The following is a 57671-nucleotide window of genomic DNA, read 5'->3' on the forward strand; positions in this document are numbered from 1 at the left end:
GCCTCCTGGCCCGGCTCCGCCGCCACGACCGCCGGGGCCTGCTCGGCGACCGCGGCCGCCTCCGCCGCCTGCGGCTCGGTGGCCGGGGCCGCGGCCGGAACGACCGTGACGACCTCCGCCGTGGCGTCGGGCGAACTCACCGGGGCGGTGACCCGCCGCGACGCGCGACGGCGGGACCGCCGGCCGGCCGCCGCCTCGGCCTCCGCCGGGCTGCTGAACCACTCGTCGTCCGCGCCCATCGCGGGCACCAGGTCGGCCTCGGTGACCGCGGCCGGCTCCAACTCCGGGAGTTCCTCGGTCTCGTCGGCCTCGGCCTCGATGACACCGGCCGCCTCCGCGGCCGCCGACTCCTCGCCGCCACCGCGACGGCGCTTGCGCTTGCCGCCGCCGCCGACCGCCGTGGCCTGGTCCATGTGCACGATGACGCCGCGTCCGTTGCAGTGCACGCAGGTCTCGGAGAACGACTCCAGCAGGCCCTGGCCGACCCGCTTGCGGGTCATCTGCACCAGGCCCAGCGAAGTGACCTCGGCCACCTGGTGCTTGGTGCGGTCCCGGCCCAGGCACTCCAGCAGACGGCGCATGACCAGGTCGCGGTTGGACTCCAGCACCATGTCGATGAAGTCGATCACGATGATGCCGCCCAGGTCGCGCAGCCGCAGCTGACGCACGATCTCCTCGGCCGCCTCCAGGTTGTTCCTGGTGACCGTCTCCTCCAGGTTGCCGCCCTGGCCGGTGAACTTGCCGGTGTTGACGTCGATGACCACCATCGCCTCGGTCCGGTCGATCACCAGCGAACCGCCGCTCGGCAGCCAGACCTTGCGGTCCAGCGCCTTCAGCAGCTGCTCGTCGATCCGGTACGTGGCGAACACGTCGACCTCGGAGCTCCAGCGGCTCAGCCGGTCGCCGAGGTCCGGCGCGACGTTCGTGACGTAGTCGTGGATGGTCTCCCACGCGGTGTCGCCGCTGACGATGACCTTGGTGAAGTCCTCGTTGAAGATGTCGCGGACGACCCGGACGGTCATGTCCGGCTCGCCGTACAGCAGCGACGGCGCGTTGCCGGTCTTGGCCCGCTTCTGGATGTCCTCCCACTGCGACTGCAGCCGCTCGACGTCGCGGCGCAGCTCGTCCTCGCTCGCGCCCTCGGCGGCGGTGCGCACGATGACGCCCGCGTCCTCGGGGACGATCTTCTTGAGGATCTGCTTCAGCCGGGCGCGCTCGGTGTCGGGCAGCTTGCGGCTGATGCCGGTCATCGAGCCCTCGGGCACGTAGACCAGGTAGCGGCCGGGCAGCGAGACCTGACTGGTCAGGCGGGCGCCCTTGTGGCCGATCGGGTCCTTGGTGACCTGCACCAGGACCGGCTGGCCCGACTTCAGGGCCGCCTCGATACGGCGCGGGCCGCCTGCCATGCCCAGCGCCTCGAAGTTGACCTCACCGGCGTACAGCACCGCGTTGCGGCCCTTGCCGATGTCGACGAACGCGGCCTCCATGGACGGCAGCACGTTCTGGACCTTGCCCAGGTAGACGTTGCCGACGTAGGAGGTGGCCTGCTCCTTGTTGACGTAGTGCTCGACGAGCACGCCGTCCTCCAGGACGCCGATCTGCGTCCGGTCGCCGTTCTCGCGCACGACCATGACGCGCTCCACCGCCTCGCGGCGGGCCAGGAACTCGGCCTCGGTGATGATCGGCACCCGGCGGCGGCCCTGCTCGCGGCCCTCCCGGCGGCGCTGCTTCTTGGCCTCCAGACGCGTGGAGCCCTTGATGGACTGCACCTCGTCGACCGGCTCGGCCGCCCTGCGGGGCTCACGGATCTTGACGACCGTGCGCTCGGGGGCGTCCTCGCCCAGGGTCTCCTCGCCCGGGCCGTCACCGCCGCGACGGCGACGGCGACGGCGACGGCGGCTGCTCGTGCTGTCGCCGGTGTGGTCCTCGTCGTCCTCGGCGTCCTCGTCGGCCTCGTCGTCCTCACCGGCGGCGGCCTCGTCGCCCTCGGCGACCTCGCCGCGACGGCGGCGGCGGCCACCGCGACGACGGCGGCGCGACGGACGGTCGCCCTCGTGGTCGTCGTCCGCCTCGTGCTCGTCGGCCTCCGCGTCGGCGTCGTCGTGAGCGTCGTGCTCGTGCTCGTCGGCGGGCTCCTCGGCGATCTCGCCGCGGTGCGTGTCGCCGGTCTCGGTCACGACCGCCTCGGCGGGCTCGCCCCGGCGGCGACGGCGACGACGGCGGCCGGCGCTCTCGGCGACGGGGAACTCGTCGGCGTCGTGCCCCTCGGCGGAGTCGCTCTCGGGCTCGTCCTCGTGCTCGGCGGGCTGCTCGGCCTGCGGCCGCTCCAGCGGCGCGACACCGGGGGCCTGGAACACCGGCGCCTGGAACACCGCCATCGGCGGGCGGGTCGCGCGGCGGCGGCCCCGCGACGGCGCGGGCGCCTCCTCGACGGCGGGCTCCTCGGCCACGGGCTCCACGGCCGACGGCCGCTCGGCGGCACGCACCTCGCTCTGTACCTCGACGACGACGCTGCCCGCGGGCACGCCGAAGGCCTCCGCCACGGCCTCGACGGCCTTGGCGCGCGCCTCCTCGACGGTGTCGCCGTACCCGCGGATCTCGTACGCGTCCTCGACCTCGACGGCCCAGCCGGACCCGTCCTGGATGGCCTTGGCCGTGTAGCTGCGACGCTGCGGGGCGGCGGCGGGGGCCTCGGAGGCCTCCGCCTGCGCGGTCGCCGCCTCCTCCTCACGCGGCGCGAGCGCGCCCGGCTTGAGGCGGCGCGAGCCGTCGTCGGCCGCGAGGAACGACGCGGCCGGTGCGGCACGCTTGCGGCTGCGGCGCGCCTTGGGCTGCTCCGCCTCCTGGGTCTTCTCCGCCTTCTCGGCCCTGCCGCGCCGGCTGCCCGCCGGCTCCTGCAGCGCCTTGGCGGGTGCGTCCGCGGCGGCCGCGATCTCCGCGGGAGCCGGGGAGGCGTCCGCGGCCGGCTCGGCGACCGGCTCGGGGCTGGCCACCTTCCGGGTCGCACGACGCCGTGTGCGCGCCGGGGCGGCGGACGGCTCGGCCTGCTCCGCCGCAGGCGGGGTCTCCGCGTGCAGCGGCAGGTCCGCCTGAAGTTCCTTGGCCTGCGTGTCGGCGGCCTCGGCGGGCGCCTCGGCCGCGACCGGCTCGGGGCTGGCCACCTTCCGGGTCGCACGACGCCGCGCACGGGGCGGGGCCGCGGACGGCTCGGCCTGCTCCGCCGCCGGGGTCCCGGCCGCGGGCGCGGTCTGCGGGGCGGTGTCCTCGGAGGCCTCGGCGGTCTGCGCCGGTGCGGCCGTCTTGCGCGTGGCGCGACGGCGGGCCGGGGCCGGGGCGGTCTCCGCCGCGGCTTCCGGCGTCACATCGCCCGGCGCGGTCTCTTCCGGCCGGCTCTCCGGCGCGACGGCCTTGCGCGTCGCCCTGCGGCGGGTGCGTGCGGGTGCGGCCTCGGTGTCGGCGGGGGCCTCGGCCGGTATGGCCGGAGTCCCGGCAGGCGTGTCGGCCGCCTCGGGGGCGTCCACGGCGCCGGCGGGCGGACCCGCGGGCCGTGAGGCCGCGCGGCGCCGGCGGCGCGGAGCGGCCGTCGCCTCGCTGTCGGTGCCACCGGTGCCACCGGTGGCAGTTCCAGGGGCGCCGTTCTCGGGCGCCTCGTTCGGCTCGTTGTTCTCGAGCATGCGGGCATTTCTCCCGTCACGCTCCCGGGCGCCGCGCCCTGATCCGGTCCACGGCGGCCCGCGTCTTCGCGGTGCCGCCGCCCGGGGGCGCGGGCGCCACACGGGAGCTGTCGTATCGCTCGTCGGCACCGCCCTGACGGGCCGACGAAAGTCTCGTCTGATGCGTACTGCCGGTTCCGGGTCGCCCCGGACGCCTCGGCGGCACAACGACGGCAGTCCTACGCTGAGCCTTCCGGTACCGTCGCGGCATCGCGGTCAGGCGCGAGCGGATCGGTCACCGTGCCGGTCTCCTCGTCGAGCGGCCCCTGCGCCAGCCTGGTCACCGCTGCGGGGACCGGCGGCGCGAGGTCGGCCACCGCACGGAGGCCGGACAGGACGTCGTCGGGTCGCACGGCAGGTGTCAAATGCCGAACAACCAGCCGCAGTATCGCACAAGGTGCTGGCCCAGGCCTATCGGCACCCTGTTCGATGTCGCCGCCATGGGCCCCGGCGACCTGCGGGTCCACCACTTCGAGCCGGATCACGGCGTCGCGCGCGTCGAAACTGCGCACGCCGTTCTTCGTCATCCGCTGGACCTCGACGGTCCCGGCGGCGAGGAACGCGGCCACCGCACGTTCGGCGTCGGCCTGCTCCACACCGTCCAGCCGCAGCTGCCACACCGACGCCTCCAGCCGCTCGGCGAGGCCCGAGGTGCGGGCCTCCACGGCGTCGACGACGTCGAGACCGCCCGGAAGCGACTCGTCCAGCAGCAGGCGCAGTTTCTCCGGCTCACGGGCCTCGGCGAGCGCGATCTCCAGGTACTCGGCCTCGCTGCCGACGCCGGTGGGTGCGGCGTTCGCGTAGGAGACCTTGGGATGCGGGGTGAAACCGGCCGAGTACGCCATGGGCACCTCGGCACGCCGCAGCGCCCGCTCGAATGCGCGCTGGAAGTCGCGGTGGCTGGTGAACCGGAGGCGGCCGCGCTTGGTGTAGCGCAGTCGGATGCGCTGCACCGCGGGTGCGGGCGGCGGGCCTTCGGGCTGTCGCTTGCCCAGTGTCGTTCAGTCCCTCGTGCGTCTGGTCGCCCCGAGTGGGGCTGCTTGTCGTCTTCCAGGTTACTGGGGGTTCCGGACTTCCGAATCCGCACGCCGCACCACGGGCCCCGCACACGGCCCCGTGCCCCGTGTGCCGTCGGGTGTCCGCCCCGCACCATGCGCCCGACGTGCACCACGCGCCGCCGAACGCGCACCCGGGCCGCCCACGTCACACCCGGTAACGCATCTTGCCCCCGGTGGCGCCCTCCAGGACCCCGCCGTTGGCCTCGATGACCTTGCGCGAGGCCACATTGCCGGCGTCGCAGGTGACCAGGGCGGGATCGAGGCCGAGTTGGCGGGCCAGCGGCAGGGCGGCGCGGAGCATGGCCGTCGCGTGCCCCCGGCGCCGGGCGGACGGCCGGACGTCGTAGCCGACGTGGCCGAGCAGTTCACCCCAGGGCGGGGTCAGTTGCGGGCGGACGGAGAGCCGGCCGAGGAAGGCGTCGCCGTCCACGTACCAGTACGTCACGCACAGGTCGACCGGATCGCGGGTCGGGCCGCGCACGCTCGCCACGTGCTCGGCGAAGACCGCCGGGTCCCGCCAGCGGCCGCCGTACTCGCGAAGCGCGTTCCCGATCGCCGAGATCTCGCCCCGGGCGCCGCGCCCCTCGGCCCGGAACTCCTCCATCGCGGCGACGTAGGACGCGTGGACGGCGGTGGTGGGACGCACGAGTGAGGGCGGCACGGCCTCAGTCTGCGTCACCTGCGGGCCGACCACTCAGCCGGGCACGTCCATTCGTTGGGTACCGACGACCGACAGCAGGCGCAGTGCCTCCTCGGCCGGCGATCCGGGGTCTGCGGTGTAGATGACGACGTGCTGGTCCCGGTCGGAGAGGTCCAGCACGTCGCAGTTGACGGTGACCGCACCGACCAGCGGGTGGCGCAGCGTCTTGCGCAGGGTCAGCTCGCCGGTCACGTCGTGGGACTCCCACAGTCGGGTGAACTCCTCGCTGCCGGCGAGGAGTTCGGCCACCAGGCCGGACACCTCGGGGTCGTCGGGGTAGCGGGCGGCGGCGGCCCGCAGCCGGTGGGTGGAGAAGCGGGCGAAGGCCTCCACGTCCGACAGCCCGTACAGCCGGCGGTCCCCCGTCCCGAGGAACAGACGGCGCACCAGGTTGCGGTCGCGTCGCGGCAGGGCGGAGAAGTCCTCCAGGAGTGCGGCCGCGAGGTCGTTCCAGGCGATCACCTCGTACATCGCGGACATCACCATCGCGGCGGCGTCGGGGAGCCGGTCCAGCAGGTCGAGGATGCTCTGCCGCACCTCCCGCGGGGGTCCGGCGGGCGGCGCCGCGGGGGCGCCGAGGGCGAGGTGGTGGAGGTGGTCGCGCTCGGCGTCGGACAGGCGCAGGGCGCGGCTCAGCCCGGCCAGCACCTCGCGCGACGGGCGCGGCGCCCGGGCCTGTTCCAGCCGGGTGTAGTACTCCGTCGAGATGAAGGCCAGTTGCGCCGCCTCCTCGCGGCGCAGCCCGGGTGTGCGGCGCCGCGTGCCGGCGGGCAGGCCCACCTCGGCGGGGCTGATCCGCTCGCGGCGGCTGCGCAGGAAGTCCCCCAGCTCTCGTCTGTCCACCCCTCCAGTGTGCGCGGGCCGGCCGGGCCCAGCCAGGTACCGCCCGTGCCTGGATGGGCGGCGCGGCCGGCCGCAGGCTCGCCGGTATGAACGAGACGACAACGACCCTCACCTCCACCACCGCAACCGGGCAGGGCCTGCTGGCCGGCAAGGTCGCCTTCGTCACCGGTGCCGGACGGGGCATCGGCGCCGCCGCGGCCCGGCTGTTCGCCCGCGAGGGCGCCACGGTGGTGCTCGCGGCCCGTACCGAGACCCAGCTCAAGACGGTGACCGAGGAGATCCGCGCGGCGGGCGGCACCGCCGACCACATCGTGTGCGACGTGGCCGACGCCGCGAGCGTGCGCGCCGCCGTCGACCGCGTCGTGGACCTGCACGGCCGTCTCGACGCCGCCTTCAACAACGCCGCCACCATCGTGCCGCCCGGCCCGATGGACCGGGTCGCCGAGGAGGACTTCGACCGCGTCTACGCGGTGAACCTGCGCGGCACCTGGCTGGCCATGGCGGCCGAGGTCGCCGCGATCCGGGCCACCGCGGGCACCGGCGCCATCGTCAACAACTCCAGCGTCGGCAGCTGGGGCGCCAATCCGGAGCTGCCCGTCTACGGCGCGCTGAAGCGCGCGGTCAACAGCCTCACCGAGTCCGCCGCCGTCACCTACGGACCCGAGGGCATCCGCGTCAACGCGGTCGCCCCCGGTACCACGCTGACCGAGATGATCCGCGAGTGGGAGCACGCATCCCCCGGCCTCGTCGAACGGCTGGGCGCCGCGACCCCGCTCCGCCGCGCCGCCGAGCCCGCCGAGATCGCCGAGGCCGCCGCCTGGCTGCTCAGCGACCGCGCCTCCTTCGTCACCGGCGCCGTTCTGCGCGTCGACGGCGGCATCCGCGTGTGACTTGACGGGCACACGCCGCGGGCCGGCCCCGGAGGACCGCCGGGACCGGCCCGCGACCCGCCTCACGCGGTGACGGCGGCCGTCTCCGCGTTCGGGTCGGCGCCCTCCAGGTACTCCTCGGAGATCTCCTTCGGCCCGAAGGGCCAGACCTTCTCGTACGCCGCCCAGCCCACGAACGCGACGCAGCCCAGGGCGACCCACGCCAGGGACCATTCGATCGGGTGGCGACCGGGGGCGTTGGTGTCGGCGTACCCGTAGATGACGAGCCAGCCGACGAGCGCGACCAGCCCCGGGAGCGGGTAGAGCCACATCCGGTAGGGCCGGCGCAGCCCCGGCTGGCGGCGGCGCAGCACGGTGACGGCGAGCACCTGGGCGAGTGCCTGGACGATCACCATGACCGCGGTCAGGAGCTGGATCAGGGTGGCCAGGTCGGTGTGGCGGCCGATGAGGAAGCCGATGCCCGTGACGACGCCCATCGTGACCAGTCCCAGCACCGGGAAGCGGTGCTTGGCGTGCAGCCTGCCGTAGGGCCGGAAGAAGACCCGCTCGCGCGCGGCGTCGTACGGCACCCGCGAGCCCCCGAGGAGCCCGGCGAAGACCGAGGCGAAGGCGGTGACCAGGATGAGCACGGTGACCACCTGGGCGGCGCCCCTGCCCCACGTCTGCTCCAGCACGGCGGAGGCCACGGACGAGGAGGCGATGTCGCCGGGATCGGTCATGCGGTGCCAGTCCACGACACCGAGGGTGCCGATCTGCAGCAGCAGGTAGATCGCCATGATGCCGAGGATCGAGAGGACGATGGAGCGCGGCAGGGTGCGGCCGGGATCCTTCACCTCGGCGCCCATGTACGCGGTGGTGTTGTACCCGAGGTAGTCGTAGATGCCGATGGTCAGGCCCGCCGCGAAGCCGGTCCAGAAGTGAGTGCTCGTCAGCTCGAAGGCGTGGGCGGGGTAGGTGAACGCCTGGTGCGCGTCGAAGTGCGTGAACGCCGCGACGATGACCAGCAGCACCGAGGCGATCATCACGCACCACATGACGGCGGTGAGCCGGGCGATGTACTCGATGCCGCGCCACAGCAGCAGGACGACCACCGCGATCAGCCCGAGCCCGACGACGTCGCCCGTGGTCCTGCCCATGTCCGGGGCCAGGTAGCCCAGGTACTGGACGAAGCCGACGACCCCGGTGGACATGATCAGCGGGATGAAGAGCATCGCCGTCCACACGAACAGGAACGGCATCAGCTTGCCCGTGCGGTACTGGAACGCCTGCCGCAGATACACGTAACTGCCGCCGGAACCCGGCATGGAGGAGCCGAGTTCGGCCCAGACCAGGCCGTCGGCGAGGGCGAGCACCGCACCGGCGACGAACCCGATGACGGCCTGCGGACCGCCGAAGGCGGCCACCATGAGCGGGATGGTCACGAACGGGCCGATGCCGCACATCTGGCTCATGTTGATGGCGGTGGCCTGGAACAGGCCGATGCGTCGGACGAAGCCGCCTGCGGGGGGTGCACTGCCGGCCATGCGGGCCTCCGTGGGCTGGAGAGCGGGGGACGTCGGGTCATCGCCTGGGCGCCGGGGCGTGATTAAGTTAAGTACCTTTACTTAGGGCGTCAAGGGGTCCCGCCGAGGTGCATGAGAATGGTCCGATGAGCGGCAGCGACAGGGGCCCCGAGCCCTGGAACCAGCAGCGCCAGCGCAGCACCAACGAACGGCTGCTGCTCGACCGGCTGCGCAGCGAGGGCCCCGCCTCCCGCGCCCAACTCGCCCGCGGGACAGGGCTGTCCAAGCCGACCGTCTCCAGCGCCCTGGCCTCACTGGAACAGCACGGCCTGGTCCGCGAGGCCGGCCGGCACGTCCCCCGTCGCGGCCGCGTCGCCGTCCTCTACGAACCCGACCCCGCCGCCGGTCACGCCCTCGGCATCGACATCGGCCGCGCCTGGCTGCGCGTCGCGCTCTGCGACCTCGACGGCACGGTCGTCGCCCGCGCCGACGCGCGCAACCGCGCCCGCAGTTCCGCCGCCATGGCCGAGCTCGTCGTCGCCACCGCGCGGGGCGTGGTCGCCGACTCCGGCGTCGCCCCCGGCGATGTCGCCCACGCCGTGGTCGCCACCCCCGGGGTCTACGACGCCGAACAGCGCCGCGTGCGCTACGCCATGCACCTGCCCGGCTGGGGCCGCGCGGGCCTCTTCGACCGGATGCGCGAGGAACTGGGCGTCCCCCTGTCGGTGCACAACGACGCCAACCTCGCCGCGCTGGGCGAGTACACCTTCGGCGCCGGGGCGGGCAGCCGGCTCTTCGTCTACGTGATGATCGGCACCGGCCTCGGCATGGGCGTCGTCGCCGACGGCAGGCTGTTCACCGGCGCCCACGGCGCCGCGGGCGAGATCGGCTTCCTGCCGTGGCCCGGCCGACACAAACCGGACATCCTGGAGGACGCCGTCTCCGGCGACGCCGTCGTCCGCTCCGCCCGCGCCCTCGGCATGACCGGCCCGCTCACCGCCAAGAAGGTCTTCGACGCCGCCCGCGCCGGCGACGCCGCGGCCGTCACCTCCGTCCGCCAGGAGGGCGAGCGGCTCGCCCACACCGTCGCCGCCGTCGCCGCCGTCCTCGACCCCGACCTCGTCGTCCTCGGCGGCGGCGTCGGCCACAGCGCCGACCTCCTCCTGAGCACCCTCCGCGAGTCCCTGCGCGGCCTCACCCCGCTGCGGCCCCGCATCTCCCCCAGCTCCCTGGGCGAGGACGCCGTCCTCCTCGGCGCGGTCGCCACCGCCCTCGACCACGCCCGCGACGTCGTCTTCGACCGCCGCACCGCGCGCGACTGAGGCCGCCCGGACGGCCGCGGGCCCGGGACACGGCGGTTGCCGTGTCCCGGGCCCGCGGGCGTGATCCCGGTTTCCGGGGGCGCTACTTGACGACCGTCAGCGGCAGCAGCTTCTTGCCGGTCGGGCCGATCTGGATATGGGTGTCCAGCTGAGGACACACCCCGCAGTCGAAGCACGGCGTCCAGCGGCAGTCGTCGACCTCGGTCTCGTCGAGGGCGTCCTGCCAGTCCTCCCAGAGCCAGTCCTTGTCCAGGCCGGAGTCCAGGTGGTCCCAGGGCAGGACCTCCTCGTAGGTGCGCTCGCGGGTGGTGTACCAGGCGAGGTCGACGCCCTGCTCCGGGAGCGTCTTCTCGCACATGCGGGCCCAGCGGTCGTAACTGAAGTGCTCGCGCCAGCCGTCGAAGCGGCCGCCGTCCTCGTAGACGGCGCGGATGACGGCGCCGACCCGGCGGTCGCCGCGGGAGAGCAGGCCCTCGATGATGCCGGGCTTGCCGTCGTGGTAGCGGAAGCCGATGTTGCGGCTGTACTTGCGGTCGCCGCGGATGGCGTCGCGGAGCTTCTCCAGGCGCGCGTCCGTCTCCTCGACGCCGAGCTGCGGGGCCCACTGGAACGGGGTGTGCGGCTTGGGCACGAAGCCGCCGATCGACACCGTGGCGCGGATGTCGTTCTGGCCGGTGACCTCGCGCCCCTTCTGGATGACGTTCTTCGCCATGTCGGCGATCTGCAGGACGTCCTCGTCGGTCTCGGTGGGCAGACCGCACATGAAGTACAGCTTCACCTGGCGCCAGCCGTTGCCGTAGGCGGTGGCGACGGTGCGGATCAGGTCCTCCTCCGAGACCATCTTGTTGATGACCTTGCGGATGCGCTCGGAGCCGCCCTCGGGGGCGAAGGTGAGGCCGGAACGGCGCCCGTTGCGGGTGAGTTCGTTGGCCAGGTCGATGTTGAAGGCGTCGACGCGGGTGGACGGGAGGGACAGGCCGATCTTGTCCTCCTCGTACCGGTCGGCGAGGCCCTTGGCGACGTCGGCGATCTCGGTGTGGTCCGCGGAGGACAGCGACAGCAGGCCGACCTCCTCGAAGCCGGTCGCCTTCAGGCCCTTGTCGACCATCTCGCCGATGCCGGTGATGCTGCGCTCGCGCACCGGGCGGGTGATCATGCCTGCCTGGCAGAAGCGGCAGCCGCGGGTGCAGCCGCGGAAGATCTCCACGGACATGCGCTCGTGCACGGTCTCGGCGAGCGGGACCAGCGGCTGCTTGGGGTACGGCCACTCGTCGAGGTCCATGACGGTGTGCTTGGACACTCGCCACGGCACACCGGAGCGGTTGGGCACCATGCGGGCGATCCGGCCGTCGGCCAGGTACTCCACGTCGTAGAACTTCGGCACGTACACCCCGCCGGTGCGGGCCAGCCGGAAGAGCAGTTCGTCGCGGCCGCCGGGGCGGCCCTCGGCCTTCCAGGCCCGGATGACGTCGGTGATCTCCAGCACGGCCTGCTCGCCGTCGCCGATCACGGCCGCGTCCAGGAAGTCGGCGATCGGCTCGGGGTTGAACGCCGCGTGGCCGCCCGCGAGGACGACCGGGTCGTCCTCGGTGCGGTCCTTGGCCTCCAGCGGGATGCCCGCGAGGTCCAGGGCGGTGAGCATGTTCGTGTAGCCGAGCTCCGTGGAGAAGCTGAGGCCGAGCACGTCGAAGGCCTTCACCGGGCGGTGGGCGTCCACGGTGAACTGCGGGACGCCGTGCTCCCGCATCAGCGCCTCCAGGTCCGGCCAGACGCTGTAGGTGCGCTCGGCCAGCACGCCCTCGCGCTCGTTGAGCACCTCGTAGAGGATCATGACGCCCTGGTTGGGGAGGCCGACCTCGTAGGCGTCCGGGTACATCAAAGACCAGCGGACGTCACAGGAGTCCCAGTCCTTCACGGTGGAGTTCAGCTCTCCGCCGACGTACTGGATGGGCTTCTGAACGTGGGGGAGAAGCGCTTCCAGGCGAGGGAAGACCGACTCGACAGGCATGAAAGGTGTCTTTCGTGAGCTGGCAGGGTGGTGACCATTCAGCGTAACGCGTCACGGTCGGCTCCCCCGCCGCCCACGGGTCCCCGCCTCCGGCCGGGGAACCCCCGCGGGAGGCGGTGGCTCACCCCGCGAGGCTGCCGCGGTCGGCCTTCTTCCAGGCCTTGGGCAGTGCGTCCTCCGCCGTGTCGGCGAGGTCGCGTTCGAGCTGGAACATCACGCCATAGGGAAACGTGTCCTCGCCGGCCGTGCGGGCGTCCTCGGCGAGGCGGACGACGGCTTCGCGGCAGATGACACTGTCCTGGTGCTCGCCCAGGAGCTGCTGGACGGACTTCATGCGCTTGGTGTGCTTCTTGGCGGGCTTGCGGAGGCCGGGGGCGGCCTGGGCGGCCTCGCTGCTGTAGCGGGCGCGCTTGGCGGCCTTGCGGGCCTCGTGGAGGGCGAGGTCGCGCTCGTGGCCCCGGTCCATGGCGAGCGCGGGCTCGACGCGCTTGCGCAGGCGGCTGTGGTCCCGGCTGACGGCCTTGGCGGTGGCCTCGGCCGCCGGTGCGCCGGCGCGGTCGAGGTACGGGGGGCCGGCGAGCAGGGACTCGAGCGTGTCGAGCAGCCGGAAGTAGCGGGGCCCGCCGAGTTCCCGCAAGAGCTCCGCGCGGGCACCCTCGTGGACGGGGGCGTCGCCCCCGACGCGTTCGGTCAGGTCGTCGGCGACAAGGTCGCCGGGCAGGTCGTCGAGGCGGTCCCGGAGGCGTTCCGCGAGCACCTCGCGGTCGCGTTCCAGGCCGAGCACTCCGGCCAGCCACTTGAGTTCGTCGCCGATCGGGTCGGTGGCCCGGCGGTCGAGTTCGCGGCGGAAGCTCTTCAGGGCGCTGCGCAGCCGCCGGGTGGAGACCCGCATCTGGTGCACGGCGTCCGCCTCGTCGCGGCGGACGGCGGGGTCCCAGGCCGCGATGGCGTCGACCTGCTGGTGGACGTAGGTCATCGCCACGTCGCCGACGGTGTCGACGGACGCGGGCGGCGCGGACGGCCGGGGAGCCGCCGCCAGGCGGTCGCCGAGGGCGCGGGCGAGTTTGGAGGGGCTGTCGGAGCGTCGCAGCCCGGCCTTGGCGAGCCGTTTCTCCAGGGCGTCGAGCAGCGCCGTGCCGCCGTGGACGAGTTCGGCCTCCACCTCGTCCCAGGTGGTCTCCGAGGTGGGGTGCCCGCCGCTGTCGAGGACGGCGGCGGTGACGTGGTCGCGGGCGATCTCCAGCAGCGCGTCGCCGTGGGCGTCCAGCAGCCGGACCCGCTCGCGCGTGGTGCGCAGCCGCACGACGGGGACGAGTTCCCGGCCGCGGACGACGACGGCGATCTCGTCGGCCAGAGCCGCGGGGACGCGCGGGCCGCCCTTGCGTCCCTGCTTGCCGAGCGGCGCGTGGACCTCGGTGCGCGTGTCGGCGAGGGTCGTGGGGAGCTTCAGGTGCCAGCCCGCGTCGTCGCCCCCGCTGCGCCGCCGCAGGGTGACGCGCCGGGTCGCCAGGCGCAGGTCGGGGGTGTCGTAGTAGATCGCGTCGAGCTCGGCCGGTTCCATGACCCGGACGGACGCCACATCCGGCAGTCCGTCCAGGTCCGGCTCCCGGCTGCGCCCGGCGGCCTCGTACTTGCGCTCGGTCTCCGCGACACGCTTGCCCATGTCTGGACGGTAATCGGGGGTTGGGTGTGCCGCAATGGTGCGCTCACCCGGCGGGCCGGGTCAGGCCGACATGGGGCGTTGCATCTTCACTGCCTGGAGGAGCCCGACCGCGACCCAGACCGCGAACATCGAGGATCCGCCGTACGAGACGAAGGGCAGCGGCAGACCGGCGACCGGCATGATGCCGAGGGTCATCCCGATGTTCTCGAAGGCCTGGAAGGCGAACCAGGCCACGACGCCGGCGGCGATGATCGTGCCGTACAGGTCGGTCGCGTTGCGCGCGATCTTGCAGGCCCGCCACAGGACGACGCCGAGCAGGACGATGATGAGCATGGCGCCGACGAAGCCGAGCTCCTCCCCCGCCACGGTGAAGACGAAGTCGGTCTGCTGTTCCGGCACGAACTGGCCGGTGGTCTGGCTGCCGTGGAACAGGCCCTTGCCGAGCAGTCCGCCCGAGCCGATCGCGATGCGCGCCTGGTTGGTGTTGTAGCCGACGCCCGCCGGGTCGAGGGCGGGGTTGGCGAAGGCGGCGAAGCGGTCGATCTGGTACTGGTCCAGGACGCCGAGCTGCCACACCGCGACGGCGCCGCCGGCGCCCGCCGTGATGAGGCCGAGCACCCAGCGGTTGGAGGCGCCGGAGGCGAGGAGCACACCGAGCACGATGACCGCCATGACCATGACCGAGCCGAGGTCGGGCATCAGCATGACGATGGCCATCGGCAGTATGGCGAAGCCGAGGGCCTGGGCCACGGTGCGGTGGTCCGGGTGGAGCCGGTCCCCGGCGTCCACCCGCGCGGAGAGCATCATCGCCATGCTCAGGATGATGGTGAGCTTGGTGAACTCGGACGGCTGCAGCGAGAAGCCGCCGCCGAGCACGATCCAGGCGTGCGCGCCGTTGACCGTCGACCCGACCGGGGTCAGAACGGCCAGGACCAGCAGGACCGAGATCGCGTACAGCACCGGCACCGCCCCGCGCAGCCGGCGGTGGCCGAGCGCCACGGTGCCGGCCGCGAGGCCGAAGCCGATCGCGGTGTTGAGCAGGTGCCGCAGCAGGAAGTAGAGCGGGTCGCCGTGGGTGAGCTCGGTGCGGTTGCGGGTCGCCGAGTACACCAGGGCGGCGCCGATCATCGACAGCGCGAGCGCCGCGCCGAGCAGGACCCAGTCCATCCGGCGCACTATCGAGTCGCGCGCCATGAGCTTGCCGAGGGCGCCCCGCTCGGGGGTGAAGCGCCGCATCGTGTAACCGCTCGTGCTCATGCCCCGTACCTCCTGCCCAGCAGGAACCTCTCGGTGCGGTCCGGCGGCAGCGCGGCGGCGGTGAACACGGCGTCGCCCGGGGCGGACGGCAGGGCGGGCAGGTCCCAGGCAGCCTTGCGGGTCTGGATCGTGCCGTCCGCGGTGATCTTGGGCAGCGCGGTCTCGGGGTGCGGGAGCAGCGCCTTCCTGTTGTCGATCGACCCGTCCTTCTGGACGCCGTACATGGCCTCGTAGATGGCACGGACGGCCGGACCGGAACCACCGGAACCCGTACCACCCTGGGAGATCGTCATGATGACCGCGTAGTCCTTGGAGTACGTCGTGAACCACGAGGTGGTCTGCTTGCCGGCGACCTCCGCGGTACCGGTCTTGGCATGCAGGGTGATCTTGTCCTGCGGCCAGCCGTTGAAGCGCCAGGCCGCGGTACCGCTGGTGACGACGCCTTCCAGGGCCTGGTTGATGTACTTCAGGGTCTTCGCGCTCGCCGGGGCCTGCCCCGTCACCTTCGGCTTGATCCTGGTGATCGTCTTGCCGTCGGCGCTGATGATCGCCTTGCCGATCGTCGGCTGGTACAGCTTGCCGCCGTTGGAGATGGCCGAGTAGATGCGGGCCATCTGGATCGGGGTGACGAGCGTGTCGCCCTGGCCGATGGCGTAGTTGACCGAGTCACCGGCACGCATCACGTAGCCGTCGACGCAGTTCTCGCGCGCGATCTGGCTCGCGTAGTCCTGCTTGTCGCTCTTGGCGACCTTGCACCAGTAGGTCTTGTTGGCCTCGTAGTAGTCGCGCTTCCACTGCCGGTCGGGGATGCGGCCGGTGACCTCGGAGGGCAGGTCGATGCCGGTGACCGAGCCCAGGCCGTACGCCTTGGCGGTCTTGTAGAACCAGTCCGCGGGGTGCTTCTTGGGCTTGGTGCCGCCGTCCTTGAGCCACTGGTCGTAGGACAGGTGGTAGAAGACGGTGTCGCAGGAGATCTCCAGCGCGTGCGCCAGGGTGATCTCGCCGGCGCTCTCGCCCTCGAAGTTGTTGAAGACGCGGCCGCCGATGGTCATCGACGACGGGCACGGGTAGTGCCCGTCGATGGAGTAGCCGGCCTTGACCGCGGCTGAGGTGGAGATCGCCTTGAACGTCGAACCGGGGGCGGACTGACCCTGTATGGCCCTGTTCAGCAGCGGGAAGTTGGACTTCTTGCCGGTGAGCTTGGCGTAGTCCTTGGCCGAGATGCCGCCGACCCAGACGTTGGGGTCGTACGTCGGCGCGCTGGCCATGGCGATGACCTGGCCGGTGTGCACGTCCATGACGACGACCGCGCCGGAGTCCGCCTTGTAGTAGCTGCCCGTGACGGTGTCGAAGGTCTTGCGGGCGACCTTCATCGCCTGGTCCAGTTCCTTCTCGGCGACCGCCTGGACACGCGCGTCGATGCTGGTCACCAGGTTGCTGCCGGGCACGGCGGGGGTCTCGCCGGCCTTGCCGATGACCCGGCCGAGGTTGTCCACCTCGTAGCGGGTGACGCCGGCCGTGCCGCGCAGCTGGGTGTCGTACGTGCGCTCCAGACCCGAACGGCCGATCTGGTCCGAGCGCAGCAGCGACCGGCCCTCCTTCTCGGCGTCGGTGATCTCGTCGTCGGTGACGGGCGAGAGGTAGCCGAGCACCTGGGAGGCGTTGGCCCCGAACGGCGAGGTGTAGCGGCGCACGGCGGTGGGTTCCGCGGTGATGCCGGGGAAGTCCTCGCGGCGCTCCATGATCTGCAGCGCCTGCTGGGTGGTGGCCTCGTCGGTGATGGGGATGGGCTGGTAGGGCGAACCGTTCCAGCACGGCTTGGGGGTCTGCGAGTCGCAGAGCCGCACCTTCTTGCGGACCTCGTCCGGCTGCATGTGCAGCACCGACGCCAGCCGGGTCAGTACCGCCCGGCCGTCGTCCTTCTGCTTGAGCAGGTCGGTCCGGCTGGCGGAGACCACCAGGCGCGTCTCGTTGTCGGCCAGGGGCACGCCCTTGGCGTCCAGTATCGCCCCGCGCACGGCGGGGGTGACGACTTCCTGGACGTTGTTGCTGTTGGCCTGCGCGGTGTACTGGTCACCGTCGCGGATCTGGAGGAACCACAGGCGGCCGCCGAGGGTGAACAGCAGCGACAGCACGAGGATCTGCAGGACCACCAGCCGGATGGTGACGCGGGGCGTGCGGCCGGTCTCGGGGATGTTGCTCACAGCCGTCGCCCTCCCTTGGCGACGCTGCCCACCTTGCCGAGCAGGCTCGGGCGCTGCCCGCCGATGCGGGCGCCGAAGCCGGACGCGGAGGCGTCGTCGGCCAGCGGGTCGTTGTCCAGGCGCCGGGCCAAGCCCATGATCCAGGGCACGGTGAACGGCGCGAGCAGCAGGTCGTACAGGGCGGCGGTGAACAGCAGCTTGCCCAGGCCCACATGCTGCGCCGCGGTGTCGCCGACGAGGGCGCCGACGGCCGCGTACAGCACGGTGGAGCCGATGGCCGCGGCGACGACCACGAGCATCGGCCGGGTGGCCGAGCGCAGTTGGCCGCTGTCGGGCTTGGCCAGGCCCGCGGCGTAGCCGATGACGCACAGCACGAGCGCGTAGCGCCCGGCGGCGTGGTCGGCGGGCGGGGCGAGGTCGGCGAGCAGGCCGGCGCCGAACCCGATGAGGGCTCCCGCGACATGGCCGTACGTCAGTGCGAGGCCGAGGACGACCAGGAGCAGCAGGTCGGGCACCGCGCCGGGCAGGTGCAGCCGGGCCAGGACGCACACCTGGATCACCATGGCGGCGACCACCAGGCCGGTGGAGAGCAGCACGCGCTTCATCGGATCTCCTCCTGCCCGTCGAGCGAGGACTGCGGGGACCCGGAGGGGCTGCCGCTCGGCGTCACCGTGACGGTGACCGTCGGGATCGGCTTCGGGCCCGCGGGCAGCACGGAGTCGCGGGGGTCCTTGCGCGGGCCCTGGATCACGACGCCGACGATGTCGAGCTGGGTGAACCGGACGAACGGGGTGACCTCGACGGTGCGGGTGAGGCCGCCGCCCGCGCGCTCGACCTTGGTCACGGTGCCGACCGGGACACCGGGCACGAACGGCTTGCCGGCCTGCGAGCCGAAGGTGACCAGCCGATAGCCGTTCCGCACGTGGGCCTTGCCGTTGAGCAGTTGCACCTGCATGGGGCGGTTGCCCTGGCCGCTGGCGAAGCCGAGTTCGGAGGACTTCTCCAGGCGGGTGCCGACGGTGAAGTCCGGGTCGCAGGCGAGCAGCACGGTGGAGGTGGACGGCCCGACGGTGGTGACCCGGCCGACCAGCCCGTCGCCGTTGATGACGGTCATGTCGCGCTCGATGCCGTCGTTGGCGCCGGCGTCGATGGTGACCGTCCAGGAGAAGCCCTGCGCGGCTCCTATGGCGATGACCTGTGCGCCCTTGACGCGGTACTGGCCGGCCCCGGCGGTCTTGAGCAGCTTGTCGAGTTCGCGGGCGCGGGCGCGCGTGGCGTCCTTGCTGCCGAGCTGCTGCTTCAGCTCGGCGTTCTCCCGCTCCAGTTCGCTGATCCGGCTGCTGCGGCCGCCGGAGTCGCGTACCGCGTCCACCGCGTTGTCCACCGGATCGACGGCCGCCGCGACCCCGTTCTCCACGGGGCCGAAGACGGCGGACGCGGCGGACCGGGCACCGTCCAGCGGTGAGTCCTCTCCCCCGCGGATGTCGACGGTGATCAGCGCGAACGCGATCGCCACCAGCAGCACCAGCAGAAGCCGGCTCTCTCGTGTGTCCCTCACGGGGGCCAGTCCGTGCCTTCCTCGTCAGAGCGTGTGGGCCGTGGGCCCGTTGTGCCGTGCCGGAGAGGAGAACGATCCGGCGTACGGGCGGGAGTTCGCCCGTACGAAGGATCGTGCGAACTCACCTGCGCGGCTGCGCGTCCAGGACCTGCTGGAGCGCCTCGAACTCCTCGACGCACTTGCCGGCGCCCAGCGCCACGCAGTCGAGCGGGTTCTCGGCGATGTGGATGGGCATGCCCGTCTCGGCGCGCAGGCGCTCGTCCAGACCGCGCAGCAGCGCGCCGCCGCCGGCCAGGACGATGCCGCGGTCCATGATGTCGCCGGACAGCTCGGGCGGGCACTTGTCGAGGGTCGTCTTGACCGCGTCGACGATGGCGTTGACCGGCTCCTCGATGGCCTTGCGCACCTCGGCGGCGGAGATGACCACCGTCTTGGGCAGACCGGAGACCAGGTCGCGACCGCGGATCTCGGTGTGCTCCTCGTCGTCGACGGAGAAGGCCGAGCCGATGGTGAGCTTGATCGATTCCGAGGTGCGCTCGCCCAGCAGAAGGCTGTACTCCTTCTTGATGTGCTGGATGATCGCGTTGTCCAGCTCGTCGCCCGCCACCCGGATGGACTGCGCGGTGACGATGCCGCCGAGCGAGATGACGGCGACCTCGGTGGTGCCGCCGCCGATGTCGACGACCATGTTGCCGGTCGCCTCGTGGACCGGGAGCCCGGCGCCGATCGCGGCCGCCATCGGCTCCTCGATGATGTGCACCTGGCGCGCGCCGGCCTGAGTGGCGGCCTCGATGACCGCGCGGCGCTCGACGCCGGTGATGCCGGAGGGAACGCAGACCACGACCCGCGGACGGGCCAGGTAGCGCCTCTTGTGGATTTTGAGGATGAAGTAGCGCAGCATGCGCTCGGTGATCTCGAAGTCGGCGATCACCCCGTCCTTGAGAGGACGGACCGCGACGATGTTGCCGGGGGTCCGGCCGATCATCTTCTTCGCTTCGGAGCCGACCGCGAGGATGCCGCCCGTATTGGTGTTGATGGCGACGACGGACGGCTCGTTGAGGACGATCCCGCGACCCCTGACGTACACCAGCGTGTTGGCAGTGCCGAGGTCGACAGCCATGTCACGGCCGATGAACGACATGTTGTTCGCCATGAGGGTACGTCTGGCCTTCCCGAGCTGGAGCAGTGTGGGGGTGAGCACGGCGGGGCGCTGAGCGCGAAGCCTGAGGAGCGGAGATTCCATCCTAGTCGCGCCTGCCGGGGCGCGGGGTCAGGGATCCGCCGCCATTGTCGTCAGAACGCACACCCGCCCCCGGCAATGGTGACGCCGTGTCGGCGGAATTGGTTCCCCCGTACGACCGGCATATGCCGCGAGGTGGCCGGGAAATTTCCGGCCACCCATTGCGCTGATCGGGCGTCAGCGGGGAATCCGGGGCGAACGACGGGACGGATCAGGCCAGACCGGGGAAGAAGATCTTGATCTCCCGCTCGGCGGACTCCTCGGAGTCGGAGGCGTGGATCAGGTTCTCCCGGACGATGGTGCCGAAGTCGCCGCGGATCGAGCCGGGCGCGGCCGCGATCGGGTCGGTCGGGCCGGCCAGCGCGCGCACGCCCTCGATCACCCGCTCGCCCTCGACCACCAGGGCGACGGACGGACCGGCCGCCATGAACTCCATCAGCGGCTCGTAGAAGGGCCGGCCCACGTGCTCGGCGTAGTGCTGCTCCAGGACCTGCCGCTCGAGCGTGCGCAGCTCCAGCGCGGTGATGCTCCAGCCGGCCTTGCGCTCGATGCGGCCGAGGATCTCGCCGACCAGGCCGCGACGAACGGCGTCCGGCTTGAGAAGGACGAGGGTGCGCTGCGACACGGTGTGACTCCTATGTGCGGGGTAGCGGGTACGACGACATTACCGGGCGCCGGTGTGCGCCACGGCCCACCCCCTCGGCACTGGTCAGGCCGTCCGCGCCGCCCGGGCCGCCTTGGCCTGGTCGACCTTCCGGCCGTAGTGGACGGCGGCCCACCACAGCGCGGCGAAGACCAGGCCGAGGAAGAACATCACCGGCAGGACGAGCCCGCTCAGGACCAGTCCTGCCTGGAGCACCCAGCCGACCGTCAGACCGCCGCGGCGGCCCAGCATTCCGCAGAGCAGCACGCACAGTGCCATGGCGACACCGCAGACCGCCCACACGCTGCCCGCCGACAGGTCCGGCTGTTTCATCGCGACCAGCCCCGCGAAGCCGATCACGAAGAATTCACCGATCAGAGTGCTGGCGCACAGGGTCCGCATCCGCTTTGTTCCGCTTCTCGCTCGTCACTTGCGGCCCAGCAGCAGCCGGGCCTCTCCCACGGTGACCACCGATCCGGTGATCAGTACCCCGGCGCCGGAGAACTCCCCCTGCTCCTCGGCCAGTGTGACCGCCGCCTCGATGGCGTCGTCCAGCCGCGGCTCGACCTGCACCCGCTCGTCGCCGAAGACCTCGACCGCGAGCGCGGCCAGTTCGTCCACGTCCATCGCGCGAGGCGTGGAGTTCTGGGTCACCACGACCTCCGCGAAGACCGGCTCGAAGGCCTCCAGCAGCCCGCGCACGTCCTTGTCTCCGCTGGGGCCGACGACGCCCACCAGATGGGTGAAGCCGAACGCGTCCGCCAGCGAGCCCGCGGCCGCCCGCGCGCCCGCGGGGTTGTGCGCCGCGTCCAGCACCACGCTCGGGCTGCGGCGGACGACCTCCAGCCGGCCCGGCGAGGTGACGCCCGCGAAGGCCGTACGGACGGTGTCGACGGCCAGCGTGCGGTCGTGCTCGCTGCCGATGCCGAAGAACGCCTCCACGGCGGCGAGCGCCACGGCCGCGTTGTGCGCCTGGTGCTCGCCGTGCAGCGGCAGGAACACCTGCTCGTACTCGCCGCCCAGGCCGCGCAGCGTCAGCAACTGCCCGCCGACCGCGACCTCACGGTGCACGACGCCGAACTCCATGCCCTCCCGGGCCACCGTCGCCCCCACGTCCACCGCGCGCTCCAGCAGCACCTGCGCGGCCTCGACCGGCTGCTGCGCCAGCACGACGGTGGCGTCCTTCTTCACGATCCCGGACTTCTCCACCGCGATCTCCCCCGGCGTGGAGCCGAGCCGGTCGGTGTGGTCCAGCGAGATCGGGGTGACCACCGCGACGGTGGCGTCGATGACGTTGGTGGCGTCCCAGCTGCCGCCCATGCCGACCTCGACGACCGCGATGTCGACCGGCGCGTCGGCGAAGGCCGCGTAGGCCATGCCCGTCATCACCTCGAAGAACGACATGCGGTGCGGCTGCGAGCCGTCGACCATCTCCACGTAGGGCTGGAGGTCGCGGTAGGTCTCGATGAACGTCTCCGGCGCGATCGGCCGCCCGTCCAGGCTGATGCGCTCGGTCACCGACTGCACGTGCGGACTGGTGTACCGGCCGGTGCGCAGGTCGAAGGCGAGCAGCAGCTGCTCGATCATGCGCGCGGTGCTGGTCTTGCCGTTGGTGCCGGTGATGTGGATCGAGGGGTACGCGCGCTGCGGCTCGCCGAGGATGTCCATCAGGGCCGTCATTCGGTCCAGCGACGGCTCCAGCTTGGTCTCCGGCCAGCGGCCGGCCAGCTCCGTCTCGACCTCGCGCAGGGCCTTGTCCAGCTCCGGGTCGGCCGGGCGGCCGGGGACGTCGTCCTCCTGGGCCACCGGTCCCCCGGCCCGCAGGGTGCGGCTGCCCGCCTCGATGACCGCGAGGTCGGCCTCGCGGACGGGCCCGGCCTCTTCGTCCTCCTCGTCGTAGCCGCCGTCGTCGGCCTCGGCGTTCAGGCCGAGCGCGGTCAGCGGGTCGGAGAGGGGTGACTCGTCATCGAGGTCGTGGTCGGGGTCGTGGCCGTTGCCGGGGCGCGAAGTACTCACACCCCCAGTCTACGAACCGGGCGGACCGGTCCGGGCCGTGGGCGGGCGGCACGCGCCCGCCCACGGCTCCCGGTCATGCCTGCGGCAGGGACGCCAGCTGGGCGGTGATGCGGGCGATGTCCGCCTCGGCCGTCTCCAGCCGGGTGCGGATCTTGGCGACGACCGGGTCCGGGGCCTTGGCCAGGAACGCCTCGTTGCCGAGCTTCGCCGTGGCCTGCGCCTTCTCCTTCTCCGCCGCCGCGAGGTCCTTGGCGAGCCGCTTGCGCTCGGCCTCGACGTCGATGACGCCGGACAGGTCCAGGGCGACCGTGGCGCCCGCGACCGGCAGGGTGGCGGTGGCCGCGAAGCCCTCGCCCTCCGGCTGGAGGCGCAGCAGCTGGCGCACGGCGGCCTCGTGGGCGTCCAGACCGGTACCGGCCAGGTCCAGGCGGGCCGGGACCTTCTGGCCGGGCTGCAGGCCCTGGTCGGCACGGAACCGGCGGACCTCGGTGACCAGCGACTGGACGGCCGCGATCTCCCTCTCGGCGGCCGCGTCGCGGAAACCGGAGTCCCGCGGCCACTCGGCGGTCACGAGCGTCTCGCGGCCGGTGAGCGTCGTCCACAGCGTTTCGGTGACGAAGGGGACGACCGGGTGCAGCACCCGCAGCAGCTTGTCCAGCACCTCGCCGAGCACCCGCCCGGACACCTCGGCGGGTCGGCCGCCCGCCATGAAGGTGGTCTTGGACAGCTCCACGTACCAGTCGAAGACCTCGTCCCACGCGAAGTGGAACAGGACGTCGCTGAGCTTGGCGAACTGGTAGTCGTCGTAGAGCGCGTCGACCTCGGCGACCGTGGAGTCCAGCCGGGACAGGATCCAGCGGTCGGTCGCCGACATCTCCTCCGGAGCGGGCAGTTCGCCCTCGACCGTGGCGCCGTTCATCAGCGCGAAGCGCGTGGCGTTCCAGATCTTGTTGGTGAAGTTGCGGGAGCCCTGGACCCAGTCCTCGCCGATGGGCACGTCGGTGCCGGGGTTGGCACCGCGCGCGAGCGTGAAGCGCAGCGCGTCGGAGCCGTACTTGTCCATCCAGTCCAGCGGGTTGACGACGTTCCCGAAGGACTTCGACATCTTCTTGCCGTTCTGGTCACGGACCATGCCGTGCAGGGCGATGGTGTGGAACGGCGGGGTGCCGTCCATCGCGTACAGGCCGAACATCATCATCCGGGCGACCCAGAAGAAGAGGATGTCGTAGCCGGTGACCAGGACGGAGTTCGGATAGAACTTCGCCAGGCTCTCGGTCCGCTCGGGCCAGCCGAGGGTGGAGAACGGCCACAGGCCGGAGGAGAACCAGGTGTCCAGGACGTCGGTGTCCTGCGTCCACCCGTCGCCGGCCGGGGGCTGCTCGTCCGGGCCGACACAGACGACCTCGCCGTTCGGCCCGTACCAGACCGGGATGCGGTGGCCCCACCACAGCTGGCGCGAGATGCACCAGTCGTGGAGGTTGTCGACCCAGTCGAAGTAGCGCTTCTCCATCTCCTGCGGGTGGATGGCGACCCGGCCGTCGCGGACCGCGTCCCCGGCGGCCTTGGCCAGCGGGGCGACCTTGACCCACCACTGCATGGACAGCCGCGGCTCGATGGTGGTCTTGCAGCGCGAGCAGTGCCCCACGGAGTGGGTGTAGGGGCGCTTCTCGGCGACGATGCGGCCCTCGGCACGCAGGGCGGCGACGATGGCGCTGCGCGCCTCCAGCCGGTCCAGGCCCTGGAAGGGGCCATGGGCGGTGATGATCGCGTGCTCGTCCATGACGGCGAGGTTCGGCAGCCCGTGGCGCTGGCCGATCTCGAAGTCGTTGGGGTCGTGCGCCGGGGTCACCTTGACGGCGCCGGTGCCGAAGGCCGGATCCACGTGCTCGTCGGCGACGATCGGGATACGGCGGCCGGTGAGCGGCAGTTCGATCTCGGTGCCCACCAGGTGGCGGTAGCGCTCGTCCTCGGGGTGGACGGCGACCGCGGTGTCGCCGAGCATCGTCTCGGCGCGGGTCGTGGCGACGACGATCGACGCGTCGCCCTCGCCGTAGCGGATGGAGACCAGCTCACCCTCGTCGTCCTGGTACTCCACCTCGATGTCCGAGATGGCGGTCAGGCAGCGCGGGCACCAGTTGATGATCCGCTCGGCGCGGTAGATCAGCTCGTCGTCGTAGAGCTTCTTGAAGATGGTCTGGACGGCCTGGGAGAGGCCCTCGTCCATGGTGAAGCGCTCGCGCGACCAGGCGACGCCGTCGCCGAGGCGGCGCATCTGCCCGGAGATCTGGCCGCCGGACTCCGCCTTCCACTGCCACACGCGCTCGACGAAGGCCTCGCGCCCCAGGTCGTGCCGGGACTTGCCCTCCTTGGCGAGTTCACGCTCCACGACGTTCTGGGTGGCGATGCCGGCGTGGTCCATGCCGGGCTGCCACAGCGTCTCGAAGCCCTGCATGCGCTTGCGGCGGGTGAGGGCGTCGATCAGCGTGTGCTCGAAGGCGTGGCCGAGGTGGAGGCTGCCGGTGACGTTCGGCGGGGGGATGACGACGGTGTACGGCGGCTTGTCGCTCTTGGCGTCCGCCTCGAAGTAACCGCGCTCTACCCAGCGCTCGTACAGGGGCCCCTCTACCTCGGCCGGCGCGTACTGGGTCGGCAGTTCGGGGGTCACGCTGTTCGGCCCGCTCGCGGCGGCCTGCTGAGTGTTGTCGGTCACGGCGCTCAGTTTACGGGCGCGGCCGCCCCGCCAACGAATCCGGTGGCGCCGGGGCGGACGCGCGGGACCGGACGCCCCGGAGGGACATCCCGGAGGACGGCCCGACGGATGACCGTGCACAGACAAGGGTAGGGGGATCCACGGGCGTCCGGCGCACTGCCTCCCGGCCGTCGCACCGCGGGACGTACGGCGGGGCCCACGCCGGGTGGGGCGCGGCGGAACGCCGGGACGGACGGTGAAACGGTCGCACTACGCCGCCGGTTCGCCCCCGCGCGACGGCAAACGGTCACCCGCACGGTCTTGTTACCGATCCCTGACGGACCGGAGGTGAAGACGGGTTGAACAGTCGCCAGGATGAGCACCAGACCGCAGTGGACAACGAGGGGACCTCCGCATGAGCTTCAACCAGCCGCCTCCGCAGCCGGGTTGGGGTGGCCAGCCCGGCTACGGCCAGCCCCCGCAGCCGCCCACGCAACCCCAGCCGCAGGTCCCGCCCGGCTACGGGGCCGCGCCGCAACCCGGTTACGGCTACCCGCCGCAGCCCGCGCAGCCCCCGCAGGGCGGCATCCCGCAGCAGCCCGGTGCCTGGGGCCAGCAGCCCGGCGCCTGGGGCCCCCCTCCCCCGCCCTCCGGCGGCGGCAAGGGCAAGGTGGCCGGCATCGTCATCGGTGTCGTGCTCGCGATCGCCCTGATCGGCGGCGGCCTGGTGTTCCTCCTGGGCGGCAAGGGCGGCGGCCTCGGCGGAGGCGGCGACTACACGCTGTCGATGCCGGCCACGCTGCTGAACGGCGAGTACGCCAAGGACCCGTCGAACGCCGCCAACTCCGGCCTCAGCAACGGCGAGTCGGGGAACGACGCCGGCATCAAGAGCGCCAAGACGGTCTCCGGCGCGTACAAGAACTCCTCGAACTCCCAGTTGGTGGTCTCCGGCGCCTACGGCGACATCAGCGACCCCGGCGCCGCCCTGGACGCCATGCTCACCGGCTTCAAGAACAGCGCCGGTTCCTCGACGGGGCAGGACCCCACCGAGCAGCACCCGGCCGGCTTCGACGGCGACGTCATGAAGTGCGGCACCTTCGGTTCCGGCGGGGTCACGTTCCCGTACTGCGCCTGGGCCGACGACAGCACGGTCGCCATGGCCATGAACATGAACCTGGACATCCTCGGCACCACGAAGGCCCCCTCGCTCTCCGAGTGGGCCGACAGCACCGTGAAGATCCGCGACGAGGTCCGCGTCAAGAAGTAGCACCGCACACACAGGTGAGGGGCGCCCGGCCCTCGCCGGGCGCCCCTCACCTGTGACGGATGCGGTGGAGCGCTACGCGCTCTTCTGCTCGCCCTTGCCGATGATGCGCGGCTCGCGCGGCACCAGGGTGGGGTTCACGTTGGAGTGAACGACGTCCTCGCTGATGACGACGCGGGCGACGTCCTTGCGGGACGGCACCTCGTACATGACCGACATCAGCACCTCCTCCATGATGGCGCGCAGACCCCGCGCGCCGGTCTGGCGGAGGATGGCCTGGTCGGCGATGGCCTCCAGGGCGCCGCGCTCGAACTCGAGCTCGACACCGTCGAGCTCGAACAGCCGCTGGTACTGCTTGACCAGGGCGTTGCGCGGCTCGACGAGGATCTGCAGCAGCGCCTCGCGGTCGAGGTTGTGCACGCTGGTGATGACCGGCAGACGGCCGATGAACTCGGGGATCATGCCGAACTTCACCAGGTCCTCGGGCATGACCTCGGAGAACTGGTCCGCGGCGTCCATCTCGCGCTTGGAGCGGATGGTCGCGCCGAAGCCGATGCCCTTGGCGCCCGCGCGGGACTCGATGATCTTCTCCAGGCCGGCGAAGGCGCCGCCCACGATGAAGAGCACGTTGGTGGTGTCGATCTGGATGAACTCCTGGTGCGGGTGCTTGCGCCCGCCCTGCGGCGGCACCGAGGCGGTGGTGCCCTCCAGGATCTTCAGCAGCGCCTGCTGGACGCCCTCACCGGAGACGTCGCGGGTGATCGACGGGTTCTCGCTCTTGCGGGCGACCTTGTCGATCTCGTCGATGTAGATGATCCCGGTCTCGGCCTTCTTGACGTCGTAGTCGGCCGCCTGGATCAGCTTCAGCAGGATGTTCTCGACGTCCTCACCGACGTAACCGGCCTCCGTCAGCGCCGTGGCGTCCGCGATCGCGAACGGCACGTTGAGCATCCGGGCCAGGGTCTGCGCCAGCAGGGTCTTGCCGGAGCCCGTGGGGCCCAGCAGCAGGATGTTGGACTTGGCGAGCTCGATGCCGTCGTCGTGACCGCGCCCGCCGTTCTCGCCGGCCTGCACCCGCTTGTAATGGTTGTAGACCGCGACGGAGAGCGCCTTCTTCGCCGGCTCCTGGCCGACGACGTAGCTCTCCAGGAACTCGTAGATCTCGCGCGGCTTGGGAAGGTCCTCCCAGCGCACCTCGGAGGACTCCGCCAGCTCCTCCTCGATGATCTCGTTGCAGAGATCGATGCACTCGTCGCAGATGTACACACCGGGCCCTGCGATGAGCTTCTTCACCTGCTTCTGGCTCTTTCCGCAGAATGAGCACTTGAGCAGGTCGCCGCCGTCACCGATGCGTGCCACGAGGTGCTTCCCCTTCGCCTGGGTCCCGTCAGTTCGACGAGTCCTGGTGCTTGCCTATCGACGGTACCTTGCCGCGCCCCCAGTGCGGGCCCCCCTTGGAACGACTGGGCCGTGACCTGCACAACCCTGCCGCCCCAAGAGGGGACTTTCGTGCCTCACGAGGCCCGGAAGGCCTCTGGCGGTCCTCAGACCGCGACGCTCGAACTCTTGCGAGTGGAGACGATCTGGTCGACCAGACCGTAGGAGAGGGCCTCCTCGGCGGTGAGGATCTTGTCGCGCTCGATGTCGTCGCGGATCTTCTCGATCGGAGTGCTGGAGTGCTTGGCGAGCATCTCCTCGAGCTGCGCACGCATGCGCAGGATCTCGTTCGCCGCGATCTCCAGGTCCGAGACCTGGCCGCGGCCGGTCTCGCTGTACGGCTGGTGGATCAGGATGCGGGCGTTCGGCAGCGCCATGCGCTTGCCGGGCGTCCCGGCGGCCAGCAGCACGGCCGCGGCGGAGGCCGCCTGGCCCATGCAGACCGTCTGGATGTCCGGCTTGACGAACTGCATCGTGTCGTAGATGGCGGTCAGCGCCGTGAAGGAGCCGCCGGGGCTGTTGATGTAGACCGAGATGTCGCGGTCCGGGTCCATCGACTCCAGGCACAGCAGCTGCGCCATGACGTCGTTGGCGGAGGCGTCGTCGATCTGGACGCCCAGGAAGATCACGCGCTCCTCGAAGAGCTTCGCGTACGGGTCGTACTCGCGAACGCCCTGGGAGGTGCGCTCGATGAAGCGCGGGACGACATAGCGGGCCTCGGCGGCGCTCGTACGGTCGTACATACCGCTGCCGGGGAAGTTCTGGGTGGTCACGTTCACCGTCCTGATGATGAGCAGTGGGCTGGGGTCGGTCCTGCGGGGCTGATCGGGCTCATGCCCGTCAGGCGCCCGTGCCGCCGCCGCCCGGTACGTTCACCGCGTGCGTGATGACGTCGTCGATCAGGCCGTACTCCTTGGCCGCGTCGGCGGAGTACCAGCGGTCGCGGTCGGAGTCGCGGGTGATCTCCTCGACACTACGGCCGGAGTGCTGCGCGATCAGCTCGGCCATGCGCTTCTTGGTGCGCAGGAGCTGCTCGGCGTGGATCTTGATGTCGGACGCCGAACCGGCGAGACCGGCGGACGGCTGGTGCATCAGGATGTCGGTGTTCGGCAGCGCGAAGCGCTTGCCCGGCGTACCGGCCGTCAGGAGGAACTGGCCCATGGAGGCGGCCAGGCCCATGGCGATGGTGACCACGTCGTTCTTGATGAACTGCATGGTGTCGTAGATCGCCATGCCCGCGGTCACGGAGCCGCCGGGGCTGTTGATGTAGAGGTAGATGTCCTTGTCCGGCTCGGCGGCAAGGAGGAGCAGCTGCGCGGTGATCTTGTTGGCGATGTCGTCGTCAACAGGCTGGCCGAGGAAGATGATCCGCTCGCCGAGCAGCCGGTTGTAGACCTGGTCGCCGAGGCCACCGATGGTCGGCTCGCCGGCGGCGGAAGGCATCGGAGTCGTCACGTATCCACCTGCTCGTTGTCGGACGGCGCTGAGCCGTCTCAGGGACTTCTCGTAGGGCACGGGCCCTCGTACTTACGGACCCTAACGCGCAGGTGGGGCCCAGCAATCCCCCACGCGAAACTGTTCGCTGTGAGCGCAGGCTCGCCCTACGCCGTGAGCGAACCCGAGCAGAACGGGCCCGGACGCGCGGGGCGTCCGGGCCCGTCGTACGACGCATCGGGCGGCGCGGGGCTCAGGCCTCGGCGTCGTCCTTCTTCGTCTCCGCGGCCTCGTCGCCGGTGCCGGAGGAAGCCTCGACCGTCTCGCCGGTCTCGTCCTCCTCGTCCTCCAGGTCGACGACCTCGCCGTTGGTGTCCTTGACCGTCGCGGCCTCGACCACCAGGGCCAGCGCCTTGCCGCGGGCGACCTCGCCCACCAGCAGCGGCACCTGGCCGCCCTCGACGACGGCCTGGGCGAACTGGTCGGGGCTCATGCCGGAGGAAGCCGCACGGCGCATGAGGTGCTCGGTGAGCTCCTCCTGGTTGACCGACAGCTTCTCCTTGGAGACGAGCTCGTCCAGCACGAACTGGGTCTTGATGCCCTTCTTCGCCTGCGACTCGATCTCCGCGTCGTACTCCTCGCGGGTCTTGCCCTCGCGCTCCAGGAACGTGTCCCAGTCCAGGCCCAGGGCCGGGAACTGGTGGTGCTCCAGGTTGTGCGTGCGGGTCTCGATCTCGTCGTTCAGGAGCTTCTCGGGCAGCGGGATCTCCACCAGCTCCAGGAGGGCGTCGAGCACCTTCTCCTGCGCCTGGGTGGCCTGGTCGTACTGCTTGATGCGCTCCTGGCGCTTGACGGCGTCGGCGCGCAGCTCCTCCAGCGTGTCGAACTCGCTGGCCAGCTGGGCGAAGTCGTCGTCCAGCTCCGGCAGCTCACGGGACTGCACGGAGGTCACGTCGACCTTGACCTCGGCCGTCCGGCCGGCCGCGGAGCCGCCCTTGAGCTCGGAGTCGAAGGTGGCGGTGCCGCCGGCCTCGAGGCCGGTGACGGCCTCGTCGATGCCGTCGAGCAGCTGGCCGGAACCGATGGTGTAGCTGACGCCGTTGGCGATGCCGTCCTCCAGCACCTCGCCGTCGACCTTGGCCTCCAGGTCCACGACGACGACGTCGCCGTCGGCGGCGGCGCGCTCGACCACCGTGGTGGACGCGAAGCGCTCGCGCAGCTGCTCGAGGGACTTCTCGACGTCCTCGTCCGACACCTCGATGGCGTCGACGGTGACCTCGATGCCGGAGTAGTCCGGGATCTCGATGACCGGGCGGATGTCCACCTCCGCGGTGAACTTCAGCTCCTCACCGTCGTTGAACTCGGTGATGTCGACCTCGGGCTGGCCCAGGACGTTGAGCTCGCCCTCGTTGACCGCCTCCGTGTAGAACTTCGGCAGGGCGTCGTTGATGGCCTCTTCGAGGACCGCGCCACGGCCGAACCGCTGGTCGATGACGCGCGCGGGGATCTTGCCCTTACGGAAGCCCGGCACCGTGACCTGCTGGTTGATCTTTTTGTACGCCGCGTCGAGGCTGGGCTTGAGCTCCTCGAAGGGCACCTCGACAGTGAGTCGAACCCGGGTCGGGTTCAGAGTCTCGACGGCGCTCTTCACGGTTGGGTCTCCTTGGGGGCTTTACGTTGATGGGCGGCCGCTCGGGGATCATGCGGATTCGGCAATGCGGCCGCATGCCGGGTGGCCAGCAACCCATCCTACCGGTACCACAAACGTGCAGCCGGGCCTCTCCGGCGCATGGCGCCGGGGACTGGTCGGGGTGGCCGGATTCGAACCGACGACCTTCCGCTCCCAAAGCGGACGCGCTACCAAGCTGCGCCACACCCCGTCGGTGCGACACGTAGAGTACATGCCCCCGCACACCCTGGCGCCCATATGTGCCGGTGCGCGGAGGCCAGGTCGATCGGCTACGATGCGGTGTGCCAGAATGACTGGCCGTTGCGGGCGTAGCTCAATGGTAGAGCCCCAGTCTTCCAAACTGGCTACGCGGGTTCGATTCCCGTCGCCCGCTCTGCAGGACGAAGGCCCAGGTCAGGAGAGGTTTTCCCCGGCCTGGGCCTTCGTCGTCCGCGGGGTGGATCAGGGCTGCCCGGCCGGAACCGTCTCCCCAGGCGCCTCATCGGTTCACGCGGTGCCCGTGCCGGTGCCGGACGCGAGCGTGTTGCCGCGTGGTGCTCCACGACGGCGGGGCGCATGTCCGATGGCACACGCCATTGGAGTGGTTCCTGCGCGGGTCGCACCCCGCGCTCCGGCGAAGGCGCGCCCGGTGAGCCGGTCCCGGGGATCTTCCGGTGCGACGCGACGACGACGGGCAGGACGCCCGCCGGACGGTCCCCGAGCGACGTGCGCCAATCGCGCCGCGATCGAGGTCGGCATCCTGACGGCACAGACCGATCGGCTCACCCCGTCGGGGCCGCAGAACGCTGCCATCAGAACGAGTGCCCTGCACCGCGGCGGCACGGTCTCCGCGACGGCGAATGCCTCCGGGATCGTCGCCCTGGACGGTGCCGCCGCACACCGCCCGGTGCCCCAGGTCGGGTTGACTGACCTGGGGCACCGGGGTGGTCACACTCGGGACGGATTCACGCCGTTCGGCGTGACATCACCCGCCGGACGAGGTCCGGGCTGCTTGCTCAGTCCTCGCAGGCATGTCCGGCCAGCAGGGGGGCGCGCCACTCCTCGTAGCAGCCCTTGTCCTCGCGGTCGTCGTGGCGCGGGGCGTCCTGGTAGTCGCCGTGGTCCGGGCGATCATCCTTGTCCTGGTAGTCGCCGTGGTCCGGGCGGTCGCCCTTGTTCGGGCGGTCACCCTTGTTCGGGCGGTTGCCGTGGTCCGGGCGGTCGCCCTTGTTCGGGCGGTCACCCTTGTTCGGGCGGTTGCCGTGGTCCGGACGGTTGCCGTGGTTCGGGCGGTCACCGTGATTCGGGTATCCGGGAAGTCCCGGGTATCCGGGGGGGCCGGCGGGTCCGGGCGGCCCTGCGGGTCCACCGGGCCCTGCGGGTCCACCAGGTCCAGCGGGTCCACCAGGTCCAGCGGGCCCTGCGGGTCCGGGCTGCCCGGGCTGTCCGGGAGGACCAGCGGGTCCTGCGGGTCCACCAGGTCCGGCCGGCCCTGCGGGTCCGGGCTGTCCGGGCTGTCCGGGCTGCCCAGTGGGTCCGGGCTGTCCGGGCGGCCCCGTCGGCCCCGCAGGCCCAGTCGGCCCCGCAGGCCCAGTCGGCCCCGCAGGCCCAGTCGGCCCGGTCGGCCCGGTCGGCCCGGTGGGTCCGGTGGGTCCGGTGGGTCCGGTCGGCCCTGCCACGCCGCAGACCGGCCTGGTGATCTTGTCGCTGATCAGGGTGACCGCGCCGTTGCGCGCCAGGAGCCGGCCCGCGATCGCCGCGTTGGCGCTGACGGAGATGGACGTCAGGGCCATGATGGTGCCCTTGAAGTCGGCGTTGGTCCCGATGGTGGCGGAGCTGCCGACCTGCCAGAACACGTTGCAGGCCTGTGCTCCGTTGATGAGTTGGACGGTGCTGCCCACGTTCATGGTCAGGGCCGAGCCGACCTGGAAGATGAACACGGCGTTGGGATCACCCTGTGCGTCGAGGGTGACGGTCCCGTTGACGGCGAGGTCCAGTGCCGCAGCGGCGGTGTAGACGCCGGGGAGGAAGGTCTGGGTGTCGAGCTGGGTTCCCGCGCTGCCGTCGGACGGCCTGCCGGCCGCGTCGTTGTAGGCGGTGGTCAGGTCGGACTGCGCCTGACCTGCGACAGCGTCGGTGATGTGCGTCGCTCCGACGACCACTCCGGGCGGAAAGCCCGTCACCGAGGTGCCGGGACTCAGTCCCAGGTCGCCGATGATGACGGTGGGCCCGGTATTGGTCACCGTAGTACCGGCCAGGACCCCGTAGGTGGTGGCCGTTCCCAGGCCGACCGCCGGGGGGGAGACGGCCTGGGCGAAGCTCGAAATCATGGTGACCATCGCCAGCGCCACCACTCCGGGCAGGGTGACGAGGGATGCTTTGAGCGCAGCACGTCTCCGGCCCCTGGCTATGGGGGCGGGCGGTATGGCAGTCAGTGCCATGGAACAAAACCTCTCTGTTCGCCGTCGAGCCAGGGGCCCCCGGGCAGGGGGATCCGAGCTTTTGAACTGAGATCGGGTCAGGCCGCAGCCCCCACGTGGCATCCAGACTCCGCGGGCTCACCGCCGAGGGGGACCAAAATGCACTTAACGGCCGAAGTGGCCACCAACCTTCTCTCAACGCCCAGATCGTATGGAACCGGCATATGCCGTGCATGGCGGTAGGGGGCCATAGGGGGTGCAGTTGGGCATTTATTCACACCGCTGGCCGTGCCCGCGCGCCCCCGACACGGCACACCGGTACCGCGTCGACAGGACGGCGCGTCATCACCTGTCGAAGCCGGCCTCGACCGCTGAACGCAGCAGGCGGACGCGCCGCCGGTGGCCACGGCATCGCGCTCGGGTTCCACTTCGGAGAAGGCTTGTGCCTGGCGCGGCGTGTGCCCGGAGCGGGCACCCCGGCACAGGGATCCGGGCGCGGCAAAGGCGCCCACCGCCACAGTGGGGCCTCGTCAGGGTGAGGCGCATCGGCCTCAGGGCGGGGAGATCTGAGCGGCAACGAGCGGATGCGGCCTGCGCGGCACCCGTCGAAGGCATGCGCTGTCAGCGGTCCCGCCCAGGAAAGGCGCGGAAGACCGATGACTTTCGGAGCCGGCCCTCGTCTACCGTGCGACAACCTCACAAGAGCGAGACAGGGAGCACGAGATGGCCACGGAACAGACGACGACCGAGGGTTTCTCCTACACGCTGGAGCGGACGTTGGAGGCTCCCGCGGCTGCGGTGTGGAGCGCCTGGACCGAAGCGGAGTCCTACGTGCAGTGGTCCTATGCCGCCCCCGGATCGGTCGAGTTGGACGTGCGGCCGGGCGGGACGTGGAAGGCGACGATGGTCACCCCGGACGGCGGGCAGTTCCCGTTGACCGGCTCGTACTCCGAGGTCGTCGAGAACCGGCGTCTGGTCATCGGCATGGACGTACCCAGGAAGGACGAGCCGGCGCTCATGACCGTCGAACTCGCCGAACAGGGTGCCCACCGGACCCGCATCGTGGTGGCCCAGACCTGCGACACCGCCGACGAGCGCGACGGCGCCGAGCAGGGCACCACCATGCTCCTGGACAGCCTGACGGCCTTCCTCAAGGCCGCGAACTGACACCTGCGGCCGAGCCGGTGCCCGATCATGGGAGGCCAGACCCGTCCCGCACGTCCGCCCCGCACGGCGGACGCCCAGGTCAGGGAGCTTCCCCCCGGCCTGGGCGCGCGTCGTCCCCCGAGCTGTGCGACGTGTCAGGCCCGGTCACCGCGGCCGTTCCGGATCCGTTTGCGGGGATGGGAGCGGCCGCCAGGACGACGCCTCCACCAGGACGACGATGCCGCTCAGGGCGAAGAAGATCGCGGCCCCGGTGGTGATGGTGCGGGACTCGGCCCTACTGGCGCTGTCGTACTGGGCGTTGGTCAATGCGACGCGCTCGCCCCGCGGGTCCGCAGCGTCCTTCCGGGTGACGTAGTGGACGCCGTGCGCGTCCGTCCGGACGTCCTCGCCGCCTCCTCCGGCGAGTCCCAGCAGGCACAGGGCGAACACCGCGCCGTAGAACCACTTCAGGCGTGCGGGCAGGTCCCACACGAACCAGAACAGGCGAACGCCGTTCCCCCGGCCGAGGATCTGCGCGGCGCCGCCGGAGGTCAGGGCACGTACAAATGCGGCGCCGCAGACCGGGAACACGAGGAGGAGGACGGCCATCGCGACGGCGTGGGGCACGAGGCGCGGGCCCGGCAGCCAGGTCGCGGCGGTGAGCAGCAGCGAGAGGACGCACAGCGCGCCGGCGAGAAGGAAGTGCACGAGACGGCCGCGCTCCAGCCCCAGCAATGCCCACAGGTCCACGGCTCAGGACGATAGGCCCGGGCATGATCGGCGTCCAGGGGGGGGACGGACAGACACCGCAAGTCGCCGCGGTCACTGGGTGGTTCGGCCCGCGCTCAGGGGCGCCGGGAGGGCTGCGCGAGCAGCGCGAACAGTGCCTCCAGCGTGCGGGTCAAGGTGGCCTCGTCGCTGCGGTTGAGGGCGGTGCTGCCGATCATCCTGCGCATCAGCCAGAATCCCGCGACGACCGAGAGGATCATCGCCGCGCGATCGGTGCCGCGCAGGTCCGGGGCGACGTCGAGCAGGTGGGCCTCGACGTGCTTCTCGATGCCGGTCCGCAGGATCTCGGCGGCGCGCGGGTTGGCCGCGGAACGCAGCATGAGCAGGAACGGGTCGAGGCTGTCGGCCTCCGGGTCGGTCCGGCGGACCAGTGCGGCGGCCACGTCGCGGGCGAGGGTGGCGGGGTCGCTGGTGAGGACGGTGCGCTCGGCCATGGAAGCCTCGACCACCTCGGCGAAGAGCCCTTCCTTGGAGCCGAAGTAGCGGTTGACCAGCATCGCCGTGACGCCCGCGGCCCGGGCGATGTCCCGGACGCCGATGCCGTCGTAGCCGTGGCGGGTGAAGCCCTCGATGCCGGCCCGCAGGATGGCCTTCTTGGTGGCGGCGGCGTCGCGGGGACGAGGTGCTGTCATGTGTACGACTGTAGACTGGCCGCATGTCTACAGTCGTATACATGAAGGGAAGGAAAGTGCGATGGATCTGGGACTCACCGGCCGCCGGGCACTCGTGACCGGCTCCAGCTCCGGACTGGGCGAGGCGATCGCCCGACTCCTCGCCGCCGAGGGCGCCGACGTCGTGGTGCACGGACGGGACGAGGACCGGGCCCGCAAGGTGGCGCGGGACATCGGCGCGGCCGCGGTGGCGATCGGCGACCTCGCCACGGATGGGGGCGCCGACGCGGTGGCCGAGGGCGCCGGCGCCGTCGACATCCTGGTCAACAACGCCGGCGCGTACGACCACGCCGACTGGGCCGACGCCACCCCGGAGGTGTGGATGCGGACGTACGAGATCAACGTGGTCTCCGGCGTGCGGATGATCCGGCGGCTGGTGCCCGGCATGCGCGAGCGCGGCTGGGGCCGGGTGATCCAGATCGGCGGCGGCCTGGCGTCGCAGCCGACGGCCCTGCTGCCCCACTACAACGCGACGCTCGCCGCGCGGCACAACCTCGCCGTCTCCCTGGCGCGAGAGCTGAAGGACACCGGGGTGACGTCCAACGTGGTCTCCCCCGGCGCGGTCCTCGTCGACTCGGTGGAGCGCCTGCTGACGGGCATGGCGGCGGAGCGCGAGTGGGGCGAGTCGTGGGAGGAGATCGAGCGCAACGCCGCTCGTGACTTCGTGCCCAACGACACCGGACGCTTTGGCCGTCCGGAGGAGATCGCGGGCGCGGTCGCGTACCTCGCCAGTCGCTACGGCGACTACGTCAGCGGCGCCACACTCCGCGTCGACGGCGGCACCATCCGGTCGGTGAACTGAACCGCCTCCTCAGTCCGCGACGTGGATCCCTGCGAATCCGGCCCAGTTGCGCCCGATGCGGCCCCAGCGCGGCGCGGCGGCGCCGGGTACGCCGGCCGGCGGGTCGTCGCGGAGCCGGCCGGTGAACAACGGGCGCAGATCGGTGTCGCGTTCGGCCCAGGCCGCGGAGAACTGGCTGCGGGTGACGCGGAGGCTGCTGTTGAGCTGGGCGACGGCCGCGCGGGCGCAGTCCTCGCGCCATTCGTCGCCGGACCAGGTCATCGACCCCGCGGGGGGTGCCACGTTGAGGGCGAGGCTCAGGAAGCACGCCGCGTTGTAGTAGACGAGGTAGCCCGCGGAGGCGCGGTTGGGCACGCGGTGCCCCGGCGCCGGGCCGGCGATCAGCGCCTCGCCGTGCGTACGGGCCTGCGGTCCCCGCCGCCGCCACGTTCTCGGCGCGGGGGAACCGTCGCCCGCGTGCCCGGCGCCGCGCCGGTGGTCGGCGTGGAGCATGCGGCGTATCCCCCAGTCCGGGCCGCCCCACAGCCGGCCCCACCGCGCCCACACGCCGCCCGTCACCTCCCTGGCCACCGTGACGAACGCCTCGCGCAGCCGGTCGGGATCAGGCTGGCGGTTCATCCGCAGTTCCTCGGCCGCCTCGGCGATGCGCACGGCCGCGAGGAAGGAACGGCGGCGGGTGCGCAGCGCGGGGCGGGGCCGCTCCATGGCGAACCACTGGCGCCAGTAGCGGCGTTCGCCGAGGTTGCGGCGGCCGAGGAGCCATGTGCGGGCGTAGCGGCGGACCATGGCCGACCAGGACAGGCGGTTCAGGAGCAGCCGCAGGTGCTCCCGGGAGTCGCGCTCGTAGTCCTCGGGCCGGTGATCGCCGCCCGCCCGGGCGCGGTTCTGCTCGGCGCAGGCGATGGACAGCCGGTAGGCGGTCTCGACGTGCTCGGGCCACAGCTGGATGCAGTCCTCGTAGATCTCGATGGCGTGCTGGATGTGGGCGGCGGGCTCCTCCGCGCCCCCGTCCTGGCCCATGAGCTCCAGGACGCCGGCCTGGTGCAGCCGGACGGTGAGGTTCCCGGGCACCAGCGCGGCGGCCTCCTTGTAGTGCCGCAGGGCGTGCCGGTAGTGGGCGCGCTCCTGGGCGGGGTCGCCGCGCTTCTTCGCGGCCAGCGCCTCCTCCTGCGCCCGGACCCCCATGCGGTGGAAGCGGTACGAGTCGTAGTCGTCGCCCCAGCTCTCCCAGCGCGGGATGCGGTCCTGGGAGCGCGGGTCGCCCAGGATCTTCACCGTGCAGTAGCAGGCGATCCGCTCGTACAGCCGCCGGTCGCGCCGCCGGACCTCCTCGTCCGTGGCGTCGGGTCCGATGTCCTCGCCCTCCATGATGGTGGCGGCCACCACGGTGTTCTTCGGCATGTAGAGGACGCGGACCGAGAAGCGGGGCGGTTTGTCGTCGGCCGACAGGCAGTGCAGCATCACGTGGTACGCCCGCGGGCGGAAGAGGGCGAGGCGCTTCATCACGTCCACCCAGCCGTGCGGTGAGGATGTCGTCTCCGGTGCCGGGTCGGGACCGGTGGGGGTGCCGCTGCCGGGGGTCAGGACGCGCGGGCCGAGCGCGTCGGCGGCCATGTGCTCCGTGATGTACGCGGCCAGTTCCCTGGTGCGCGCGGACTCCTGGTCGTGGCCGTGCCCGTGTGCCGGGTCCGCCGCGCCGTGCCCGCCGCCGTTGCCCCGGTGGCCGTTGGCCTGGCCGCCGAGGAGGCCGCGGTCCTCGGACACCACCACCGGCAGCAGTCGGCTGCTGCGGTGCCGCAGCAGCAGCCCGGATCCCAGGCGCACGGCGACCACGATCACGATGACCGCGAAGATGCCCAGCACCCACACGGCGGTGCCGCCCGACTGCTGCCAGAAGCCGTCCCAGAAACCGCTGTCATCGGCCGCGCCGGGCACGGCGAAACCCCTCCCCATGGCACATCCCCCCGTCACACTCTCCCCGGCGCATGTTTCCCGCCACGGGAGATCGACAATCCGCCATGTGCCCCGGCGGTCGGCAGGCGGTCAACCGCGGTGAGTCACCCCGGCGTTCGGCCCGACGCCCGGGCGACGAGCCAGTCGAGGGCCTCGGGGGCGGCGGTGAGGACCGAGACATGGCCCTCGTCCGGGAGGACGCGGAGATCGGCGGTGGGCATGCACCGGGCGAGCCAGGCGGCGTGGCCGGCCGGAACCATGCGGTCGCGGCCGCCGTGCAGGAGGAGGACGGGCGAGCGGACGGCGGCCGGATCGAAGCCCCAGGGCGTGACGTAGGCGAGGTCGTCGTCGATCATGCCGTCGGGTTCGCCCTGGAGGGCCCGGCCGGCGACCGAGGCGAGCCAGGCCCAGGCGTCGGCCAGCGCGGCGTGATCGGCGGGGGTGAACATCTCCGGGTCGTAGTCGCTGCCGGCCAGGTACTCCTCCAGCGGGGCGCGGCCCGCGGCGGACGCCCTCAGTTCGGCCACGCTCGACGGGCACATCCCGGCGAACCAGTCGATTCCCTCGGCGCCGTACGGGGCGAGCCCGGCGCCGCTGACCGTCGCGACCACGCGGTCCGGGAGCAGCGCGGCGCACGCGAGGGCGTGCGGGCCTCCGCCGGAGTGGCCGAGCACGGCGAACCGCTCGATTCCGAGGGCGTCGGCGACGGCGGCGACGTCCGCCGCGGCGGCCGCGATGTCCCGCCCGGGGTGCGGGGTGGAGCCGCCGTACCCGGGCCGGTCGTAGGAGAACCAGCGGATGCCGCGCTTCTGCGCGGCCTCGAAGAGGGGTTCCGGCGGCTCCCCCACGTTGGGCGTGCCGTGCAGCCAGACGACGGGAAGGTCGTCGCCGCCCGCCGCCGGTCCGGTGTCGTAGAAGTGAAGGGTTCGTCCGTCGCGCAGTTCGGTGTCCGCTTCGGTGACCATGCGCCGAGTGTAGGAACCGCCACTGACAGCCGTGCGGCGTTCGGCCGCGGTGCTCAGCCGACCGGCTGGTGGGCCGCGGGGTGGTGGGGCGGGTGGTGGGCCGCCAGGGAGCGGATGTGGAAGGCGTGGACGATCTCGGCGACGCCGAGCACGATCAGCCACACGCCGGAGACCAGGGTGAGGGCCGCGAGGGAGCCGAAGGGCGAGACGATCAGCACGATGCCCGCCAGGAGGGTGAGCGCGCCGAAGAAGATCTGCCAGCCGCGGGCGGGCAGGCCCTCGGTGGAGATCGCCGCGGCGATCAGCATGATGCCGCGCAGCAGCCAGCCGAAGCCGATCCACAGGGCGAGCAGCAGCAGGGACTGCGCCGCCCCGCGGAAGCAGATCAGGCCGAGCAGGATGCTCAGGGCGCCGGTGACGAAGTTCAGTACCCGCAGGCTGCCCGGCACGTGCGGGCCGAAGGCGCCGGCCAGCTGGAAGACGCCGCTGATCAGCAGGTAGACGCCGAAGAGCACACCGACCACGAGCAGTGTCTCGCCGGGCCATGCCAGGACGCAGACGCCGAGGGCGATCGCGGCGACTCCGGCGGTGAGGAGGACCTGCCAGCCCCACTTGGAGAGGGCGCCGAGGAGTCCCGCCGGCATACCGGCGGAGGGGTAGGTGGTCATGACACCCGCCTTTCGCGGACGGACCGAGGACCGTGCTGGAGAGCCCGTTCATCGTGCGTCGCCCCGGGCGCGGCCGCCAGCCGTCCAGATTGTCGGTGATGGCCCGCTTATGCGGCGGGCCCCCGGGCAGGCGCCGGGAGTACGAGAGGACCCCGCCGACGTGCCGCGGCGTGCGGAGGGTCGCCGTTGCGGACCGTCCGCACGCAATCGCCCGGCAAGAGGAGACTTCATGAACGTCCCGACACCGCACGAGAACGCGGCCCGGCCCGAGGACGCAGCGTCCGCGGCGGAGATCGCCGACACCGAGGCCGTACTGGCCGACCTGGCGTGCAGGACGGCCTTGCTGCCGCAGGTGCCGCCGGCCGACGGCGAGGATCCCCGCCCCGAGGGGGCGGTGTCCCTGCCCGTGATCGAACAGGACGGCACCCAGTACATCCCCGTGTTCACCGCCGAGGAGACGCTCGTCGCGGCCGGCGGGGACCCGGCGACCGCGGTGCGCATCCCCGTCGCGGAGCTGGCCGCGAACTGGCCGACCGACGACCTGTGGCTGGCGGTGGACCCGTCCACCGAGGAGGGACTGGCCCTGCCCCCTGACCTGGTGCGGGCGCTGCCGGTCTTCGCCGAGGCCGCCGAGGCCACCGAGGGCGCCGAGGGCGCCGGTGCGCGGGTACGGGACGCCGGGGAGTCCGGGCCGACCCCGCTCGGCTGAGCGGGGGACCTTCCCCGTACCGGCGCGCCGGCGCCGCCGCTGTCAGACCGGCACGCCCCGCGGTCCCTTGATGCGCTTCATGATCATCTGTGAGTTGACCTCGCTCACTCCCGGCAGGGAGATCAGGGTCTCGGTCCAGAAGCGCTCGTAGGCGTCGCTGTCGTTGACGGCGATGCGCAGCAGGCAGCCCGGCGCGCCGTAGAGCCGGTAGGCCTCCACGATGTCCGGGGTGGACCGGACCTGGGCCTCGAACGACTCGACGGACTCGCGGTCCCGGCGCACCTCGACGGAGGCGAAGACCTCGAAGCCGCGACCCACGGCGGCCGGGTCGACCACCGCGCGGTAGCTCTGGATCACGCCGTCCTCCTCCAGCTGGCGCACCCGGCGCAGACAGGGTGAGGGGGTCAGGCCGACGCGGGCGGCGAGCTCCTGGTTGGTGAGCCGGCCGTCCGCCTGCAGTTCACGCAAGATACTTCTGTCAATGGCGTCCATGTCGGCGATTCCTACCACGATCACGCGATCTACGCGGGCTGATTCGCAATCGCATGCCCGTTCCCTGCGCATATCCTTGCGGCGGAGGATTGGGCGCACACGCGAGCGAGGGACACGTGAAGCACATCGTCGTGATCGGCACCGGCGGCACGATCGCCAGCCGGTGGCAGGGGGTGGGTTACGCGGCCGAGGCCGCCGGCCGCGAGGTACTGGCGGCGGGTGCGGTCCCCGAGGGCGTCGAGGTCACCGTCCGCGACCTGTTCACGGTGAACAGCTCCCGGCTGACCAGCGCCCACCAGATGCGCCTGCTGCACACGGTGCACGAGGTGCTGGCCGACCCGGCCGTGGACGGCATCGTGATCACGCACGGCACCGACACCATGGAGGAGTCCGCCTTCCTGCTGGACCTCCACCACGACGACCGGCGCCCGGTGGTGTTCACCGGCGCCCAACTGCCCCTGGACTCCACCGACGGCGACGCCGCGGGCAATCTGTACGACGCCCTGCTGACCGCCGCGACCGCCGAGGACGTCGGCGTGGTCATCACCTTCGGCGGCTTCGTGCACGCCGCCCGCGGCACCGTCAAGGCGCACACGCTGGACGTGCAGGCCTTCGCCGACCCGTCGGGACGGCCGCTGGGGCGGGTGAAGTTCGGCGAGATCGCCTGGAGCGGCCCGCGCCCGCGGGCCGCCGCGCTGCCGCTGCCGGACACCGGGGCGACGGCGCCGCGCGTCGACGTGGTGATGCATCACGTCGACGCCGACCCGGTGCTCTTCGACGCCGCGCTGGCGGCCGGGGCCGAGGGCATCGTCCTGGTGGGCACCGGCGCGGGCAACGCCACCCCGGAGTTCGCCGAGGCCGTGCGCCGGGCGGTGGACGCGGGCGTGCTGGTCGCCGTGAGCACCCGGGTCGCGGCGGGCCCGGTGGCGCCGATGTACACCGGAGGGGGCGCCGTGGACCTCGCGGCGGCCGGCGGCGTGCTGGCGGGGACGCTGCGTGCCGGGCAGGCGAGGATCGCCGTGCTCGCCGCGCTGCTCTCGGCGCGGGACACCGCGGAGCGCACGCAGGCGCTGCGGCGCATCGTCGGGACCGCGCAGGAGCGTACGCCCGCGGCCGCCTGAGTCCGCGTCAGCGCCCCTTCCCGCCGGCCGCGGAGGGCCGTTCGGCCCGCACCATCAGAGATTGATCTGGTTGATGGTGTCCGCCAGCGAGTCGAGGAACTTGTTGATCGCGGGCGCCATGCCCGTGGAAGCCAGGAAGAAGCCGAACAGCGCGGCGACGATCGCCGGTCCGACTTTGAGTGTTTTGCCCCTGATGAGCACGACCATGATGATCGCCAACAAGAGCACCACGGACAGGGAGATGGCCACTGGGGATCACATCCTCGGTCTGACGCCTCATCGTTCCGGGGGAACAGCCGCCTGCCGCGCCCCCGCGACGTCCATCGTGCCACCTGCCGCCGACACCGAGACCCCGCAGGGCTCACCTTCCCCGCAGACCGGGCACGCACACCTGTGACGCGGGGCACGGTGGCCGCCGGAAGCCCTCGCGGGACGGCGTCCCGACCGCCTCCGACGCGGCGAATCCCGTCATCGTGAGCCGAGTTCCGAAAGCATTGTGGTCAAACCGCTGCCGTGCGCAGCCAGTTGCCGCGCCAGGGGTCGCCGCGGGCTCCGGATGCCGGCCGTTCCTTCCGTTCCACCGTTTCACGACCGGAGTGAACGGACGGACACGACAGCGGAATGAGCCGCCGACCCGGCAGCCCCTCGCGGTGGCGCCGGTGACCGCCGCGTCGAGGCCGATCGGCTCTACCACCGGGCGTCCACGGCCCGGTTGGGGCTGCCCTGGTGGACCGGCGTGGTGACGCCCTTCGCCCGCTTCGCCGGGCCGCTGCCGCCGACCGACTGCTTCTTCGCGTGGGTGCCGCATCGGCGGACGCGGTTCACCGCCCTGGGGGGCGGGGACGCGGCACGGCCACCTGCTGCACGGGGGCGTGGTGAGGACCGCCCGGCCCCTGGGCCGGTTCTCGCCCTGATCGCGGGCGCCGTGGTCACGGCAAGGCTCTTCCGCTTCGCGGTGCGGCCGCGGACGGCCTGGGCCTTCCTTCGTACCGAGCCGGTCAGTCCCGGCACACGATGAGCAGGGCGCGGTCGTCGTTGACGTCCTTGGCGACCGCCTCGATCAACTGCCAGGCCGAGCCCCGGAAGCCGTGCGCGACATAGCGGTCGGCCTCGCCGATGAGCCGGTCGATGCCCTCGGCGATGTCGCGGCCGGCGGCCTCCACCAGGCCGTCGGTGAACAGCAGCAGGACGTCGCCGGAGCGCAGCGTGCCCTTCACGCCGTGGAACTCGGCACCGTCGTAGACGCCCAGCAGCGGGCCCTCGGCCGCCTTCTCCTCCCAGCGGCCGGTGCCGGCGCTGAGCTGCATGCCGGGCAGGTGACCCGCGGAGAGCAGTTCGTAGTCGCCGGTCTCCAGGTCCAGCACCAGGTGGACGGAGGTGGCGAAGCCCTCGTCCCAGTTCTGCCGCAGCAGATAGCCGTTGGCGGCGGTGAGGAAGGCGTGCGGCGGGAGCGAGCCCAGCAGGCCGCCGAAGGCGCCGGACAGCAGCAGGGCCCGTGAACCGGCGTCCATGCCCTTGCCGGAGACGTCGGTGAGGACCGCCTCCAGGATCCGGCCGCCGGTGGTGCGGGTGGCCACCACGAAGTCGCCGGAGAACGACTGGCCGCCGGCCGGCCGCAGCGCCATCTCCGCGTGCCAGCCGTCCGGCAGCCGGGGAATCCTGCTCTGCACCCGGATGCGCTCGCGCAGGTCGAAGAGCATGGTGCCGCCGCGCATCCAGGGCACGCCGACCCGGGCGCGGAACTGGGCGACGACCAGCCCGGCGAGTGCGACCGCCGCCACCACCAGCACGGTGCCGGGCGTGACCCGGCCCACGCCGTCCCGGTACGGGCCCAGCACCGCCGACTCCACGACCAGCGCCACCGCCGAGCTGCCGTACAACAGCAGCAGGCTCGACGGCCGCAGCAGCAGCCCGCCGAGGAGGACGGGGAGCACGAGCGTGGTGGGCGGGCACCACTGCGGGGCCAGCACGGTCCCCCAGGCGATCACGGGGACGCAGAGCAGCAGGACGATCAGCGCCAGCCAGTCCGCGGCGTCGCCGCGGAAGTAGTCGACCGCGGATTTGCGCAGGCCGACGCGGGCCCGGTGGGCCGTTCTCCCCCACCTGGCCCTCAAGCCGTCTCCTACCGGGCGTTGTGCCATGTTCCCGGCGACCTTATCCACTGTCACCCGTTCTCCGCAGCGCAGGTCCCCCCGGCGGTTCGCCGCCCCGGGGCGGCGCACGGCGAAAATCGCTCGCCGGTACGGGAGGGCGCTGGTAGGCAGGAGCCATGACGGCGGACTTGCGGGTTCTGGAACCCGGGCAGTGGGACACGTGGTTCGGCACGCTGGAGCGGGCTTTCGGCAGTACGGCCGAGCCCGCGGAGGAGCGGGAGTTCGACCGCTCGGTGACGGAGACCGGGCGGTCGCTCGCCGCCTGGGACGGCGACGAGATCGTCGGCACGGCGGGGGCCTTCTCCTTCCGCCTGGCGGTACCGGGCGGCGCGGTGGTGCCCGCGGCCGGCGTGACGATGGTGAGCGTCGCCGCGACGCACCGGCGCCGGGGGGTGCTGACCGCGATGATGCGGCGGCAGCTGGACGACGTGCGCGGGCTCGGCGAGCCGCTGGCGGTGCTGACCGCCTCGGAACCGGCCATTTACGGCCGCTTCGGCTACGCGGTGGTCACCGACCAGATGCTCGTGGACATCGACACCGTGCGCGCGGGCCTGACGGTTCCGGACGGCGCCGACGACGTACGGCTGCGCTTCGCGGACCTGGAGGGGTCGGTGCCGGCGTGCGAGGCGGTCTACGCCCGACTGGTCCCGGGCCGCCCGGGCATGCTGGAGCGGCGGCCCGGATGGGAGCGCAAGGGGGTACTGGACGCGGAGGCGTACCGCGACGGCGCGTCGAACCTGCAGTGCGTGCTCGCCGAGCGGGACGGCGAGGTGGTCGGTTATGTGCGCTACGCGGTCAAGAGTTCCTGGAACGCCCACGGGCCCGACGGCACCGTCGTACTGCGCGACCTGGAGTCGCTGGACCCGGCGGCCCGCGGCGCGCTGTGGCGCTACCTGTTCGGCATCGACCTGACCTGCCGGGTGACCGCCCGCAACCGCCCGGCTGACGACGCGATCCTGCACATGGTGGACGACGTGCGCCGCTGCGGCGTGCGCTTCCGGGACGGCATGCTGCTGCGCCCGGTCGAGGTGGGCGCCGCCCTCGCGGCCCGTACGTACACCGCGCCGGTGGACGTCGTGCTGGAGGTCGAGGACCCCTTCTGCCCCTGGAACGAGGGCCGGTGGCGGCTCTGCGGCGACGCCAAGGGCGCGTCGTGCGAGCGCACCACCGACCCGGCGGACCTCGCGCTGTCCGCGCGGGAGCTGGGCGCGGCCTACCTGGGCGGCACCTCGCTCACCGCGCTGGAGCGCGCCGGCCGGGTACGGGAACTGCGCCGCGGAGCGCTGAAGGATGCCTCGGTCGCCTTCGGCAGCGACATCGCTCCCTGGCTGCCGCACGGCTTCTGAGCGGACCGCCGGCAGCCGGGCAGCGGAAGGGGTTCCGCGCCGCGAGCGCGGCGGTGCGGAACCGGCGCCCCGGGGGCCGCAGCCCCGCCCGCCTTCCGCCTCAGGCCGAAGGCTGACACCCCGGGCACCAGAAGAGGTTCCGCGCCGCGAGCGCGGCGGTGCGGACCTCGGTGCCGCAGACGAGGCAGGGCATGGCGGCGCGGCGGTAGACGTAGACCTCGCCGCCGTGGTCGTCGACGCGCGGCGGCCGGCCCATGGCCTCGGGTGTGTGCTCGGGCCGTACGGTGTCGATCCGGTTGTTGCGCACTCCCTCGCGCATGAGCGCCACCAGGTCGTCCCAGACCGCCCGCCACCGGGCGGGGCCCAGGTCGCGGCCCGCCGTGTACGGGTCGATGCCGTGCCGGAAGAGGACCTCGGCGCGGTAGACGTTGCCGACGCCCGCGACGACCTTCTGGTCCATCAGCAGGGCGGCGATGCTGGTGCGGCTGCGCGCTATTCGGGACCACGCGCGGTCGCCGGTGTCGGCGGGGCGCAGCGGGTCGGGGCCGAGGCGGTCGTGGATCGCCTGCTTCTCCCCGTCCGTGATGAGCTCGCAGGCCGTGGGGCCGCGCAGGTCCATGTGGTGGTCGGCGGTGGCCAGCCGGAGCCGGACCTGGCCGACGGGCGCGCCGCCCGGCCCGGCGCCGAAGCCGCTCTTGCCGTAGAGGCCGAGGTGCACATGGACCCAGCCGAGCGGCCCGAAGCCCAGGAAGAGGTGCTTGCCGTGGGCCTCCGCGCCCTGCAGCACCTGGCCGTCCAGGAGCGCGGCACCGTCGGAGAACTTGCCCTGCGGACTGCTCGCGCGGACCACGCGGCCGCCGAAGCGCTCCTCGTGGTCCGCGGCGAGGCGGTGGATCGTATGCCCTTCGGGCATGCCCGGATCAGCCCTCCCGGGGGTCGGCCGGGACGGGCGGCAGTTCGCCGGTGGCCTCGTAGGCGGTGAGCATGCCGATGCGGCGGGAGTGCCGCTCCTCACCCGAGTACGGGGTGTTCAGGAAGACCTCGATGAACCGGGTCGCGTCCTCGCGGGAGTGCATGCGGGCGCCGACGCTGATGACGTTGGCGTTGTTGTGCTCGCGGCCCAGGGTGGCGGTCTCCTCGCTCCACGCGAGCACGGCGCGCACGCCCTTGACCTTGTTCGCCGCGATGGCCTCGCCGTTGCCGGAGCCGCCGATGACGATGCCGCGGGCGTCGGGGTCGGCGGCGGCGCCCTCGGCGGCGCGCAGGCAGAACGGCGGGTAGTCGTCCTGGGCGTCGTAGACGTGCGGTCCGCAGTCGACGGGCTCGTGGCCGTTGGCCTTGAGCCACTCGACGAGGTGGTTCTTCAGTTCGAAGCCGGCATGGTCGGAGCCGAGGTACACGCGCATAGCGTCGAGTGTGGCACGGCGGCCCCCGAGGGTGGCGACCCGGGTGCTCCGAGTGAGGGGGCGGAGGCGCCATGTGGTGTACGTGAGGGAGATCTGAGGTGGATTTGAGGTGAGGACAACAAAACGGAATCAAAGGTTCCCGCGGTCGCCGCGGCAGTGTTTCATGCCACCCCATGAGTACACGTCCCCCCACACCAGTGGCCGACTCCCCCGCCGAGGCCCACCAGGCCGCGCCGGAGTCCGGCTCCGGCCTGCAGGCCGGGCTCAAGAACCGCCATCTGTCGATGATCGCGATCGGCGGTGTGATCGGCGCCGGCCTGTTCGTGGGCTCCGGCTCCGGCATCGCCGCCGCGGGCCCCGGCATCCTCGTCTCCTACGCCCTCGTCGGCGTCATGGTCGTCTTCGTGATGCGCATGCTCGGCGAGATGGCCGCGGCCAACCCGACCTCGGGCTCCTTCTCCGCGTACGCGGACCGCGCGCTCGGCCGGTGGGCCGGCTTCTCGATCGGCTGGCTGTACTGGTTCTTCTGGGTTGTGGTGCTGGCGGTCGAGGCGACCGCCGGTGCCAAGATCCTGGAGGGCTGGGTGCCCGCCGTGCCGCAGTGGGCCTGGGCGCTGATCGTGATGACCGTGCTGACCGCGACCAACCTGGCCTCGGTCGCCTCGTACGGCGAGTTCGAGTTCTGGTTCGCCGGCATCAAGGTCGTGGCCATCGGCGGCTTCATCGTGCTGGGCGCGCTCGCCGTCTTCGGTGTGCTCCCCGGTGCGCACAACGACGCCGTGGGACTGGCCCATCTGACCGACCACGGCGGATTCCTGCCGAACGGACCGGGCAAGATCCTCACCGGCGTGCTGCTGGTCGTCTTCTCCTTCATGGGCAGCGAGATCGTCACCCTGGCCGCCGGCGAGTCCGAGGACCCCGAGCGCGCCGTCACCAGGGCCACCAACAGCGTGATCTGGCGGATCGGCGTCTTCTACCTGGGCTCGATCCTCGTCGTCGTCTCGCTGCTGCCCTGGAACGACCCGGCGATCGCCAAGGACGGCTCCTACGTCGCGGCGCTGAACACCATCGGCATCCCGCACGCCGGCCAGATCATGAACGTGATCGTGCTGACCGCCGTGCTGTCCTGCCTGAACTCCGGCCTCTACACGGCCTCCCGCATGGCGTTCTCGCTCGGCCGGCGCGGTGACGCGCCCAAGGCGTTCGGCCGCACCAGCCCGCGCGGTGTGCCGCGCGCGGCGATCCTCGGCTCGGTGGTGTTCGGCTTCGTCGCCGTCTTCTTCAACTACCGGTACCCGGACACCGTCTTCCACTTCCTGCTCAACGCCTCCGGCGCGATCGCGCTGTTCGTGTGGCTGGTGATCTGCTGCTCCCAGCTGCGCATGCGGCGGATCATCGTGCGCGAGGCGCCGGAGCGGCTGCGGGTGCGGATGTGGCTGTACCCGTACCTGACCTGGGCGACCATCGCGATGATCGTGTTCGTGCTGGGCTACATGCTCACCGACGGCACCGACGGCGGAGGCCGCGACCAGGTGGTCGTCTCGGTCCTGGTGGCGCTCGGCGTGATCGGCGTCGCGGTGGCCCGCCAGCTGCTTCACAAGGGCCGGAAGGACGCGGTCACCTCCTCGTAGACCGAGAGCGCGGCGGGCTCGCCGGCCGCCGCGTACCAGATGTTGACCTGGTACGACTTGCCTCCCTCGGTGAAGCCGAGCTGCCGCGCCTTCCACGGCACGCCGGCCTGGGTGAAGGAGTAGTCCCACACGACGGCCGGACGGCCGCGGAACGTCGTCCGCTCCAGCCGGATCTTCCGGTAGTCGGGCACGTCGTGGGAGCCCGCCTCGAAGTCCTGCCACTGCTTCAGCAGATCGCCGCCCCGTGCGAGTGCGTACGAGGCGGCGATCTCCTGTTGTCCGTCCGGGGCGTGGTAGTGGACGTTGGACGGGCTCTTGGCCGTACGGGTCCAGCCGTGCGGGGGCTGCCAGGCGAAGCCGGTCTCGTTGCGGCCGGAGGACGCCGTCGTGGGTGCGGCCGCGGGCGCCGTGGTGGCCGGCGCCGTCGCGGTCGCCGGGGGGCGGCTGGTGCCGGCGACGACGGGGCCCTCGCGGTGGCCGGTGCGGGACGCCGTGAGCACGACCACGGTCGCGGCGACGGCGGCCGCGGTCAGGCCCGCGCCGGCGAGCAGGGCGGCGCGGCGGAACCGGGAGCGTGCCGGGGACGGGGCCGGCGCCCCGGGAGGCAGCGACGGAACGGGCGGCGTGGCGGGTTCGGGCGCCGGCGCGGGTTCCGGAGCGGGCGCGGGCGCTGGTTCCGGGACGGGCCCGGGCGCGGGCCCATTCCCAGGTTCAGGCGCGGGCTGCTCGGTCCTCACGGCCGCGTACGCCTCCCAGCCGGGCGGGACCGCGTCCTCCGGCTCCGGCGCCGGCGGCGCGGGCTCGGGTACCGGAGGCGGGGCGGACCCGCCCACCGCGAGCGTGGGGACGTACCCCTCCTCCGCGGGCGGCGGGGCCTGCCGGGTCACGACGGCGGGTCCACCCGGCGGGTCCGCCAGGGCCGCCAGCGCCTCGTCGAGCAGGTCCAGGGTCGGCCGCTCCTCCGGGTCCTTGCGCAGCAGGGCCGCCAGCGTCTCGCGCAGCGGGCCCGCATCCGGGGGCAGTTGGGGCTCCTCGTACAGCACGGCGTGCAACGTGGCCAGCGTGGTGGGACGGGCGAAGGGCGACTGCCCGGCCAGGGCCGCGCACAAGGTGGCGCCCAGCGACCACAGGTCGGACGGCGGCCCCTGCTGCCGGCCCTCGATGCGCTCGGGGGCCATGTAGTCCGGCGAGCCGATGAGCATCCCGGCCATGGTGAGCGCGGCGGAGTCCTGGATCGCGGCGATCCCGAAGTCGGTGAGGACCACCCGCCCGCGGGTGTCGATCAGGACGTTGCCGGGTTTGATGTCGCGGTGCAGCACGCCGACCGCGTGCACCTCGCGCAGCGCCCGCGCCAGGCCGGTGGCGATCCGTACGGCCTCGGCCCGGCCGACCGGGCCGTCCTGCACCAGCACCTGTTCCAGGGACCGGCAGTCGACCAGTTCCATGACGATCCAGAGCCGGTCCGCCTCCTGGACCACGTCGTAGACGCGCACCACGTTGGGGTGGTCGATGCGGGCGGTCGCGCGCGCCTCGCGCAGGGTGCGCTCGCGCCGCACGCGCGCGTCCTCGGCCGCCATGTCGTCCAGCCGCATCTCCTTGACCGCGACCTGGCGGTCGAGGACCTCGTCCACGGCCCGCCACACCCGGCCCATCCCGCCCTGGCCGATCGGCTCCGCCAGCCGGTAGCGGCCCACCACCAGCCGGCCCCGCACTTCGCCGCTCGTGTTCCCCACCATGCCCGGACTCCCCACTGCGGGAGGAATTCCCCCTGCCCCTCAATTCCTGTCCGGTATCGCATCATTCACGACGGGTCCGGGACAGAAGTATGAACTTGCCACCATCACAGCATAGATGCCCCGAATCTTGTGGTACCTCTTCAGATACCGCTGATGCGGAGGCAAGAAGGGGGAAGCGCAATGCGCCTTTTCGATCGGCGAATTCACGTTCGGGAGACGGCCGCGGCGGCGGCCGTGCTGGCACTGGCGTTCGCCGGGCCCGCGTACGGGGCCGATCCCGTACCCGGCAGCGGCCAGGGGGGCTCCCCGGGACCCAGTGTTCCCGCGGGTGTGAAGGTGGGCACCGAGCTGCCCTCCCGGATCTCCGTCGACAACTCGACGGAGAAGACCTCGATCACCGCGACGGTCGTCAACAAGGGGGAGAAGAAGTCCCCGGAACTCACCTTGCTGGTCGTCGGTTTCGACGCGCTGAAGGTCACCGGCGTCAAAGGCTGCGACCCGATCCCCGAGGGCAAACTGCCCAAGGGCTCCAACAGCGGGTTCAGCTGCGACGTCGGCACACTGGCCGCCGGGAAGAGCCGGAGCTATCCGGTGTCCGCGACCTACGACCTGCAGGGCAAGGGCAAGATCTGCCTGCCCGTCATGGGCAAGGACGGCGCACTGCTGTGGCAGCAGGGCCCCGTGCCCTTCGGCACCAGCAAGCCGACGCCCAACGCCCCCGACACCCCGCTGCTGCTGGGCACCGACAACGTGCCCTTCGGCCGCGACTCGTCGGCCCGTCCGAGCCCGAGCCCCTCGGACACCCTCCCGAGCACCGGCGCCCCCGACCGCACGACCGTCCTCGCCCTCGGCGGCGGCCTGCTGCTGGCCGCGGGCGGCGCGGGCCTGTGGCTGACCCGGCGCCCGCGGGCGGCCCGGCACTGACCGGCCGCCACGGCACGGCGAAGGGGGCGGCCGGTGGCCGCCCCCTTCGCCGTGCGTACGGGTTCCGCAGACCTGCCCTGCGGTCAGCCGCGGCGGCCGACGAGCTTCCAGGCGGCGGGCAGCGCGCCCATGGCCAGTGCGGCCTTGAGGGCGTCGCCGATCAGGTAGGGCGTCAGGCCCAGGGAGACGGCCTGGCCCAGCGACAGGTGCGCGGCCAGCGCGAGGTAGGGCACGCCGACGGCGTAGACGACGGCGCTGCCGATCACCATCGCGCCGGCCGTGCGCCACACGCTGCGGTCCGCGCCGCGGCGGGCGAGGCCGCCCACGACGGCGGCGGCCAGCGCCATGCCCAGGATGTAGCCGAAGCTGGGCGCGCCCGCACCGGACGAGCCGTCCGCGAACCACGGCATCCCGGCGACGCCGGCCGCCGCGTACAGCGCCAGCGCCAGCAGGCCGCGGCGGGCGCCGAGGGCGGTGCCGACCAGCAGCGCCGCGAAGGTCTGCCCCGTCACCGGCACCGGCGACCCGGGCACCGGCACCGACAACTGCGCGGCCAGGCCGGTCAGTACCGCGCCGCCCAGCACGAGGGTGGCGTCCCGCAGCCGCGACGCGGGGATCAGGTCGGCGAGGACCGGGTGGGTCCGTGCGGCGGAAGCGGCGGGAACTGCGGTGGCCATCGGTACTCCGCGGGGTGGGGGTCTGTTCGGTCACCGTGACGTTAACCCGGCTCCCTCGTCCCGATCATCGTCGGCCGATCACAAAGCCCTGATCACCTTGGTGGTGACATCCCTACAAGGAGTCCGTGCGCCGCGTGAGTTTCGTCACGAGGACCAGGAAGGGCCTTGTGGAATCTCTCCAAACGGCTCCGCTGCGGGGATCGGGCCGCCACGGCGGCGTGCCCGGCCCCGCAGGGGCGGCCCCCGGGCATCGCTCTTATCCTTCTGCGACGGCGCCCCGCTCCGGATGCCGCCCGACCGCACCGAACTGGAGGCGTTCCCGTCCCGATGAGTGCCCCGTCCCCGTCCCCGGCGTCCGCGCCCTCCGCGTCCTCCGCGCCGTCGTCCTCCCCGTCCCGGGTCACCGTGGTCGGCGAGGTCCTCGTCGACCTGCTGTGGCGCTCCGGGGAGCGCGGGGTGACCCCGATGCCCGGCGGCAGCCCGGCCAACGTGGCGGTCGGCCTGCGGCGGCTCGGCCGGTCCACCACGCTGGTCACGACCTGGGGCGAGGACCCGCCCGGCGAGCTCGTCCGGGACCATCTGGCGGCGGCCGGGATCGACGTCGTCCGCGCCGCGAGCCCGGCCGGGCGGACGACGCTGGCGATGGCGTACGTGGACCGGGACGGCTCCGCCTCGTACGACTTCCTGGCCTCCTGGGACCCCGGGGACCTGGCCGTGCCGCCCGACACCGCGGTGCTGCACACCGGTTCGCTGGCCACCGTCCTCGAACCGGGGGCGGGCCGGGTGCTGGAGCTGTGCCGGGACCTGCACGCGCTCCCGGGGCGCACCGTGGCCGCCGACCTCAATGTGCGTCCGGCGGTGCAGCCCGACCGGCTCGCCTACCGCCAGGCGTGCCTGCGGCTGGCCGGGGTCACCGATGTCGTCAAGGCCAGTGACGCCGACCTGGCCTGGCTCTTCCCGCGCCTGGACCCCACCGAGGCGGCCAGGGTCCTGCTCGCCGAGGGGCCGCGGCTGGCCGTCGTCACCCTGGGCGCCGCGGGCGCGCTGGCGGTCACCCGGGACGCGGTCGTGCGGGTGGCGGCGCCGCGGGTGACGGTGGTCGACACCATCGGCGCGGGCGACGCCTTCCAGGCCGCGCTGCTGGACAGCCTCGCCACGTCGGGCGTGCCCGCCGCCCCGGAGCGGCTGTCCGGGGTGCTCACCCGCTGCGTCACCGCCGCGGCGCTCAACTGCACACGGGTGGGCGCCGATCCGCCGACGCGCGCCGAACTCGACGCGGCCTGCCCCGCCCGATAATCGCGGGCCCCGGCGCCCGGGCGCTGGTTAGGCTCCCGCCATGGGTGACGCGAGGCTGACCGGACAGGTGCTGATCTTCGACGCGGACGACACGCTCTGGGAGAACAACGTCGTCTTCGAACGGGTGATAGAGGACTTCCTCGACTGGGTCGACCACCCGGTGCTGGACCGGGACCGGATCAGGGAGCTGCTGAACGAGATCGAGGCGGCGAACGCGGTCGTCCACGGATACGGCAGCAAGGTGTTCCTGCGCAGCCTCGGCGAGTGCCTGGAGCGGCTGCGGGAGCGGCCGGCGACGCCGGAGGAGGCCCGGCGCATCGACGAGCTGGCGCTGGCCTTCACCGAGCACCGCGTGGAACTGATGCCGGGGGTCGCGCGGACCCTGGACGAGCTCGGCGCCCGCCACCAACTGCTGCTGCTCACCAAGGGCGACACCGAGGAGCAGTCCCGCAAGGTCGAGGCCTCTGGGCTGGCCCCCCGGTTCCGCGGCGTGCACATCGTCCCGGAGAAGGACGTGGACACCTACCGGGAGCTGCTCGCGCGGTACGGCTTCGCGCCGGAGGCGGCGTGGATGATCGGCAACTCCCCCAAGTCCGACATCATCCCCGCCCGGGAGGCGGGGATGAGCGCCGTCTTCATCCCCAACGACAACACCTGGGTGCTGGAGCAGTCCGAGATCGACCCGGCCGACGAGCGCGTGCTGCGGCTGGCGGCCTTTCCCGAACTGCTCCGGCACTTCTAGGTGCCCCCGAACGTGTGAGGGCGATCAGTCGAAGATCGGGCCCTGGTCGCGGGTGCGCTTGATCTCGTAGAAGCCGGGGGTCGACGCGACCAGCAGCGTGCCGTCCCAGAGGCGGGCCGCGGCCTCGCCCTTGGGGGCGGGGGTGACGACCGGGCCGAAGAAGGCGATCTGCTCGCCGTCGGCGCCGGGGACCGCGATGACCGGGGTGCCGACGTCCTGGCCGACCTTGGAAATGCCCTCCTGGTGGGAGGCGCGCAGCTCCGTGTCGTAGGCGTCGCTGTCGGCGAAGTCGGCGAGGTCCGTGGGAAGACCGACCTCCTCCAGGGCCGCGACGATGACCTCGCGGTCCGCGTGGCCCAGGCCCTGGTTGTGGATGCGGGTGCCCAGGGCGGTGTAGAGGGCGCCGAGCACCTTGCTGCCGTGCTTCTGCTCGGCGGCGATGCAGACGCGGACCGGGCCCCAGGCCGTGGTCAGGAACTCGCGGTACTGCTCGGGGAGCTCGTCACGGCCGTCGTTGAGCACCGCCAGGCTCATCACGTGCCACCGCACCTCGACGGGGCGCACCTTCTCCACCTCGAGCATCCAGCGGGAGGTCATCCACGCCCAGGGGCAGGCGGGGTCGAACCAGAAGTCCACCGGGGTGGGCGCGGTTGTGGTCTCGGTCACGTTTGTCTCCTCGGGGCATGACACACCGACACGGGGTCCTGAGCAGGGAACGCCGCCGGTCCCATGGCCATTCCCCATCGCTGCCGTCCGGCACGACGTGCGAAGATGCGTGGCGTCCGCACGACGGACACCACGATGACGTGCGAAGGATGGAGACCCCGTGCCCGGTGAGAACCTCACGCGTGACGAGGCCCGCGAGCGGGCCCGGCTGCTCGCCGTGGACGGCTACGAGGTCGCGCTCGACCTCCGGTCGGCGGTCCGGGCGGAGGAGCCGACCTACCGTTCGGTGACCACGATCCGCTTCCGCTGCGCCGAGCCGGGCACGGCGAGCTTCGCCGACCTGGTGGCGCCCTCGGTCACGTCGGTGGTCCTCAACGGCCGGGAGCTGGACCCCGCGGAGGTCTTCGACGGGGCGCGGATCGCGCTCCCGGAGCTGGCCGCCGACAATGTGCTGGTGGTGGACGCGCAGTGCGCGTACAGCCGCACCGGCGAGGGTCTGCACCGCTTCTTCGACCCCGAGGACGGCGAGGTCTACCTCTACACGCAGTACGAGCCGGCCGACGCCCGCCGCGTCTTCGCGAACTTCGAGCAGCCCGACCTGAAGGCGCCCTTCACCTTCTCCGTGACCGCCCCGGAGTCGTGGGAGGTGCTGGGCAACGAACGGGTCACCGGCACCTCGGACGGCGGGCAGACCCGGCACTTCGCGGCCACCCGGCCGATCTCGACGTACATCACGGCGGTCGTCGCCGGGCCGTACCACATGGTGCACGACACCTACCGGCGCACCCTGGCGGACGGCACGGAGCTGGAGATCCCGCTGGGCGCGCTGTGCCGCAAGGGCCTGGCCCGGCACTTCGAGGCCGACGAGATCTTCACCGTCACCCGGCAGGGCCTGGACTTCTTCCACGACCACTTCGACTACCCGTACCCCTTCGGGAAGTACGACCAGGCCTTCGTGCCCGAGTACAACATCGGCGCCATGGAGAACCCGGGCCTGGTCACCTTCCGCGAGGAGTACGTCTTCCGCGGCAAGGTCACCCGGGCGTCCTACGAGGGGCGGGCCAACGTCATCCTGCACGAGATGGCGCACATGTGGTTCGGCGACCTGGTCACCATGAAGTGGTGGGACGACCTGTGGCTCAAGGAGTCGTTCGCCGACTTCATGGGCGCGTTCTCGCTCGTGGAGGCGACCCGCTACAAGGACGGCTGGATCACCTTCGCCAACCGGCGCAAGGCGTGGGCCTACCGCGCCGACCAGCTGCCGTCCACGCATCCGGTCACGGCCGACATCCGCGACCTGGAGGACGCCAAGCTCAACTTCGACGGGATCACCTACGCCAAGGGCGCCTCGGTGCTCAAGCAGCTGGTCGCCTACGTGGGCCGGGACGCCTTCCTGGAGGGCGCCCGGCGCTACTTCAAGCGCCACGCGTACGGCAACACCGAACTCGGCGACCTGCTGTCGGTGCTGGCGGAGACCTCCGGGCGCGACATGGCCGAGTGGTCCCGGGCCTGGCTGCAGACCGCGGGCGTCAACGCGCTGACGCCGCAGGTGGCCTACGACGGCGACGGGCGCGTCGCGGAGCTCGCGGTGGTGCAGGAGGCGGCGGCCTCGCACCCGCAGCTGCGGCCGCACCGCGTCGCGGTCGGGCTCTACCGCCGCACGCCCGCCGGCACCCTGGAGCGGTACGCGCGCGCCGAGGCCGACGTCGCCGGACCGCGCAGCGTCGTGGCCGAGCTGGCCGGGGCCGAGCGCCCCGACCTCGTCCTGGTCAACGACGAGGACCTGACGTACTGCAAGATCCGCTTCGACGAGGACTCGCTGGCCACCGTCCGTGAGCACCTGGGCGAGCTCGCCGACCCCATGGCGCGGGCGCTGGCCTGGTCCGCGGTGTGGAACATGACGCGCGACGGGCTCATGCCCGCCCGTGACTACCTCGGCCTGGTCCTGCGCTTCGCGGGCGCCGAGACCGACATCGGCGTCCTGCAGGGTCTGCACCTGCAGGCCCGTACCGCCCTGAACGACTACGCGGCGCCGCAGTGGCGCGAGGAGGGGCTGCGCGCCCTGGAGCAGGGCGCCCTGCGCGAGCTGCGCGCGGCCGAGCCCGGCAGCGGGCACCAGCTCGCCTGGGCCCGCTTCCACGCCTCGGTCGCCTCGGGCGAGGCGGGGACGGCGTTCCTGCGCGCGCTCCTGGACGGCGCGGAGAAGGTCGACGGGCTGGAGGTGGACCAGGAACTGCGCTGGACGTTC

General features: G+C 72.2%; 48 protein-coding genes and 2 tRNA genes (1 of these 50 running past the window's edge). 14 read left to right on the plus strand and 36 right to left on the minus strand.

Annotated elements, in window-relative coordinates; all coding sequences use genetic code 11:
- The 4 genes from PV364_RS19270 to PV364_RS19285 all read right to left on the minus strand — a co-directional run.
- The coding region (locus PV364_RS19270) for an Rne/Rng family ribonuclease (RefSeq protein WP_319661320.1) at positions 1–3674 on the minus strand (3674 nt) is incomplete at its 3' end.
- Positions 3675–3892: 218 nt separating this feature from the next.
- Positions 3893–4666: a TIGR03936 family radical SAM-associated protein gene (locus PV364_RS19275; protein WP_319661321.1), complete on the minus strand. Its 774-nt coding sequence runs from the start codon at positions 4664–4666 to the stop codon at positions 3893–3895.
- A 250-nt stretch (positions 4667–4916) separates the two neighbouring features.
- Positions 4917–5432 carry a GNAT family N-acetyltransferase gene (locus tag PV364_RS19280; RefSeq protein WP_319661322.1) on the minus strand — a complete coding sequence of 172 codons (516 nt, stop codon included), beginning with the start codon at positions 5430–5432 and terminating at the stop codon, positions 4917–4919.
- Positions 5433–5465: 33 nt separating this feature from the next.
- The gene (locus PV364_RS19285; RefSeq protein ID WP_319661323.1) at positions 5466–6314 is read right to left on the minus strand and encodes a helix-turn-helix transcriptional regulator; all 849 of its coding nucleotides are present in this window, start codon (positions 6312–6314) and stop codon (positions 5466–5468) included.
- An 86-nt stretch (positions 6315–6400) separates the two neighbouring features.
- Between PV364_RS19285 and PV364_RS19290 the strand changes: the two genes are divergently transcribed.
- On the plus strand, positions 6401–7204 hold the full coding sequence (locus tag PV364_RS19290; RefSeq protein ID WP_319661324.1) for a glucose 1-dehydrogenase: 804 nt from the start codon (positions 6401–6403) through the stop codon (positions 7202–7204).
- 62 nt (positions 7205–7266) lie between these two features.
- Here PV364_RS19290 and PV364_RS19295 read toward each other — a convergent pair whose 3' ends face one another.
- Positions 7267–8727, minus strand: a complete 1461-nt coding sequence (locus PV364_RS19295; RefSeq protein WP_319661325.1) for an APC family permease — start codon at positions 8725–8727, stop codon at positions 7267–7269.
- A 125-nt stretch (positions 8728–8852) separates the two neighbouring features.
- Between PV364_RS19295 and PV364_RS19300 the strand changes: the two genes are divergently transcribed.
- Complete coding sequence (locus PV364_RS19300; RefSeq protein ID WP_319661327.1) at positions 8853–10028, plus strand: ROK family transcriptional regulator; 1176 nt, start codon at positions 8853–8855, stop codon at positions 10026–10028.
- 82 nt (positions 10029–10110) lie between these two features.
- Here the strand turns inward: PV364_RS19300 and PV364_RS19305 are convergent, their stop codons facing one another.
- The 11 genes from PV364_RS19305 to PV364_RS19355 form a co-directional block, all read right to left on the minus strand.
- Complete coding sequence (locus tag PV364_RS19305) at positions 10111–12036, minus strand: TIGR03960 family B12-binding radical SAM protein (RefSeq protein ID WP_319661328.1); 1926 nt, start codon at positions 12034–12036, stop codon at positions 10111–10113.
- Between the two features lie 121 nt (positions 12037–12157).
- Positions 12158–13699, minus strand: a complete 1542-nt coding sequence (locus tag PV364_RS19310; RefSeq protein WP_319661329.1) for a CYTH and CHAD domain-containing protein — start codon at positions 13697–13699, stop codon at positions 12158–12160.
- Positions 13700–13759: 60 nt separating this feature from the next.
- A complete protein-coding gene (gene rodA / locus PV364_RS19315) occupies positions 13760–14956 on the minus strand; it encodes a rod shape-determining protein RodA (RefSeq protein ID WP_319661330.1) in 1197 nt (398 codons plus the stop codon).
- Positions 14953–17160, minus strand: a complete 2208-nt coding sequence (gene mrdA / locus PV364_RS19320) for a penicillin-binding protein 2 (RefSeq protein ID WP_319661331.1) — start codon at positions 17158–17160, stop codon at positions 14953–14955. The genes rodA and mrdA overlap by 4 nt, the downstream gene beginning before the upstream one ends.
- Positions 17157–17765 (minus strand): rod shape-determining protein MreD, encoded by a 609-nt coding sequence (gene mreD / locus PV364_RS19325; protein WP_319661332.1) that lies wholly within the window; start codon positions 17763–17765, stop codon positions 17157–17159. The genes mrdA and mreD overlap by 4 nt, the downstream gene beginning before the upstream one ends.
- Positions 17762–18718, minus strand: coding sequence for a rod shape-determining protein MreC (gene mreC, locus PV364_RS19330; RefSeq protein ID WP_319661333.1), 957 nt, complete (start codon positions 18716–18718; stop codon positions 17762–17764). The genes mreD and mreC overlap by 4 nt, the downstream gene beginning before the upstream one ends.
- A 121-nt stretch (positions 18719–18839) precedes the next feature.
- Positions 18840–19859 (minus strand): rod shape-determining protein, encoded by a 1020-nt coding sequence (locus PV364_RS19335; RefSeq protein ID WP_319661577.1) that lies wholly within the window; start codon positions 19857–19859, stop codon positions 18840–18842.
- A gap of 310 nt (positions 19860–20169) precedes the next feature.
- Complete coding sequence (gene ndk, locus PV364_RS19340; protein ID WP_319661334.1) at positions 20170–20583, minus strand: nucleoside-diphosphate kinase; 414 nt, start codon at positions 20581–20583, stop codon at positions 20170–20172.
- 84 nt (positions 20584–20667) lie between these two features.
- Positions 20668–21003: a DUF4233 domain-containing protein gene (locus tag PV364_RS19345; protein ID WP_319661335.1), complete on the minus strand. Its 336-nt coding sequence runs from the start codon at positions 21001–21003 to the stop codon at positions 20668–20670.
- A 24-nt stretch (positions 21004–21027) separates the two neighbouring features.
- Positions 21028–22527: a bifunctional tetrahydrofolate synthase/dihydrofolate synthase gene (folC, locus tag PV364_RS19350; RefSeq protein ID WP_319661578.1), complete on the minus strand. Its 1500-nt coding sequence runs from the start codon at positions 22525–22527 to the stop codon at positions 21028–21030.
- 163 nt (positions 22528–22690) lie between these two features.
- The gene (locus PV364_RS19355; protein WP_319661336.1) at positions 22691–25327 is read right to left on the minus strand and encodes a valine--tRNA ligase; all 2637 of its coding nucleotides are present in this window, start codon (positions 25325–25327) and stop codon (positions 22691–22693) included.
- 394 nt (positions 25328–25721) lie between these two features.
- On the opposite strand from PV364_RS19355, the gene PV364_RS19360 reads away from it, so the two are divergent.
- Positions 25722–26573 (plus strand): hypothetical protein, encoded by an 852-nt coding sequence (locus PV364_RS19360; protein WP_319661337.1) that lies wholly within the window; start codon positions 25722–25724, stop codon positions 26571–26573.
- A 72-nt stretch (positions 26574–26645) separates the two neighbouring features.
- On the opposite strand, the gene clpX is transcribed toward PV364_RS19360, so the two are convergent.
- From clpX to PV364_RS19385, 5 genes are all read right to left on the minus strand, one after another.
- Positions 26646–27929 (minus strand): ATP-dependent Clp protease ATP-binding subunit ClpX, encoded by a 1284-nt coding sequence (gene clpX, locus PV364_RS19365; RefSeq protein ID WP_319661338.1) that lies wholly within the window; start codon positions 27927–27929, stop codon positions 26646–26648.
- A 185-nt stretch (positions 27930–28114) separates the two neighbouring features.
- The gene (locus PV364_RS19370) at positions 28115–28750 is read right to left on the minus strand and encodes an ATP-dependent Clp protease proteolytic subunit (RefSeq protein ID WP_319661579.1); all 636 of its coding nucleotides are present in this window, start codon (positions 28748–28750) and stop codon (positions 28115–28117) included.
- 97 nt (positions 28751–28847) lie between these two features.
- A complete protein-coding gene (locus PV364_RS19375) occupies positions 28848–29450 on the minus strand; it encodes an ATP-dependent Clp protease proteolytic subunit (RefSeq protein WP_319661580.1) in 603 nt (200 codons plus the stop codon).
- A gap of 244 nt (positions 29451–29694) precedes the next feature.
- Positions 29695–31092, minus strand: coding sequence for a trigger factor (gene tig / locus PV364_RS19380; protein WP_319661339.1), 1398 nt, complete (start codon positions 31090–31092; stop codon positions 29695–29697).
- Between the two features lie 152 nt (positions 31093–31244).
- Positions 31245–31321: transfer RNA gene (locus tag PV364_RS19385), tRNA-Pro, on the minus strand.
- Between the two features lie 112 nt (positions 31322–31433).
- Between PV364_RS19385 and PV364_RS19390 the strand changes: the two genes are divergently transcribed.
- Positions 31434–31504, plus strand: a tRNA-Gly gene (locus PV364_RS19390).
- Positions 31505–32126: 622 nt separating this feature from the next.
- Here the strand turns inward: PV364_RS19390 and PV364_RS19395 are convergent.
- A complete protein-coding gene (locus PV364_RS19395; RefSeq protein WP_319661340.1) occupies positions 32127–33551 on the minus strand; it encodes an ice-binding family protein in 1425 nt (474 codons plus the stop codon).
- Positions 33552–34253: 702 nt separating this feature from the next.
- Between PV364_RS19395 and PV364_RS19400 the strand changes: the two genes are divergently transcribed.
- Positions 34254–34697 carry an SRPBCC domain-containing protein gene (locus tag PV364_RS19400; RefSeq protein ID WP_319661341.1) on the plus strand — a complete coding sequence of 148 codons (444 nt, stop codon included), beginning with the start codon at positions 34254–34256 and terminating at the stop codon, positions 34695–34697.
- Between the two features lie 144 nt (positions 34698–34841).
- On the opposite strand, the gene PV364_RS19405 is transcribed toward PV364_RS19400, so the two are convergent.
- Positions 34842–35426 carry a hypothetical protein gene (locus PV364_RS19405; protein WP_319661342.1) on the minus strand — a complete coding sequence of 195 codons (585 nt, stop codon included), beginning with the start codon at positions 35424–35426 and terminating at the stop codon, positions 34842–34844.
- Positions 35427–35521: 95 nt separating this feature from the next.
- On the minus strand, positions 35522–36097 hold the full coding sequence (locus PV364_RS19410; RefSeq protein WP_319661343.1) for a TetR/AcrR family transcriptional regulator: 576 nt from the start codon (positions 36095–36097) through the stop codon (positions 35522–35524).
- 61 nt (positions 36098–36158) lie between these two features.
- On the opposite strand from PV364_RS19410, the gene PV364_RS19415 reads away from it, so the two are divergent.
- Positions 36159–36938 carry an SDR family NAD(P)-dependent oxidoreductase gene (locus PV364_RS19415; RefSeq protein WP_319661344.1) on the plus strand — a complete coding sequence of 260 codons (780 nt, stop codon included), beginning with the start codon at positions 36159–36161 and terminating at the stop codon, positions 36936–36938.
- Between the two features lie 9 nt (positions 36939–36947).
- Here PV364_RS19415 and PV364_RS19420 read toward each other — a convergent pair whose 3' ends face one another.
- The 3 genes from PV364_RS19420 to PV364_RS19430 all read right to left on the minus strand — a co-directional run bounded on the left by PV364_RS19420 (position 36948) and on the right by PV364_RS19430 (position 40524).
- Positions 36948–38891 carry a hypothetical protein gene (locus PV364_RS19420; RefSeq protein ID WP_319661345.1) on the minus strand — a complete coding sequence of 648 codons (1944 nt, stop codon included), beginning with the start codon at positions 38889–38891 and terminating at the stop codon, positions 36948–36950.
- A 104-nt stretch (positions 38892–38995) separates the two neighbouring features.
- Positions 38996–39856, minus strand: coding sequence for an alpha/beta hydrolase (locus tag PV364_RS19425; protein WP_319661346.1), 861 nt, complete (start codon positions 39854–39856; stop codon positions 38996–38998).
- 53 nt (positions 39857–39909) lie between these two features.
- Positions 39910–40524 carry an HdeD family acid-resistance protein gene (locus PV364_RS19430; protein WP_319661347.1) on the minus strand — a complete coding sequence of 205 codons (615 nt, stop codon included), beginning with the start codon at positions 40522–40524 and terminating at the stop codon, positions 39910–39912.
- 229 nt (positions 40525–40753) lie between these two features.
- Here PV364_RS19430 and PV364_RS19435 point away from each other — a divergent pair, with 229 nt between their 5' ends.
- The gene (locus tag PV364_RS19435) at positions 40754–41233 is read left to right on the plus strand and encodes an SseB family protein (protein ID WP_319661348.1); all 480 of its coding nucleotides are present in this window, start codon (positions 40754–40756) and stop codon (positions 41231–41233) included.
- Between the two features lie 42 nt (positions 41234–41275).
- Here the strand turns inward: PV364_RS19435 and PV364_RS19440 are convergent, their stop codons facing one another.
- The gene (locus PV364_RS19440) at positions 41276–41725 is read right to left on the minus strand and encodes an Lrp/AsnC family transcriptional regulator (RefSeq protein WP_319661349.1); all 450 of its coding nucleotides are present in this window, start codon (positions 41723–41725) and stop codon (positions 41276–41278) included.
- A gap of 116 nt (positions 41726–41841) precedes the next feature.
- Here PV364_RS19440 and PV364_RS19445 point away from each other — a divergent pair, with 116 nt between their 5' ends.
- The gene (locus tag PV364_RS19445; RefSeq protein WP_319661350.1) at positions 41842–42846 is read left to right on the plus strand and encodes an asparaginase; all 1005 of its coding nucleotides are present in this window, start codon (positions 41842–41844) and stop codon (positions 42844–42846) included.
- Positions 42847–42900: 54 nt separating this feature from the next.
- Here PV364_RS19445 and PV364_RS19450 read toward each other — a convergent pair whose 3' ends face one another.
- The 3 genes from PV364_RS19450 to PV364_RS19460 form a co-directional block, all read right to left on the minus strand.
- Positions 42901–43095, minus strand: coding sequence for a hypothetical protein (locus tag PV364_RS19450; RefSeq protein WP_319661351.1), 195 nt, complete (start codon positions 43093–43095; stop codon positions 42901–42903).
- 438 nt (positions 43096–43533) lie between these two features.
- Positions 43534–43671: a hypothetical protein gene (locus tag PV364_RS19455; protein ID WP_319661353.1), complete on the minus strand. Its 138-nt coding sequence runs from the start codon at positions 43669–43671 to the stop codon at positions 43534–43536.
- Positions 43672–43844: 173 nt separating this feature from the next.
- Positions 43845–44987 (minus strand): PP2C family protein-serine/threonine phosphatase, encoded by a 1143-nt coding sequence (locus tag PV364_RS19460; RefSeq protein ID WP_319661354.1) that lies wholly within the window; start codon positions 44985–44987, stop codon positions 43845–43847.
- Positions 44988–45115: 128 nt separating this feature from the next.
- Between PV364_RS19460 and PV364_RS19465 the strand changes: the two genes are divergently transcribed.
- Complete coding sequence (locus PV364_RS19465) at positions 45116–46345, plus strand: GNAT family N-acetyltransferase (protein WP_319661356.1); 1230 nt, start codon at positions 45116–45118, stop codon at positions 46343–46345.
- 100 nt (positions 46346–46445) lie between these two features.
- Here the strand turns inward: PV364_RS19465 and PV364_RS19470 are convergent, their stop codons facing one another.
- Together PV364_RS19470 and PV364_RS19475 are read right to left on the minus strand one after the other, a co-directional pair.
- The gene (locus PV364_RS19470; protein WP_319661357.1) at positions 46446–47258 is read right to left on the minus strand and encodes an Fpg/Nei family DNA glycosylase; all 813 of its coding nucleotides are present in this window, start codon (positions 47256–47258) and stop codon (positions 46446–46448) included.
- A 7-nt stretch (positions 47259–47265) separates the two neighbouring features.
- Positions 47266–47751 (minus strand): ribose-5-phosphate isomerase, encoded by a 486-nt coding sequence (locus PV364_RS19475; RefSeq protein ID WP_319661358.1) that lies wholly within the window; start codon positions 47749–47751, stop codon positions 47266–47268.
- Between the two features lie 173 nt (positions 47752–47924).
- Between PV364_RS19475 and PV364_RS19480 the strand changes: the two genes are divergently transcribed.
- Positions 47925–49382 carry an amino acid permease gene (locus tag PV364_RS19480; protein WP_415924575.1) on the plus strand — a complete coding sequence of 486 codons (1458 nt, stop codon included), beginning with the start codon at positions 47925–47927 and terminating at the stop codon, positions 49380–49382.
- Here the strand turns inward: PV364_RS19480 and PV364_RS19485 are convergent.
- Positions 49346–51118, minus strand: a complete 1773-nt coding sequence (locus PV364_RS19485; RefSeq protein WP_319661359.1) for a serine/threonine-protein kinase — start codon at positions 51116–51118, stop codon at positions 49346–49348. The two genes, PV364_RS19480 and PV364_RS19485, sit on opposite strands and share 37 nt — an antisense overlap.
- A 180-nt stretch (positions 51119–51298) precedes the next feature.
- On the opposite strand from PV364_RS19485, the gene PV364_RS19490 reads away from it, so the two are divergent.
- Positions 51299–52042, plus strand: coding sequence for an LPXTG cell wall anchor domain-containing protein (locus PV364_RS19490; protein ID WP_319661360.1), 744 nt, complete (start codon positions 51299–51301; stop codon positions 52040–52042).
- An 83-nt stretch (positions 52043–52125) separates the two neighbouring features.
- Here the strand turns inward: PV364_RS19490 and PV364_RS19495 are convergent, their stop codons facing one another.
- Positions 52126–52719: a biotin transporter BioY gene (locus PV364_RS19495; protein WP_319661361.1), complete on the minus strand. Its 594-nt coding sequence runs from the start codon at positions 52717–52719 to the stop codon at positions 52126–52128.
- Between the two features lie 327 nt (positions 52720–53046).
- Between PV364_RS19495 and PV364_RS19500 the strand changes: the two genes are divergently transcribed.
- Together PV364_RS19500 and PV364_RS19505 are read left to right on the plus strand one after the other, a co-directional pair.
- A complete protein-coding gene (locus PV364_RS19500) occupies positions 53047–54015 on the plus strand; it encodes a carbohydrate kinase (RefSeq protein WP_319661362.1) in 969 nt (322 codons plus the stop codon).
- Positions 54016–54055: 40 nt separating this feature from the next.
- The gene (locus PV364_RS19505; protein WP_319661364.1) at positions 54056–54757 is read left to right on the plus strand and encodes an HAD family hydrolase; all 702 of its coding nucleotides are present in this window, start codon (positions 54056–54058) and stop codon (positions 54755–54757) included.
- 24 nt (positions 54758–54781) lie between these two features.
- Here the strand turns inward: PV364_RS19505 and PV364_RS19510 are convergent, their stop codons facing one another.
- Complete coding sequence (locus tag PV364_RS19510; RefSeq protein ID WP_319661365.1) at positions 54782–55423, minus strand: DsbA family protein; 642 nt, start codon at positions 55421–55423, stop codon at positions 54782–54784.
- 160 nt (positions 55424–55583) lie between these two features.
- Here PV364_RS19510 and pepN point away from each other — a divergent pair, with 160 nt between their 5' ends.
- Positions 55584–57671, plus strand: partial view of an aminopeptidase N gene (gene pepN, locus PV364_RS19515; RefSeq protein WP_319661366.1) — the 5' portion only. It continues 495 nt past the right edge of the window; the window shows 2088 of its 2583 coding nt (coding positions 1–2088); the start codon lies at positions 55584–55586; its stop codon lies beyond the right edge, outside the window.

Source organism: Streptomyces sp. MI02-7b (assembly GCF_033793585.1).
Taxonomy (GTDB): Bacteria; Actinomycetota; Actinomycetes; order Streptomycetales; family Streptomycetaceae; genus Actinacidiphila.

Bases quoted from the DNA above. Each gene is read 5' to 3' on its own strand.
- PV364_RS19480 (WP_415924575.1), top strand. From the start codon at position 47,925: ATGAGTACACGTCCCCCCACACCAGTGGCCGACTCCCCCGCCGAGGCC.
- PV364_RS19460 (WP_319661354.1), bottom strand. From the start codon at position 44,987: ATGGCACAACGCCCGGTAGGAGACGGCTTGAGGGCCAGGTGGGGGAGA.
- rodA (WP_319661330.1), bottom strand. From the start codon at position 14,956: ATGAGCACGAGCGGTTACACGATGCGGCGCTTCACCCCCGAGCGGGGC.
- PV364_RS19470 (WP_319661357.1), bottom strand. From the start codon at position 47,258: ATGCCCGAAGGGCATACGATCCACCGCCTCGCCGCGGACCACGAGGAG.
- PV364_RS19300 (WP_319661327.1), top strand. From the start codon at position 8,853: ATGAGCGGCAGCGACAGGGGCCCCGAGCCCTGGAACCAGCAGCGCCAG.
- PV364_RS19370 (WP_319661579.1), bottom strand. From the start codon at position 28,750: ATGTACGACCGTACGAGCGCCGCCGAGGCCCGCTATGTCGTCCCGCGC.
- PV364_RS19495 (WP_319661361.1), bottom strand. From the start codon at position 52,719: ATGGCCACCGCAGTTCCCGCCGCTTCCGCCGCACGGACCCACCCGGTC.
- PV364_RS19485 (WP_319661359.1), bottom strand. From the start codon at position 51,118: ATGGTGGGGAACACGAGCGGCGAAGTGCGGGGCCGGCTGGTGGTGGGC.
- PV364_RS19475 (WP_319661358.1), bottom strand. From the start codon at position 47,751: ATGCGCGTGTACCTCGGCTCCGACCATGCCGGCTTCGAACTGAAGAAC.
- PV364_RS19500 (WP_319661362.1), top strand. From the start codon at position 53,047: ATGAGTGCCCCGTCCCCGTCCCCGGCGTCCGCGCCCTCCGCGTCCTCC.
- mreD (WP_319661332.1), bottom strand. From the start codon at position 17,765: ATGAAGCGCGTGCTGCTCTCCACCGGCCTGGTGGTCGCCGCCATGGTG.
- PV364_RS19345 (WP_319661335.1), bottom strand. From the start codon at position 21,003: ATGCGGACCCTGTGCGCCAGCACTCTGATCGGTGAATTCTTCGTGATC.
- PV364_RS19505 (WP_319661364.1), top strand. From the start codon at position 54,056: ATGGGTGACGCGAGGCTGACCGGACAGGTGCTGATCTTCGACGCGGAC.
- PV364_RS19490 (WP_319661360.1), top strand. From the start codon at position 51,299: ATGCGCCTTTTCGATCGGCGAATTCACGTTCGGGAGACGGCCGCGGCG.
- PV364_RS19290 (WP_319661324.1), top strand. From the start codon at position 6,401: ATGAACGAGACGACAACGACCCTCACCTCCACCACCGCAACCGGGCAG.
- PV364_RS19400 (WP_319661341.1), top strand. From the start codon at position 34,254: ATGGCCACGGAACAGACGACGACCGAGGGTTTCTCCTACACGCTGGAG.
- PV364_RS19415 (WP_319661344.1), top strand. From the start codon at position 36,159: ATGGATCTGGGACTCACCGGCCGCCGGGCACTCGTGACCGGCTCCAGC.
- PV364_RS19360 (WP_319661337.1), top strand. From the start codon at position 25,722: ATGAGCTTCAACCAGCCGCCTCCGCAGCCGGGTTGGGGTGGCCAGCCC.
- PV364_RS19465 (WP_319661356.1), top strand. From the start codon at position 45,116: ATGACGGCGGACTTGCGGGTTCTGGAACCCGGGCAGTGGGACACGTGG.
- PV364_RS19435 (WP_319661348.1), top strand. From the start codon at position 40,754: ATGAACGTCCCGACACCGCACGAGAACGCGGCCCGGCCCGAGGACGCA.
- PV364_RS19410 (WP_319661343.1), bottom strand. From the start codon at position 36,097: ATGACAGCACCTCGTCCCCGCGACGCCGCCGCCACCAAGAAGGCCATC.
- PV364_RS19430 (WP_319661347.1), bottom strand. From the start codon at position 40,524: ATGACCACCTACCCCTCCGCCGGTATGCCGGCGGGACTCCTCGGCGCC.
- PV364_RS19395 (WP_319661340.1), bottom strand. From the start codon at position 33,551: ATGGCACTGACTGCCATACCGCCCGCCCCCATAGCCAGGGGCCGGAGA.
- PV364_RS19440 (WP_319661349.1), bottom strand. From the start codon at position 41,725: ATGGACGCCATTGACAGAAGTATCTTGCGTGAACTGCAGGCGGACGGC.
- PV364_RS19420 (WP_319661345.1), bottom strand. From the start codon at position 38,891: ATGGGGAGGGGTTTCGCCGTGCCCGGCGCGGCCGATGACAGCGGTTTC.
- PV364_RS19305 (WP_319661328.1), bottom strand. From the start codon at position 12,036: ATGCCTGTCGAGTCGGTCTTCCCTCGCCTGGAAGCGCTTCTCCCCCAC.
- PV364_RS19375 (WP_319661580.1), bottom strand. From the start codon at position 29,450: ATGCCTTCCGCCGCCGGCGAGCCGACCATCGGTGGCCTCGGCGACCAG.
- PV364_RS19425 (WP_319661346.1), bottom strand. From the start codon at position 39,856: ATGGTCACCGAAGCGGACACCGAACTGCGCGACGGACGAACCCTTCAC.
- PV364_RS19335 (WP_319661577.1), bottom strand. From the start codon at position 19,859: ATGTCGTTCATCGGCCGTGACATGGCTGTCGACCTCGGCACTGCCAAC.
- PV364_RS19310 (WP_319661329.1), bottom strand. From the start codon at position 13,699: ATGGGCAAGCGTGTCGCGGAGACCGAGCGCAAGTACGAGGCCGCCGGG.
- PV364_RS19295 (WP_319661325.1), bottom strand. From the start codon at position 8,727: ATGGCCGGCAGTGCACCCCCCGCAGGCGGCTTCGTCCGACGCATCGGC.